General features: G+C 46.0%; 50 protein-coding genes and 3 pseudogenes (2 of these 53 only partly in view). 14 read left to right on the plus strand and 39 right to left on the minus strand.

The window, feature by feature from the left end; translation table 11 throughout:
- The 7 genes from PLE7327_RS19010 to PLE7327_RS19040 all read right to left on the minus strand — a co-directional run.
- Window positions 1-1,567, minus strand: partial view of a peptidase domain-containing ABC transporter gene (locus tag PLE7327_RS19010; RefSeq protein WP_015145398.1) — the 5' portion only. 1,442 nt of this gene lie to the left of the window's left edge; only the first 1,567 of its 3,009 coding nucleotides appear in the window; the start codon lies at window positions 1,565-1,567; the stop codon falls past the left edge of the window.
- A gap of 358 nt (window positions 1,568-1,925) precedes the next feature.
- The gene (hypB, locus tag PLE7327_RS19015; protein ID WP_015145399.1) at window positions 1,926-2,798 is read right to left on the minus strand and encodes a hydrogenase nickel incorporation protein HypB; all 873 of its coding nucleotides are present in this window, start codon (window positions 2,796-2,798) and stop codon (window positions 1,926-1,928) included.
- Window positions 2,789-3,133, minus strand: coding sequence for a hydrogenase maturation nickel metallochaperone HypA (gene hypA / locus PLE7327_RS19020; RefSeq protein WP_041392372.1), 345 nt, complete (start codon window positions 3,131-3,133; stop codon window positions 2,789-2,791). Before hypA ends, hypB begins: the two co-directional genes overlap by 10 nt.
- A 71-nt stretch (window positions 3,134-3,204) precedes the next feature.
- Complete coding sequence (locus PLE7327_RS19025) at window positions 3,205-3,705, minus strand: OsmC family protein (protein WP_041393589.1); 501 nt, start codon at window positions 3,703-3,705, stop codon at window positions 3,205-3,207.
- A 29-nt stretch (window positions 3,706-3,734) separates the two neighbouring features.
- Window positions 3,735-4,364, minus strand: coding sequence for a dihydroxyacetone kinase subunit DhaL (dhaL, locus tag PLE7327_RS19030; protein WP_015145402.1), 630 nt, complete (start codon window positions 4,362-4,364; stop codon window positions 3,735-3,737).
- Window positions 4,365-4,417: 53 nt separating this feature from the next.
- Complete coding sequence (dhaK, locus tag PLE7327_RS19035) at window positions 4,418-5,491, minus strand: dihydroxyacetone kinase subunit DhaK (RefSeq protein WP_015145403.1); 1,074 nt, start codon at window positions 5,489-5,491, stop codon at window positions 4,418-4,420.
- A 51-nt stretch (window positions 5,492-5,542) separates the two neighbouring features.
- On the minus strand, window positions 5,543-6,826 hold the full coding sequence (locus PLE7327_RS19040) for a glycoside hydrolase family 10 protein (protein ID WP_015145404.1): 1,284 nt from the start codon (window positions 6,824-6,826) through the stop codon (window positions 5,543-5,545).
- Window positions 6,827-6,981: 155 nt separating this feature from the next.
- Between PLE7327_RS19040 and PLE7327_RS19045 the strand changes: the two genes are divergently transcribed.
- Window positions 6,982-7,515, plus strand: a complete 534-nt coding sequence (locus PLE7327_RS19045; RefSeq protein ID WP_015145405.1) for an NUDIX hydrolase — start codon at window positions 6,982-6,984, stop codon at window positions 7,513-7,515.
- 733 nt (window positions 7,516-8,248) lie between these two features.
- Window positions 8,249-9,334 (plus strand): glycosyltransferase family 4 protein, encoded by a 1,086-nt coding sequence (locus PLE7327_RS19050; protein WP_015145406.1) that lies wholly within the window; start codon window positions 8,249-8,251, stop codon window positions 9,332-9,334.
- An 87-nt stretch (window positions 9,335-9,421) separates the two neighbouring features.
- Here PLE7327_RS19050 and PLE7327_RS19055 read toward each other — a convergent pair whose 3' ends face one another.
- The 3 genes from PLE7327_RS19055 to PLE7327_RS19065 all read right to left on the minus strand — a co-directional run bounded on the left by PLE7327_RS19055 (window position 9,422) and on the right by PLE7327_RS19065 (window position 14,224).
- Entirely contained in the window at window positions 9,422-11,524 is a 2,103-nt protein-coding gene (locus PLE7327_RS19055) for a 3-hydroxybutyrate oligomer hydrolase family protein (protein ID WP_015145407.1), read from the minus strand.
- A 43-nt stretch (window positions 11,525-11,567) separates the two neighbouring features.
- Window positions 11,568-12,935, minus strand: a complete 1,368-nt coding sequence (gene murD, locus PLE7327_RS19060) for a UDP-N-acetylmuramoyl-L-alanine--D-glutamate ligase (RefSeq protein ID WP_015145408.1) — start codon at window positions 12,933-12,935, stop codon at window positions 11,568-11,570.
- A gap of 95 nt (window positions 12,936-13,030) precedes the next feature.
- Window positions 13,031-14,224, minus strand: coding sequence for an amino acid ABC transporter permease (locus tag PLE7327_RS19065; protein WP_015145409.1), 1,194 nt, complete (start codon window positions 14,222-14,224; stop codon window positions 13,031-13,033).
- 214 nt (window positions 14,225-14,438) lie between these two features.
- On the opposite strand from PLE7327_RS19065, the gene PLE7327_RS19070 reads away from it, so the two are divergent.
- Window positions 14,439-14,630 carry an NAD(P)H dehydrogenase subunit NdhS gene (locus PLE7327_RS19070; RefSeq protein WP_015145410.1) on the plus strand — a complete coding sequence of 64 codons (192 nt, stop codon included), beginning with the start codon at window positions 14,439-14,441 and terminating at the stop codon, window positions 14,628-14,630.
- Window positions 14,631-14,799: 169 nt separating this feature from the next.
- Entirely contained in the window at window positions 14,800-15,468 is a 669-nt protein-coding gene (locus PLE7327_RS19075; RefSeq protein WP_015145411.1) for an HAS-barrel domain-containing protein, read from the plus strand.
- Here PLE7327_RS19075 and PLE7327_RS19080 read toward each other — a convergent pair whose 3' ends face one another.
- The 4 genes from PLE7327_RS19080 to PLE7327_RS19095 form a co-directional block, all read right to left on the minus strand.
- A complete protein-coding gene (locus tag PLE7327_RS19080) occupies window positions 15,469-15,957 on the minus strand; it encodes a hypothetical protein (RefSeq protein WP_015145412.1) in 489 nt (162 codons plus the stop codon).
- Between the two features lie 91 nt (window positions 15,958-16,048).
- On the minus strand, window positions 16,049-18,949 hold the full coding sequence (locus PLE7327_RS19085) for a valine--tRNA ligase (RefSeq protein ID WP_015145413.1): 2,901 nt from the start codon (window positions 18,947-18,949) through the stop codon (window positions 16,049-16,051).
- A gap of 347 nt (window positions 18,950-19,296) precedes the next feature.
- A complete protein-coding gene (locus PLE7327_RS19090; protein ID WP_015145414.1) occupies window positions 19,297-19,896 on the minus strand; it encodes an HMA2 domain-containing protein in 600 nt (199 codons plus the stop codon).
- 44 nt (window positions 19,897-19,940) lie between these two features.
- Entirely contained in the window at window positions 19,941-20,252 is a 312-nt protein-coding gene (locus tag PLE7327_RS19095; protein ID WP_015145415.1) for a DUF5132 domain-containing protein, read from the minus strand.
- Between the two features lie 226 nt (window positions 20,253-20,478).
- Here PLE7327_RS19095 and mgtE point away from each other — a divergent pair, with 226 nt between their 5' ends.
- Window positions 20,479-21,882 (plus strand): magnesium transporter, encoded by a 1,404-nt coding sequence (gene mgtE / locus PLE7327_RS19100; protein ID WP_015145416.1) that lies wholly within the window; start codon window positions 20,479-20,481, stop codon window positions 21,880-21,882.
- Window positions 21,883-22,113: 231 nt separating this feature from the next.
- Here mgtE and PLE7327_RS19105 read toward each other — a convergent pair whose 3' ends face one another.
- The 4 genes from PLE7327_RS19105 to PLE7327_RS19120 all read right to left on the minus strand — a co-directional run bounded on the left by PLE7327_RS19105 (window position 22,114) and on the right by PLE7327_RS19120 (window position 24,447).
- Window positions 22,114-22,512 (minus strand): MAPEG family protein, encoded by a 399-nt coding sequence (locus PLE7327_RS19105; protein ID WP_015145417.1) that lies wholly within the window; start codon window positions 22,510-22,512, stop codon window positions 22,114-22,116.
- 110 nt (window positions 22,513-22,622) lie between these two features.
- Window positions 22,623-22,961 (minus strand): cytochrome c6 PetJ, encoded by a 339-nt coding sequence (gene petJ / locus PLE7327_RS19110; RefSeq protein WP_041392377.1) that lies wholly within the window; start codon window positions 22,959-22,961, stop codon window positions 22,623-22,625.
- 62 nt (window positions 22,962-23,023) lie between these two features.
- Complete coding sequence (rsmG, locus tag PLE7327_RS19115; RefSeq protein WP_015145419.1) at window positions 23,024-23,773, minus strand: 16S rRNA (guanine(527)-N(7))-methyltransferase RsmG; 750 nt, start codon at window positions 23,771-23,773, stop codon at window positions 23,024-23,026.
- Between the two features lie 14 nt (window positions 23,774-23,787).
- Window positions 23,788-24,447 carry an ABC transporter ATP-binding protein gene (locus PLE7327_RS19120; RefSeq protein WP_015145420.1) on the minus strand — a complete coding sequence of 220 codons (660 nt, stop codon included), beginning with the start codon at window positions 24,445-24,447 and terminating at the stop codon, window positions 23,788-23,790.
- A 122-nt stretch (window positions 24,448-24,569) separates the two neighbouring features.
- On the opposite strand from PLE7327_RS19120, the gene PLE7327_RS19125 reads away from it, so the two are divergent.
- From PLE7327_RS19125 to PLE7327_RS26760, 3 genes and pseudogenes are all read left to right on the plus strand, one after another.
- Entirely contained in the window at window positions 24,570-25,490 is a 921-nt protein-coding gene (locus PLE7327_RS19125; protein WP_015145421.1) for a Sll0314/Alr1548 family TPR repeat-containing protein, read from the plus strand.
- A 53-nt stretch (window positions 25,491-25,543) separates the two neighbouring features.
- Entirely contained in the window at window positions 25,544-26,851 is a 1,308-nt protein-coding gene (locus tag PLE7327_RS19130; protein WP_041393592.1) for a glutamate-5-semialdehyde dehydrogenase, read from the plus strand.
- A 127-nt stretch (window positions 26,852-26,978) separates the two neighbouring features.
- Window positions 26,979-27,488 (plus strand): annotated as a pseudogene (locus tag PLE7327_RS26760) (zinc ribbon domain-containing protein); the annotation flags it as partial.
- A gap of 68 nt (window positions 27,489-27,556) precedes the next feature.
- Here the strand turns inward: PLE7327_RS26760 and nifB are convergent.
- From nifB to PLE7327_RS26765, 3 genes and pseudogenes are all read right to left on the minus strand, one after another.
- Entirely contained in the window at window positions 27,557-28,846 is a 1,290-nt protein-coding gene (gene nifB, locus PLE7327_RS19135) for a nitrogenase cofactor biosynthesis protein NifB (RefSeq protein ID WP_015145423.1), read from the minus strand.
- A gap of 130 nt (window positions 28,847-28,976) precedes the next feature.
- Entirely contained in the window at window positions 28,977-29,783 is an 807-nt protein-coding gene (locus PLE7327_RS19140; protein WP_083888315.1) for a nitrogenase component 1, read from the minus strand.
- A pseudogene (locus PLE7327_RS26765) lies at window positions 29,716-30,536 on the minus strand (nitrogenase component 1); the annotation flags it as partial. The pseudogene PLE7327_RS26765 and the gene PLE7327_RS19140, both read right to left, overlap by 68 nt.
- Before the next feature lie 15 nt (window positions 30,537-30,551).
- Here PLE7327_RS26765 and PLE7327_RS23725 point away from each other — a divergent pair.
- A protein-coding gene (locus tag PLE7327_RS23725) for an IS5 family transposase (RefSeq protein WP_217523113.1) occupies window positions 30,552-31,396 on the plus strand; the annotation gives its coding sequence in 2 pieces (ribosomal slippage) (window positions 30,552-30,936 and window positions 30,936-31,396; 846 coding nt in all).
- 240 nt (window positions 31,397-31,636) lie between these two features.
- Here the strand turns inward: PLE7327_RS23725 and nifE are convergent.
- From nifE to PLE7327_RS19205, 10 genes and pseudogenes are all read right to left on the minus strand, one after another.
- Window positions 31,637-33,031 carry a nitrogenase iron-molybdenum cofactor biosynthesis protein NifE gene (gene nifE, locus PLE7327_RS19160; RefSeq protein ID WP_015145424.1) on the minus strand — a complete coding sequence of 465 codons (1,395 nt, stop codon included), beginning with the start codon at window positions 33,029-33,031 and terminating at the stop codon, window positions 31,637-31,639.
- An 89-nt stretch (window positions 33,032-33,120) separates the two neighbouring features.
- A complete protein-coding gene (locus tag PLE7327_RS19165; protein WP_015145425.1) occupies window positions 33,121-33,438 on the minus strand; it encodes a ferredoxin in 318 nt (105 codons plus the stop codon).
- A gap of 79 nt (window positions 33,439-33,517) precedes the next feature.
- Window positions 33,518-34,888: a nitrogenase molybdenum-iron protein subunit beta gene (nifK, locus tag PLE7327_RS19170; RefSeq protein WP_015145426.1), complete on the minus strand. Its 1,371-nt coding sequence runs from the start codon at window positions 34,886-34,888 to the stop codon at window positions 33,518-33,520.
- A 108-nt stretch (window positions 34,889-34,996) separates the two neighbouring features.
- Window positions 34,997-36,670 (minus strand): nitrogenase molybdenum-iron protein alpha chain, encoded by a 1,674-nt coding sequence (nifD, locus tag PLE7327_RS19175; RefSeq protein ID WP_015145427.1) that lies wholly within the window; start codon window positions 36,668-36,670, stop codon window positions 34,997-34,999.
- 109 nt (window positions 36,671-36,779) lie between these two features.
- Entirely contained in the window at window positions 36,780-37,163 is a 384-nt protein-coding gene (locus PLE7327_RS19180) for a P-II family nitrogen regulator (protein ID WP_217523207.1), read from the minus strand.
- A 116-nt stretch (window positions 37,164-37,279) separates the two neighbouring features.
- A complete protein-coding gene (locus PLE7327_RS19185; RefSeq protein WP_015145429.1) occupies window positions 37,280-37,645 on the minus strand; it encodes a P-II family nitrogen regulator in 366 nt (121 codons plus the stop codon).
- Window positions 37,646-37,718: 73 nt separating this feature from the next.
- On the minus strand, window positions 37,719-38,543 hold the full coding sequence (gene nifH, locus PLE7327_RS19190) for a nitrogenase iron protein (RefSeq protein ID WP_015145430.1): 825 nt from the start codon (window positions 38,541-38,543) through the stop codon (window positions 37,719-37,721).
- A gap of 607 nt (window positions 38,544-39,150) precedes the next feature.
- The gene (nifU, locus tag PLE7327_RS19195; protein WP_015145431.1) at window positions 39,151-40,047 is read right to left on the minus strand and encodes a Fe-S cluster assembly protein NifU; all 897 of its coding nucleotides are present in this window, start codon (window positions 40,045-40,047) and stop codon (window positions 39,151-39,153) included.
- Window positions 40,048-40,157: 110 nt separating this feature from the next.
- Window positions 40,158-41,392 (minus strand): annotated as a pseudogene (gene nifS / locus PLE7327_RS19200) (cysteine desulfurase NifS); the annotation flags it as partial.
- The gene (locus PLE7327_RS19205; RefSeq protein WP_015145433.1) at window positions 41,389-41,772 is read right to left on the minus strand and encodes a NifB/NifX family molybdenum-iron cluster-binding protein; all 384 of its coding nucleotides are present in this window, start codon (window positions 41,770-41,772) and stop codon (window positions 41,389-41,391) included. The pseudogene nifS and the gene PLE7327_RS19205, both read right to left, overlap by 4 nt.
- Before the next feature lie 949 nt (window positions 41,773-42,721).
- Here PLE7327_RS19205 and PLE7327_RS19210 point away from each other — a divergent pair.
- On the plus strand, window positions 42,722-43,024 hold the full coding sequence (locus tag PLE7327_RS19210) for a hypothetical protein (protein ID WP_015145434.1): 303 nt from the start codon (window positions 42,722-42,724) through the stop codon (window positions 43,022-43,024).
- A 258-nt stretch (window positions 43,025-43,282) separates the two neighbouring features.
- The gene (locus tag PLE7327_RS24985) at window positions 43,283-43,429 is read left to right on the plus strand and encodes a hypothetical protein (RefSeq protein ID WP_015145435.1); all 147 of its coding nucleotides are present in this window, start codon (window positions 43,283-43,285) and stop codon (window positions 43,427-43,429) included.
- Here the strand turns inward: PLE7327_RS24985 and PLE7327_RS19215 are convergent.
- The 8 genes from PLE7327_RS19215 to hisD all read right to left on the minus strand — a co-directional run bounded on the left by PLE7327_RS19215 (window position 43,419) and on the right by hisD (window position 52,884).
- Complete coding sequence (locus PLE7327_RS19215) at window positions 43,419-43,955, minus strand: DOMON-like domain-containing protein (protein ID WP_015145436.1); 537 nt, start codon at window positions 43,953-43,955, stop codon at window positions 43,419-43,421. The two genes, PLE7327_RS24985 and PLE7327_RS19215, sit on opposite strands and share 11 nt — an antisense overlap.
- On the minus strand, window positions 43,952-45,067 hold the full coding sequence (locus PLE7327_RS19220) for a phosphotransferase enzyme family protein (protein ID WP_015145437.1): 1,116 nt from the start codon (window positions 45,065-45,067) through the stop codon (window positions 43,952-43,954). Before PLE7327_RS19220 ends, PLE7327_RS19215 begins: the two co-directional genes overlap by 4 nt.
- A 325-nt stretch (window positions 45,068-45,392) precedes the next feature.
- Window positions 45,393-45,563, minus strand: coding sequence for a DUF4278 domain-containing protein (locus tag PLE7327_RS23730; RefSeq protein ID WP_015145438.1), 171 nt, complete (start codon window positions 45,561-45,563; stop codon window positions 45,393-45,395).
- 293 nt (window positions 45,564-45,856) lie between these two features.
- Entirely contained in the window at window positions 45,857-46,513 is a 657-nt protein-coding gene (locus tag PLE7327_RS19225) for a response regulator transcription factor (RefSeq protein ID WP_015145439.1), read from the minus strand.
- Window positions 46,510-47,622 (minus strand): response regulator, encoded by a 1,113-nt coding sequence (locus PLE7327_RS19230; protein ID WP_015145440.1) that lies wholly within the window; start codon window positions 47,620-47,622, stop codon window positions 46,510-46,512. Before PLE7327_RS19230 ends, PLE7327_RS19225 begins: the two co-directional genes overlap by 4 nt.
- A 23-nt stretch (window positions 47,623-47,645) precedes the next feature.
- Complete coding sequence (locus PLE7327_RS19235) at window positions 47,646-50,336, minus strand: DAHL domain-containing protein (RefSeq protein WP_015145441.1); 2,691 nt, start codon at window positions 50,334-50,336, stop codon at window positions 47,646-47,648.
- Window positions 50,333-51,373 (minus strand): cytochrome-c peroxidase, encoded by a 1,041-nt coding sequence (locus PLE7327_RS19240; protein WP_015145442.1) that lies wholly within the window; start codon window positions 51,371-51,373, stop codon window positions 50,333-50,335. The genes PLE7327_RS19235 and PLE7327_RS19240 overlap by 4 nt, the downstream gene beginning before the upstream one ends.
- 206 nt (window positions 51,374-51,579) lie before the next feature.
- Window positions 51,580-52,884 carry a histidinol dehydrogenase gene (hisD, locus tag PLE7327_RS19245; RefSeq protein ID WP_015145443.1) on the minus strand — a complete coding sequence of 435 codons (1,305 nt, stop codon included), beginning with the start codon at window positions 52,882-52,884 and terminating at the stop codon, window positions 51,580-51,582.
- A gap of 221 nt (window positions 52,885-53,105) precedes the next feature.
- On the opposite strand from hisD, the gene rpsT reads away from it, so the two are divergent.
- The 3 genes from rpsT to rpoB form a co-directional block, all read left to right on the plus strand.
- Window positions 53,106-53,399, plus strand: a complete 294-nt coding sequence (rpsT, locus tag PLE7327_RS19250; protein ID WP_015145444.1) for a 30S ribosomal protein S20 — start codon at window positions 53,106-53,108, stop codon at window positions 53,397-53,399.
- A 134-nt stretch (window positions 53,400-53,533) separates the two neighbouring features.
- Window positions 53,534-54,352, plus strand: a complete 819-nt coding sequence (locus PLE7327_RS19255) for a TatD family hydrolase (RefSeq protein WP_015145445.1) — start codon at window positions 53,534-53,536, stop codon at window positions 54,350-54,352.
- A 161-nt stretch (window positions 54,353-54,513) separates the two neighbouring features.
- Window positions 54,514-57,671: the 5' portion of a DNA-directed RNA polymerase subunit beta gene (gene rpoB / locus PLE7327_RS19260; protein WP_015145446.1), read on the plus strand. Its footprint extends 127 nt past the window's final position; only the first 3,158 of its 3,285 coding nucleotides appear in the window; the start codon lies at window positions 54,514-54,516; its stop codon lies beyond the right edge, outside the window.

The raw sequence follows: 57,671 nt of genomic DNA on the forward strand, positions 1-57,671 counted from the left end.
TTTCTGAACCCAAACTCATGTCGATGCGGTTAGTCGTATCGACGAAGAGGTATGTTCGCAGGGTGGTGAGAATGGCTTCAAAGATCGCGATCGCCAAGAGGAACACACCTAAAACCTGTAAAGTATCGACGCTATTTTGGACGATTACCTTGTCGATAATGACCTGAACCATCAGGGGATTGGCTAGTCCGAATAGCTGGACGAAGAAAGAGGCGACAAAGACTTCGATCAGCACTCGGCGGTAGCGCTGCAAGGCGGGGAGAAACCAGCGCAGACCGAAGCGTTCTTGGGGAGTTTCCTTGGTTTTTTGCAGCAGCAGCACTTCCCCTTCTGTGCCCCAACTGTCGAGAAAATCGGCGCTCGGACGGCGCAGGATCCCAATTTCCGGCACGCCAATAATCGCGTGGCGATCGTTAATTTCGTAGATAATCGCTAGGCTATCTTGCCAGCGCACCAGAACGGGAGTTTTGAGATTGGTAACGGCTCTGGCGGGAACCTTCACCAGTTGAGCGTTGAGTCCCATCAACTCCGCGATCGCGCCGCACACGGGCAGCGAGAGGGTATTGCTACGCTGTAGTTGCTCTGTGATAATGCGACGGATGACTTCCTTGCGAAAGGGCATCCCGAAATATTGACTGAGCATTTGGAAGCAGGCAACCCCCACTTCTTGCGGCGTTTTTCCATGGACGTATGGATAGTCTTTCTCTTTAGTGACATCGATGGCTTGCTCGGCGCTGTTATCTGCCTCTAGCAGTTCTGCTTCCGCATAAGGAATATCTCGTACCGACTCTGGAAGCGATTCGACGGATGAAGTAGACGATAGGGAGGAATCTGCTTGAGTTGCCAGTTGCCAGTTTTCCGTTGGTAGTTCGGCAGGCAATCCGATTAGACGCGCTGGCATCGACCCATTTACCTCGATTTTTTGATTGTCAGAGAAATCGAGACGGCTGCCGATAGGACAACTGGCAATATTGCCGCTGCTAACCACCCAGATCCGTTGAGAATCCTGTAGGGGTGGGTGCTCTTTAATCGACGACGTACCCGGAGGAAGGGAGTACACTGCCACATCATTGATTATCTCAGTCGTTAATTGTTTGAGGTCGATCTCTCCGAGCGCTTGCTGCTCTAATTGATAGCCTAGAAGCTCGAAGACTTCAACAAGCGCCGCTCGCTGGTAAAATGCCTCGCCAAATGGGGGATATTGTTCTAGAAGTTGGAGAAACTCGCTGTTTTTAATCGTCAAGCAAACGGCTTCCGTAGAAGAAATGACGGTTTCGCCGGGAATTCCCCTAATTAAGTTAACCCAACCGATTATCGCGCCGGGCTTGAGTAACTTCAAAGTAATGGGGATTTGAGTGCGAGGGTCGTAACCGAGCAAACGCGCTTTGCCTTCATATAAAATTGCGACGTATGGCAGCATTTTTTTTTGCGTCAGCACAATCTGACCCATCCGGTAGCGCCACGGTTCGAATTTTTGCACTAGTTCGGCGATGACTTCGAGGGGCAGTCGGTCAAACGGGGCTACCGAAGAGATAAATTCTTGAAATTCGACAGTTGTATAGCTCATAACTCGATTAGCTTCTCGCGCCCTAACCTTTGGTAACCGATCGCAGATCGTTATTTATATATACCCAGATTGGTTTCAATAATTCACACATGGTAACCAAAAGAGATTTTGTTGAGGGCGAATAGAAACTTTTGCTATTTTAGGTTACTTCGCTCTAACTTTACCGCGAATTGATAAAGAAATGATAAACAAGTTTTCCCTCTTCGGCTAGCGCCTGTTTTCAGTAGCTAGTTTTGCTTTTCAGCTGAGTTTAATGCATCTATGAAAATGCATCCATGAAATAGAGAATTGGCGATCTGTGAAAAGGGAAAATTGACCGATCGCCAATTTCTAAGAAAATTGTGGTAATAAGCAACAATCAAGCAATTTTAGGAAAAATAAAGGAACAATGCTCCTGAAATTGAGCTTTTAGCCATTCGTACCAATCCTCCAACCCTTCACCGGTTAAAGCAGAAACCTGAAAGATACGAATGCGAGGATTCACCTGCCTGGCATATTGTAGGCAACGCTCTACATCAAACTGGACGTATGGGAGCAAGTCAATTTTCGTTAAAATCATGACATCGCTGACACGAAACATATAAGGATATTTAATCGGCTTATCGTCTCCCTCTGTCACCGAGAGAATAGCCACTTTAGCCCGTTCGCCCAAATCAAATAAAGCCGGACAAACGAGATTGCCAACATTTTCGATCGCCACGATCGAGTGGGGGGGAGGGTTGAGTTCGCTATAGCCTTGCTCGACCATTGCTGCATCTAAATGGCAGCCCGTTCCCGTATTGATTTGGACGACTTGACAGCCCGTTTCCTTAATTTTTTGAGCGTCGTTGACCGTTTCTTGATCGCCTTCGATAACGCTGATGGGAATCTGCGCTTTGAGGTCGTTAATCGTGCGGATTAAGAGGGTAGTTTTTCCGGCACCGGGAGAACTTACCAAATTGAGGGCGAGAATATCGCGACCTTTAAACCAGCCTCGATTTTGAGCCGCAATCAGGTCATTTTTTCTGAGGATATCTTGCTCTAGCGAAATCGTCGTCCCGTGCATCCGAGCGTGAATCTGGGGAGAGTCAACAGAGGAGTGGGAATGAGAATGAGTGATTACCGTGCCATCTGGAAGCGTATGAGTATGATAGTGTTCGCCTTCTTTCATCTGTTGCCTAACAGTTTCACCCGTTTGAGAATTGGTAATCTTGATGGAATCGTCGCCAGAACAACCGCAAGTTACGCACATACCTCTTTTACCTCCATTTCTTTGATTTTTAATTCCGTGCCCCGAACAATTTCTAGATCGGCGCTGCCGCAGTGATCGCAAATGCCAAAGGGTTCGTTAAGGGCAACCTCTGTCCCGCACTGACGGCATTTTCCCAAACCTGGAATTTCCAGGATTTCTAAGGTCGATCCTTCTAAAACCGTGCCTCGGCAGCAGACATCAAAGCAGAAGCGAATGGCATCGGGCATCACTGCGGAGAGTTGGCCGATTTCTAAGGTTACTCGTTTGACGGGAAAGCCTTGGGCGTGTTCGGTAGCGATCTCAACGATATTTTGAGTGATTCCGAGTTCGTGCATTTCGGGGGCGATGTATGGGGTTGTACTCACTATCTATTGCAGCTCTAGAATTTTTTTATCTGAGGTTTTGTCTAGAAATTCTTAAGGTTACTTGCTTGCGGATCGTTGAATTCTAAAACGACTGGTTCGTTGAGTACGGGAAAAGCGACGGAATTGGCGATGAAGCATTCTTGATGGGCTTGATGGTGCGCTGCGATCGCACTTTGTAAATCGTCGCCAGCTTTGATAATGACTTTCGGGTGCAATACGACTTCGATAAATTTCATCTTGCCGTCTTTGTATGCCATCTTTCCTACTGCTTCGTCGGAGTAATCAATTACTCGAATGCGATTACGGACGCAGATCGCCAGGTAGCTCAACATATGACAGGCAGATAGGGCAATAACCACTAAATCTTCTGGATTGTGTAGATGGCGATCGCCCCTAAAGGTTGGATCTGCCGACCCGACAAAAAGAGGTTTCCCTTCTATGCTAGCGGTATACTCGCGAGAATAGGACTGGTAAGAAGATGTAGTTCCTTGACTCGCTCCCGTCCAAACCGTTGAGACGCGATAAATATGTTCTTTGGGCACGATATCCTTTCGTAAACCAATATCATTATTCAAGAGCATTCAAGAGCAGCTAACAAACTCTTCAACATCAAATAAGAAGAAGTCGCCCCCGGATCTTGATGACCGATGCTGCGTTCCCCCAAATAGCTAGCCCGACCTTTCTTTGCCAGCATCGGTATCGTGTCTTTCATGCCTTGCTCGGCGGCGACTACTGCCTGTTGCATCGCTTGGCGCATATCTTTATTCTCTGCCGCTGCTGTCTGGAAAGCCGTCACCGCAGGAGAGAGGGCATCGACCATCGTCTTGTCGCCCAGTTGTGCCTTGCCGCGATCGAGTACGCCATTTAATCCTGCTTGCAGAAGTTTGAGCATATCCTCTACAGTCAGTTCTTGTTTGCCAGCGACTGCCGCACTCGATCGCAAAAATAGCGTCCCATACAGGGGACCGCTAGCACCGCCGACAGTTGAAATTAGCGTCATGCTTACCAGCTTCAAAATACTGCCAATATCCTTGTCAGCAAAGCTTGGCAGTTGACTCGCTACCTTTTTAAAGCCGCGATCCATATTAATGCCATGGTCGGCATCGCCGACCGCAGCATCCAGTTCTGTCAAATAGTCTTTATTTTCTTCTATAACGGCAGTAAATATCCGCAACCACTGTATTACTTGGTCTTTAGTCATTTTTTAGTTGATAGTTGTTAGTAGTTATATTAACCATTAACCACTAACCCCAACTAGATTCCCCATCGCATACTGGGCGTTTTTACGGGTGCATCCCATAACCGAATCATCTCGTCATCTAACTTTAGCAGGGTAATCGAGCAACCTTGCATTTCTAGAGAAGTCATGTAAGAACCGATGAGGTTACGTGCGATTTGCAGTCCGTGTTTTTGGCAGATTTGGGCAAGTTTGCGGTAGACCAGATACAGTTCGGAAAGGGGAGTACCGCCCATGCCGTTGACAAAAGCTAACACGCGATCGCCTTTTTCCAAGGATGTATCTGTCAACGCTATCTCCACCCATTCGCCTTTGTCTTCATCCCATTCGCGTACCGTGCGGCTGTAGGCTGAATCCTCAATAATCGACAGTGCTAACATCTCAGTAATCTCATCGGCTGACTTGAGTGCCATGCGTTCTCGTCCCGGTTCGCCATGAATGCCGATTCCGATTTCCATTTCATTTTCGCCCAGTTCAAAGGTTGGGGTTCCTTTGGCGGGAACGGTACAAGAAGTCAGTGCCATACCCATGCTGCGTCCATTCAGGTTAACTCGTCGGCACAAATCCGCTATTTGCCGCAGATCGTAGCCCTCTTCAGCAGCCGCACCGCAAATTTTTTCTGCCAGTACCGTCGTCCCTACGCCCCTGCGTCCTTGGGTATAGAGGCTATCTTTGACGGCTACATCGTCATCGATTAAAATATTCAACGTGCGGATACCCTCTGCACGGGCTAATTCCGTTGCCATCTCGAAATTCATCACGTCGCCGCTGTAATTCTTGACGATGTAGAGGATGCCAGCCCCACCATTTACCCATTTGGCTGCCTCTAGCATTTGGTCGGGTGTTGGCGAGGTGAAAATTTCTCCGGGACAAGCGGCATCGAGCATACCCTTGCCAACGAAGCCAGCGTGCATCGGTTCGTGTCCGCTGCCGCCACCGGAAACGATCGCGACTTTTCCCTGCACGGGGGCATCGACTCGATAGACGAAGGTGGGATCGAAGTTTACTCGAACTAATTCGGGATGAGCAGCTGCCAGTCCCTCCAAACTTTCGCTGACGAAGTCTTCCGGCTTATCGATCAGTTTTTTCATGGTTTCAGCGCTCCTTGCGGATTAGCTCTTAAAACCAAGGATAACTTGAATTTACAAAACCCTCGCTCGTTTCATCGGCGTGGCAAAGAGGTCTTGAAAAGCCGATTGACGCTGTTCTAGAGGTTCTTGGGCTAAATTCCACAAACTTTCGTAGAAAAAGAACGAAACGCCAGCAAATCCCTGCTTGCGGACGGTTGCTACCTGCGTCTTAATTTGTTCGATCGGCACGAGACGACCTTTTAATCCAGACAAAACTCCAATTCCGAAGGGAATATGTTCTTTGGCGGTTCTTACTTCCGCTTGAGATAATTCCCTCAAGAAAGCTTTCATATCGTCGCGATAAACTTGCAGGACTATTTCTTCAACTAACCCCATTCTTTCCCATTTCTGCCAGTCTGCCAGATAGCAGTTTAAGGAAAACGCTTGTGGATTGGGAGAAACAGAAACAATCGCATCGGGATTGCTGTCTTTAATCGCGGCAAACAACTGTTTCATGTAGTCTGTAACTTTATTTGCCCGCCAGCGCGTCCATTCTGTCCATTCTCGATTGTTAGCGACGCAATTATTCACGGTTTTGATGTTAGCTGGCGGTTTGGGCGGTAATTTGCCGTTATGCTCTTGTTGATAGAGTTTGATAGTGTAATCATCATACCCGAAGTCGTAAGGAAAACCGAAATGGTCGTCTACTTGGATGCCATCGACATCATATTTACTCACGATTTCAACGACGAGATCGGTAATGAATTGCTGGACATCGGGACGAAAAGGATTGAGCCACACTCGTTTGTGAATGTTTCCTTCTAGCCAAACCGTGCTGCCGTCGAGACGTTTGGTCAGCCATTCGGGATGGCGTTTGGCTAATTGCGAGTCGGCAGGTGCCATAAAACCGAACTCAAACCAGGGAATGACTGCCATCCCTTTGTCTCGTCCTCGTTCGATAGTTTCTGCCAGGATATCTCTTCCTTGGAGTCCTTGGGCGGGATCGAGGGAAAGTCCGATAACTGCTTCGGCGACTGCGCTGGGATAGAGCGTATGACCCCAGTTCCAAATCGTGGGATAGAGAGTATTAAAGTTTAATTGAGAAAGGGTATCGATCGCATCGGCAAGCCTTTGTCGCTCGAAGAGAACGTCGCTGTCGATGTTGGTCAGCCAAACGCCTCGGATTTCAGCGGGTTCGTTGTAAGGATTTTGCGATCGCGCTGGCAAAGCAAGCCAAGCAAGGGTAAAACCGAAGATAAGTAGAAAAATCAACCAAGCTTGGCGACCAAACCGACGGTTCAACTCAACCAGTCCGTCCGCACAGACAGTCAGGATTTTGTAGAGGTACTGTTTCATCTCTAGTGAAGATCGAGTCAGACACTAGCTTATCCGACAGGGCGATCGCTATCTTCAAAAACTAGATATAGAAAAAACTTATCTCCGTAGACGGTTTAAAAATCGAGAGAGTTCCATACTAATCTATAAAATTGAGAGATATTAGAATCCACAAGATGAACCAAGAAAAAGTGATTTGTACAACTGACTGGGTTACCGTTAAAAAAACAGCGAGAGGTTTTTATTACTTAGAAAGAAAAGGAAGGGACTCGGTTGCCGTCTTCCTAGTCAGAAAAAATCGCTTAAAAGAGTACGAGGTTCTGATTAGACAGCAACCACTTTGTATCGATAATTCAGAGGTCGATGGAAAACTTAAACTCTATCCTTGCCCTATTACTGGAGGCATTGATGGAGAGGAAACGCCCCTAGAAGCAGCGATAAGAGAAGTCAAAGAAGAATCGGGGTTTTCAGTTTGCGTTTTGCCTTTGGGTCAATATATCGTCGGAACGCAAACCAATGAAATTTGTTATTTATATTATGCCGATGTCACTGGACTAGAACCGGAAGTCGCAACTCAGGATGGCAGCTATTTTGAATCGATTAGCAAAAATGAGTGGCATCCATTTGAGTATTTAAGTCAATGCGATTATTCAGCTTGTCAGATTGGGTATTTTAAATTAAAAGCAATTCTTTTTAAGATTAAAACGTAGGAGGGTGGGTTGCCAAGTCCCCCTCCATCATAACCAGATTTGAAATTAATATTGGCTGCCTGCTAAGCTAGTATCGATTTTATTGGGGGCAATCATCCCAAAGTAAAGGGCAGCGATCGCGTTTAGTGCGTTGAACTTCAGATCTGGCACCATTCTCAACAACCGCTCTTTTAATTCATTTCCTAGCTGATACAAAAAGTTTTCTCAACAAGTACCTCTTTTAACCGATTGGTATTATCCGCCAATAAATTCCTGTACGGTCTTTTTAAGGCAAAAAAATAAAACCCCATTCCTACCTCGGTAAGGCTTATTCTTTACCTTAGCTAGAAATCTTTCTTTAGGTGGAACTTGAATTGCCGCTCAAAGGCTAAAATCATCTCAAATTCGATTAAAGAATCAGCATAGATCGTGCGAACGTCCCGATCGCGAGTAAAATGCTCTCCCTAGATATTGTAGTTTTTCAAGCGGATTTGATATCATAAGGTACGCAATCAAAATCTCAAAAGGAGTTGCCATGACCCCATTTTAATGCCAATCTTGGCAACATTTGTTCATCTCTTGTTTGTGCAATGACAACCTGAAGATGAGTAGATAAAAATCGTTTTTTATCTTCTCATTGTTGAATAAAATTGCCCAATTAGATTGGTATAATTTTTATCTTTCAGTCGAACCGAAGTCTAGTTGGCTTCCAAGTCGTTAAAAGAACCAAGTAAAAACGATTAAAGGAGTTTATATGCGAATTGCTCAAGTAGCTCCCCTGTGGGAGAGAGTACCTCCGCAAGGCTATGGTGGGATAGAACTCGTAGTCGGTCATCTGACTGACGAATTGGTCAATCGCGGTTATGAGGTAACCCTTTTTGCGTCTGGAGATTCCGAAACTTTAGCCGAACTGAAAGCCACTGTCCCTCGCGCACTCCGTCTCGATCCGTCAATCAAAGAACCCGCCGCCTACGAGTTACTTCAGCTAACTCAAGTGACCGACATGGCAAATGAGTTTGACCTAATTCATTTCCATACGGGGATAACCCCATTGCCCTTTGTCCCCATGCTAAAAACATCGGTGGTTCATACACTGCATGGATGCTTCACATCGGATAATCACAAAATCTTCGATCGCTACCGCGACCAACCTTATATTAGTATTAGCAATGCTCAGCGTCGAGGAGCGCCTCAGCTTAATTACCTCAGTACAGTATATAACGGGATTAGAATAGAAGATTATCCGTTTCAAGAGCAACCAGAAAATCCTCCCTACTTAGCCTTTTTAGGGAGAATGTCTCCAGAAAAAGGACCGCAACACGCGATCGCGATCGCCCGTGCGGCGGGCATACCATTGAAAATGGGGGGAAAAGTAGATAAAGTCGATCGCGACTTCTTTGAGGCAGAAATCGTTCCTCATATCGATAGCAAAAATATAGAGTATTTGGGCGAACTCGATCTGTCAGAGAAATGGCAACTCTTTGCTAATGCAAGTGTTACCCTATTTCCGATTACTTGGTCCGAACCCTTCGGTTTAGTCACGATTGAATCGATGTGTACCGGAACCCCAGTAGTTGCCATGAATTTGGGTTCGGTTCCTGAAGTCATTGCCCATCAGGAAACGGGTTGGGTTTGTTCTAGTCTAGAGGAGATGATTGCAGCCGTTCCCAAAGCAATGGAACTCGATCGCCGAAAATGTCGCGAATATGTAGAGCAACGCTTCAGTATTATCAAAATGGTGGATGATTACGAAGCAGCTTACAAACGAGCTATCCAAGAAAAACTATCGCTTAACGGCAAAATTTCTAACTCGGTACTGACAAACGGAGTCATTTCCTAGAATAGCGTTCGCTGTCGTTCGGAAGCAATAGACACCAAATGATTCCGAACGATGCGTTCCAAGTCGTAGAGATATGCGATTACTGGACTAGGAGCAACCGCCACACTCAGGAATATCCAAGACATCATCGCTAAACGCGATCGCACAGGTAACGTCACTGTCAATATCGGGCAAATTTTCCTCTATTGTCAACTGACTGCCACCCGTGCTGGCTAAAGGTTTTGTAGGAATCACTTGACTTTTTGGCAATATTGCCCCATTTTTTAGATGGTCGTACATCCTGTCGAGAGCTTTTCCTAGATAATAATGCAAAGGAATTTGCGTATCGATGTCAAATGCCTGATTGAGCGCATCTAAGTGATGGGCGTGAAGGACTTCAATGTAGGCTAGCTGACTGTTTTCGCCCTCGATTTTTTGGTTTAAGCCATAGTAGGAGCGAGAAGTAAAATTGACGTGAAGCAGCGCATCATCGCGACCGTGTATGATAATTGTCGGTTTCCCTTGTAAATTCCCGCTGGCTAAAATTTCCTCAATGCCTGCTTGAATGCGATCGCAATAGTTAGCTGCCTCGCCGCGGAGAGAAATGCCCGTATCTGCCGTTACTCCAGTCGTGCCAGTCGCTAATTGTCGCAAGCATAAAGCTCCCTGGAGATAGTCATCCAGATTATTATTGGCATCGACGCTATAGCGAAAATTCACTCCTGCACCCTTATTGCCAAAATTGTTAATTAAATTTGTTCTGGCGCTAGGGGGAATGCCGTTGCTGGAGGAAAAATCGTTGGCTAAATCTGTGTTGGGTTTAGCGCTGGGAGGATTGCTACCATCGCTATAAGCATAGCTGTAGCCGCAGAGATTATCTACCACGCTAAAGCGTCCGTAAGCGTTCGCATAGAAGGGCGCGATCGCAGCGTAGACAAAAGCCGCATTGTATAGGTGGGCGATAATATTAGTGTTTTCTAGAGTGCCAAAGTCATTCAACAGTTTTTGGGATTCGGTAATTTGTTCCTCTAGGGTATTGCCCTGCAACCAACCGGCTTCGCGCAAGGCGGTACAGCGTCCCGGCGCTCCTGCCAAAAATCCGCCGTTTTCTGCGGGATCCCAACCAAAAGCAATCTCCGTGCCAGCACTCGCACAAGGTTGGTAGATATTGTAATAAGTAATGCTCTCAAATAGCGGCTTGCCGTGTACGCTATTGGGATAGATTTTATTTCCTTGCTTGATGCTAAACCCTTGTTCGTCTGGCAGTTGGCGCGGATTGATATTGGGTTCGGATACGACTACTCCATTAATTAACCCCCGTTTATCTTGTTCGGCAGCCCGCAAGGAAGCGGCTCCGCCATTGGAGATACCAGACGCGATGACGATAGTATTTTCTGGGGTAATCGTTCTTAAAACTTCCGAGCCGGAGACTAACCCAAAATTTTCTGCTATATTGAGGATATAATAGGCGAATTCTATGGCATTTAGGACATCTCTGCCCCAATTGGCTTCGGGATTGTGTTGGGAGTGAGCGTGCTTGTAGGCAAGGCGAAAGGGATAGCTAGCATTGTAAGTTGCCAAATCCATTTCTGCCGTGCCTTGGGCGATAAAATTAGCATTGGTGCCAACTTCAGCGACAGTGCCGCGCGTACCATCAATGCGATTGACTGTATCGGTATTTAAATCGTGTACGCCAATGCCCGTACCTTTATCGGTATAGACGACGGCACAGCGATTTTTTAAGCCCCATTCTCCGACGGCGATCGCGCCATATACGCCGCGAGAACCAGGGGATGGAGCGACGAGAATGCAAGGATTGGCGCGATCGAAATTATCGGGAATCTGAACCATCATCGTGACATTTTTTTGCCCGCTGCCATCATCGGCGTAAGCGATATATTCTTTTCCTGCTACTTTGCCATCGCTGCTTGGAGTGGAAAAGCGAGCGGGGACTGCGGGACCGTATAATGTGCCATAACCGGCTTTAGGGCGCAAATCCACCAGCGCTTTGTATTGATTAATAATCGTTGCTCGGCGAATTTCTGTTGGCGTAGGATGTTCGGGATCGGCTGCCGTTGGCGGCGCATCGATTAAACCGTCTTGTCCTACGCCTGCGGTTAGCAAGTCGTCGCTCAAGCCGTCGTAGTAGTGCATTGTAATGTTACTACTAATGAAAGAAGGCAATATGTTTATTCGATCTGCTGTTGCCATAACCGCTCCTAAGAAAACTTTCAGCGATCGCGCGGATTCGATCTCAAAGCTGCAAGCACAATTGCCGGAAATGATCGCCTCGATGCTCGAAACTCTGATATTGGTCAAAACTAGCACAAGCCGGAGACAATAACACCACCTTCGCGCCTTTTTGTTTGGCGAGTTCTAACCCTCGTTTTACCGCATTCTCCATGGTTTCAACAAGCTCGTAGGATGCGTAACCCGACGCTTGCAGCTGCCTAGCAAAAGCTGGTGCGGCATCGCCAATTAATAACACTGCCGCAGCGCGATCGCGAATTGCATTTATCCATCCCGCATCGTCGCCTTCTTTAGCTTCTCCCCCAGCAATTAAGATAGCGGGAGACTTGACTGAAGATAAACCCACTTCTGCTGCATCGTAGTTAGTGGCTTTGCTATCGTTGATAAAGTCTATTCCCGCTATATTACATATATACTCCAAGCGATGGGGAACGCCAGGAAAGGTAGCAATCGCTTCCGCGATCGCGCCTTTCTCGATTCCGGCTAACCGCGCCGCTGCCACTGCCATCAGCAAGTTTTGCAGATTGTGCGATCCCGCCATTTTAAATAAGTGTACGGGCATAATTAATTCCCCAAAAGCCGTTACCCAACTGTCTTCGAGATAGACTCCCTTCGCCGGTTCGCACAATAGTTTACTTTTGCCGCGAACGCTCGTCCAATAAACATTCTGCCACTGGGTCAACCCTGCGCTTCTTAAGTAAGGATCGTCTCCATTAAAGACTTGATAGTCGCAGCGTTTCAGCAGAGAAGCTTTGATATCGTAATAATTTTCTAGAGTTTTGTGGCGGCTGAGATGATCGGGAGTAAAAGTCGTCCAAACGCCAATTTTGGGGGCAAGTTCACAAGAAGACTCGATCTGATAGCTACTGATTTCAGCAACGATCCAATCGTAGGAATTTTGGATTGTCGTTTGAGCATCTTGTAATGCTAACTCGCAGGCAGCATAGCCAATGTTGCCGCAGGCAGGCGCATTCAATCCCGCCGTTTTAAAGATGGCAGCAATCAAAGACGTTGTGGTCGTTTTACCATTGGTGCCCGTAATTCCCAGCCAAGGAGAAGACTTAAGATAGCGCCAAGCGAGTTCGATTTCTCCAATCGTGTCAATGCTTTTTTCTCTAGCCTCGACTAAGATGGGAATGTCCCAAGGAACGCCAGGACTGACAACAATTAGATTGGGCAAGTCGGTTGGGTTGAGAGTAAATGTATGGCCGAGTTTTACGGTAATCCCTTCTATTGCTAGATCTTGCTGAGTTTGTCGTAGAGATTCGCTATCAGCGCGATCGCCTAGAATTACTTGCCAACCTTCTTGTTTGAGTAACTTTGCAGCAGCAACTCCCGATCTTCCAAGTCCAATTACGTAAGCTTTGGGCATATATTCAATCTATTACGAGCACCCTTTATAGTACCTTCAATCTGGTTTTTGCTTATAGACGTTCGATCGCAAAATTGTTTCCTTTTGTATGGGACTTAGCGATTATCGGTACCTAATTTCTTCTCTAACTTTCTGCTAGCAAGAGACATCGAATAACAACAAACCCAATAAATTGCGGCAATGAAAAGATACATTTCCCCGTAGCGTCCTAGATATTTGGGATTGGCAAGAATCGATTGCGAGACTCCCAACAGATCGACTAGACCGACAATTGCCAATAGAGAAGTATCTTTAAACAAGCTAATAAACTGTCCCACAATGGTAGGAATAACGGCTTTGAGTGCCTGGGGAAGTACGATTAAACCCAAAACCAATGGAGTATTCAATCCTAGTGCTTTGGCAGCTTCGACTTGACCGCGAGGAATGGATTGCAACCCACCGCGCACGTTTTCTGCGAGATAGGCAGCAGCGAATATGGTAAATCCTGCGATCGCTCTCATAACGCGCTCCAGTCGAACGTTGGCAGGTAATACTAAAGGTAGCATCACCTGCGCGACGAACAAAATGCCAATGAGGGGCAAGCCTCGAATTAGTTCTATGTAAGCGATCGACAGCCAACGAATCGCGGGTAAGGAACTTTGTCTCCCCAATGCCAGCAACACGCCAAAGGGAAAAGACAGGAAAATACTAGCGATCGCGACGAATAGCGTCAGAATCAGCCCGCTTTCATCGATTTTGACTTTTCTGAGAAGAAGCCCTCCTTCGAGCAACCAAAGCAGCACGAAGAAAGCAAGCAGCCAAATGAGCGGCAACCAATTAGCTAAACTAGGAATTCGTTTTCCAACTTGCCGTCCTATCAATGCTCCAAAGATTAGGATCGACAACATTCCCAACAGCAGAAGGCTAGGTTGAATTCCCGCAGGTAAGGCAATAGCAACGCAGATTGCTCCCAAAATTCCGAAAATCATTAGCGTCGTCCGGTTAAATAAAACTCCCGTCCTCGTCAAAATTCCCCAGGACAAACCGCCCAAGGTCATAATGATTGCTAAAGTTGTCCAAGCACGCCATAGTAGTTCGGCTGGATATAGTCCGACAAAAAAGAGCCGCAAGTTAGCACCAATGACTCCCCATTGAGCTTGAGTAAATGCCCAGCCAATCAGTCCCGATCCCAGCCAGTAGAGAAATAGTAGGCTGAAAATCGTTAGAAGACCGTTATGCCAAGTGCTAAAGAGATTTTGCTTAACCCAAGTTAGTGGTGTAGATTGACCGTTTGACCCTGAATTTATCATTGCTTATCGCTTATCTCGAAGATTTTACTGAAATGGAGGCTGTTTGTCTGAAAAACATCTATTTTGTCGCGATCGATTTTTGAGCGATCCCGATTGGCGTTCAATCTCTCTAGGGGGTTAGCGGTTTTTTTAAATCCTACTGCAATAGCGATCGCACGCGAATAGAGATAAGCTAATGTAAAGTAAACCTGTAGCGATTAATGAAAAGTAGGTTATGATTCTGCCAGGCGCAACCGTTCGCGTTATCAATCCCGACGATACTTACTACCTGTTTGAAGGACTGGTACAAAGAGTTGGCGACGGTCAAGTCGCAGTACTGTTTGAAGGCGGCAACTGGGATAAATTAGTGACCTTCAACCTGTCAGAATTAGAAGAGGTCGAGCTAACGGCGGGTAAGAAGAAATAGTCATTGGTCAGCGATTGGTTAACGGGATGTGCAAACGACCCCGACCGCCAATCGCCACTAATACCATTGCTAAAAAAGAGCGCTACTGATTGCGAATTGTCAACCGCCGCGCAGGTCGTTATACCGAGCAGCGGCGAATTGCAAATTGCAAATTGCAAATTGGTATAATATGCGGCTCCTCCCTCAATTTTCTGCTGACAATCGCCATCCCAACCATATTGCCGAGGTGATAGAAACGGCAACGACGGGATTTTTGGCTCAATGTTTAGAACCAGAAGATTTAAACTTTCCTGCGATGCCGCCCTTTGGAAGTTGGGTTAAGGCGCACGACGAAGAATCGGGCAACAAAATTGTTGGGGTTGTCACCTACGTTACCACTTCTCCCATTGATTCGGTGCATCGAGCAGTGGCTTTGGGATTATCTTTGGCGGAGTTGCGAGAACAACAACCGCAGATTTTTGCCATGCTCAAAACGGAGTTTCGCGTGGCGATTCTGGGATTTGAAGCCCCTCCTTTGGCTGTCAACGGTCATAGTTACAGTCGCGGACAAATTTATCAATACTTACCCCCTCGTCCTCCCCAAATCCATCAAGCCGTCTATCGTTGCGATCCCCCAGAAATCGTTTACTTTAGCGAAGAATTAGATTTTTTAAGAATTTTACTGCAAGTTAGCGACGTACCCGCAGAAGCTTTAGTGGCGGCAGCGATTCGGGAAATTTATCAGTTGCGCAATTGCGATCGCGAGTGGCTAGTCAAAGTTGGGAGAAGCCTAAATGTCTTGTTAAAAGATGACTACGATCGCCTGCGATACATTTTCAGTCAAATCAGATTAGCTTAACTAGGATTCCAGCTCGTTCCTATCCGACTTAAGGCTGGCTTCCAATTGCTGGAGCTGTTTCTCACGAAGTTCGAGTTGTTCTTTTTCTTGTTTGAGACTGGCTTCTAGCTCTTGAATTTGTTCTCGTTGAGTTTCTACTTCTAGATAGCGGCGGGTTAACTCCAAACTTTGTGCTGTTATTTCCTGCCGCCACTGCTCGATTCGGGCTTGTTCTTGTCGAACGAATTCGGGAGTAATCGAACTACAGCTCATATACTGTTGAATCAGACCCACTATCCAATCTTTGGCATTTTTTAGCTCGATAATTTGCCCGCGTTCGTCGAGTTCGACTAAAACTAACAAACCTTCGCTGAGGGAATTTTCTCCACCAATAGGTATAATTTCTGCGCTACTTATCCCCCAAATACTATCGGATTTTTGGTAAGCAAGTAACTGAAGTTCTATTGTGCCAGAAGCTAGATTTTTGGTGACTTGGGCTAGGTATAACATAACCTATCGGTCAGGGGCAGGAGTCATGATGAGACATAACACGTTACGTCTACGTAATTGGAGAATAGCGGACAACTGACAAGATAAGACATTAAAGTTCTTTTAGATGTTGCAAGCGATCGCGCAGAATTTCAGCTTGTTTTTGAGCCTCTGCTAGAGACCCTCTTGCTCCTTGGACGACATCCGCAGGAGCGTTATTGACAAAGCCCGGATTATTCAAACGCGCCGTTAGCGATTTTATCTCTCCCTCCACTTTACTTAAATTTTTCTCCAGTTTGGAGATGAGAGCGTCAATGTCTACGATTCCAGACAGAGGAATTAATGCCTGGATAGTTCCGACAACGCCCGCAATGACTTGTCCCGTATCTTCTTCCAGGACAGGTACGATGGTTAATCGATCGACTTTGGCTAGATCTTGAATATAGGTTCGACCAGCTTCTAGGGTAGAACGTTCCTCATTGCTTTCGCTCTGAAGAATGACTGGAACTTTCACCCCCGGCTTAATTTCTGCTTCAGCCCGCAGATAGCGAATGGTGCGAATCGTACCGATAAGTAGTTCAAAGGATTGTTCTAATTCCCTGTCGATCGCGCTTGCATCGACTTCTGGGTAAGCTTGTAGGGCAAGCACTTCATCGGTTGACTGCGTCAGGGTGTGCCAGATTTCCTCGGTAATATGAGGCATGAAGGGATGCAGAAGTTTGAGGATTCCTTCGAGGACGTAGGCTAGAGTCTGTTGGGCGACGAGGCGAGATTCGGCTTGCGCGTCTTTTCTTAAACGAGATTTGACCAGTTCGATATACCAGTCGCAGAAGTCTCCCCAGATAAACTCATAGAGTCCCTTCGCCGCTTCTCCGAGTCCGTAGGTTTCGATGTAATCTCTGGTTTGCCGGACGACTTGATTAAAGCGCGAGAGAATCCAGCGATCGCACCATTCCAGTGCCTCCGTTGTGGGTTGTCCTAGCTGTTGGGGCGTTTGCCCGTCCAGATTCATCATCACAAAGCGGGAGGCGTTCCAGAGTTTGTTGGCAAAGTTGCGCGAGGCTTCTACCGACTCCGACATCGGTGACGCTTTTGTCAACTCTGATAACTTTGCCAACTCCGATAACATCGATCCGAGTTCTGATTCTGACTTGTTCGGGAAAACTTTTTTTTGCAAATCCGAGATTGCTTCAGAGCGCGATTTATTTGGCGACGTTTCTATAAACCGCTCGATAACTTTTAGCTCGTACAGTTTGCGATTCAACTGCAAGCTAATATCTTGACCTGCGCCTGCTACTTCCTTAATTAAGGTATAGCGCAGTGCATCAGTACCGTATTCATCGATCAAAATTAAGGGATCGATGCCGTTATTGGCTGATTTAGACATTTTCTTGCCATTTTCGTCCCTTACCAAGCCGTGGATATAAACGTCTTTAAACGGCATCTGACCGGTGAAATGTCCTGCCATCATCGTCATGCGAGCAACCCAGAAGAAGATAATGTCAAACCCGGTGACTAAAACGCTTGTTGGATAATAGGTTTTGAGATCGGTTGTTTCTTGGGGCCATCCCATCGTCGAGAAGGGCCACAAACCCGACGAAAACCAAGTATCGAGAACGTCGGGGTCTTGTTCTAGCCGAATCTCGTCCCCGTATTGCCGTTTGGCTTTTTCCCATGCTTCTTCTTCGCTGTAGGCAACCACGAAGGGGGTATCCTCTGCAATTTCTCCGTTGGTTTCACTGACGACGTACCAAGCTGGAATTTGATGACCCCACCACAACTGACGAGAGATGCACCAGTCTTTGATTTTAACTAGCCAATCCCTGTAAACTTTCGTCCAGCGATCGGGCACGAATCGCGGCGAGTTTTCTTCGTCGAGACAGGTCAAAGCTTTTTTGGCCAAGGGTTCTATCTTGACAAACCACTGGGTTGATAGTAGAGGTTCGACGGGCACTTTTCCGCGATCGCTATAGGGAACTGCGTGGCGATAGGGTTCCACTTTCACCAGGAAACCATCTTCCTCTAGTTGCTTAACCACATTTTGGCGGGCGACAAAGCGATCCTCTCCGGCAAACGGACCCGCATTTTCATTGAGGGTGCCGTCTTTGTTCATGATGTTGATAAACGGCAGTTGATGGCGCTTGCCCATCTCGAAGTCATTGGGATCGTGGGCGGGCGTTACCTTCACGCAACCCGTTCCGAATTCAGGATCGACCAATTCGTCGGCAATAATAGGAATTTCCCGCCCCATAATTGGCAGCGTCAAGGTTTTGCCGATAATGGACTTGTAGCGATCGTCGTTGGGGTTCACTGCTACTGCCGTATCGCCCAACATGGTTTCGGGGCGAGTAGTTGCCACTTCAACATAACCCGTCCCATCGGTTAGGGGATAGCGAAAATGCCACAGATTCCCGTCTACTTCTTTGCTTTCGACCTCTAGGTCGGATACTGCCGACTGAGATTCCGGGCACCAATTCACTAAATAATTGCCTCGATAAATGAGTCCTTCTTCGTAGAGTTGGATAAAAGCTCGCTTTACTGCGCGGGATAGACTTTCATCTAGGGTAAATCTTTCTCGCGACCAATCTGCTGAGAGTCCCAAGCGTTTGAGTTGGTTGACAATCGTGCCGCCAGATTCTTTTTTCCACTGCCAAGCTCGCTCTAAGAACTTTTCCCGTCCTATATCGTAGCGAGTTTTCCCCTCTTGCTTTAGCTCCTTTTCTAGGAGCGTCTGCACGGCAATGCTAGCGTGATCGGTTCCTGGTAGGCAAAGCGTGTTGTAACCGCACATGCGATGATAGCGCACCAAGACATCCATTAACGCTGTATTGAAAGCATGCCCCATATGCAAGCTTCCCGTTACGTTTGGTGGCGGGATAACGATACAATAGGGATTACCACCGCGATCGGGGTTGGCTTGAAAAACTTGTTTGTTTTCCCAGTACTGCTGCCACTTGGCTTCTGTTGCTTTCGGGTCATACTGGGTTGGCAGGATTGGTAAAGTTGCGGTCATCGAAAAAATGCGAACCAGGCTTTATAGTTTTTGACAGATATTAAAAATTGTTTCACCTATCCAGTTTACTACTTTTCTTTCAATCCCCGATCGCGATTGAAGATGATTTTCTCTATAGTAGAGTTAAATAATCATCGAACGCTAATTTAAGAGCTAGCGATCGAAGCATAACAAAACATAACTCGATGGTTTTAGTCTCCTAATAGATTTTCTGTGAATCCATCCTTAGGATTAAATATGTTTTTATCAATCTGAAGTCAAAATAGTTGATAATTTTCGGCAACCTTTAAATCCCCAGTAGCCTCTTTAAAGCCGCTTTATCCACTTAATCTGTAGTGCTTCAATTTTTAAATTCTCTCGCCTTCTTCCTTAAGATTCTGTTCCGGTTCGTTAGTGTAATGAAACTTGACAAAACTATCAAAAGCATACCAAGCCAAAACATACCAAGGGATAATTTCGAGTTGCCATCCCTTGGCGAGCAACTGCCGCAGCGCTAGGGCACTAAAACCGAGGGGGACGAGAAACCGCAGATCGACAGCTCCATTAGTAAGCTCTTTAACGCGCTGGTCGAGATCGCTAACAACGCTCGTTACTTGTGCCGCTGCTGCTGATTTTCCGCTAGGAATAGCCGCTTCTTCGCCAGTGATATCGAGGATAATAATACCCAAATCTCGCAAAATAGCACGGATATCTTCAAAAGTGCTGTATTCTTTGGCGTGGTATACAGTGATGCTGCCGCTGTCAACGTTACTTCTGACTCGATAAATCTCAAGACGCTGTTTCAATGCGTCGGTAATTGGTTCTATGTGGCGTTTTTGACGGTGCGGATGAGAGACTCGAAAGCGAACTCGCCCCGGACTCTGACTGATTATCTGGGCGCGAACGGGGGATAGTTTGGTTGTAGGCACTGCTTGAGTTAGCTGTGACGCTTTGTTGTTATCATCCATCACCGTACCTCGACAATTAGCGTGTAATGTAGCTAAATTCCGTTTTAGTTGGCTTCAGGATTGGATGATGCCGAGTCGGGGTCGAGAACTTGTTGAGATTGCTCCTCAGCAATTTCAGCCTGAACTTCTGCTATAAGATCTTCAAACACTTCACCCGTCTCTGCAACAGTACTTTTCACTTTTTCGTAGGCAAGGATACCACCTTTGATAGCAGCCTTAGCCACGGGTTTGCCAACTTTAGCAGCAGCAGGAATAACGACCGGAGCAAGAACGACAGCGCCGAGACCCGCTACAACGCCAGGAATTCCTAGGGTTTCGCCTAACTCTTCAAAGAAATTACCAATTTTTAACGCCATCTTTACTCTCCTCGATCGAGAATTTCTTGCTTGTTTTGTAGCTACATCTGATATATCGTAATACATCTATTCAAATTATCTCATCTTCATTTGGTCTAGTCCCCATCGCAAAGGTTGGGAAAAAATAAAGATTTGCTGAGTCGCTCATCTTATTCGCAAATAATCATCAAAAGTCTTTTAAAATTTTGTTGGTAATTACAGCTTTCAACTACCTACCGAGGCGGTCTTGAGTGGAAATTCCAGTCCTAATCCATCTGTCTCCAACCCCTTAGTCTCTCGCAAGGAACTGCGGCAGTTAGTTCGCTCCGAACTAAAAATCCTACTTGAAGAAGGATACTTAGAAGCTGCTAAAACAGTACTAATGCCTGTACAGCCCGCAGATATTGCTGAGGCGATTGAGGGATTGCCAGAAAAAATTCAGGCGATCGCGTTTCGTTTACTTCCCAAAGACAAGGCGATCGAGGTTTACGAGTATCTCGATTCTAGCGTCCAGCAAGCATTGATCGAAGACTTCAAGCGACAGGATGTCATCGATATCGTGGACAAAATGTCGCCCGACGATCGCGCTAGATTATTTGACGAACTACCTGCAAAAGTCGTCCGCCGTCTGCTAGAACACATGACTCCCCAGCAGAGGCAATCAACGGCTTTGCTGTTGGGTTACAAACCCGATACGGCGGGTCGCATCATGACCCCAGAATACGTCTCCCTAAAAGAAGAGTGGACGGTAGAGCAAGCTTTTGAGTCGATTCGCCGCCTAGCGCCGACTAGCGAAACGATTTATTCTCTCTACGTCACCGATGCGCTGCATCGCTTAACCGGACATCTCTCCCTGCGAACTTTGGTGATGGCTCAACCAGAACAAACCATCGGCGAAATAATGGAACGCCATCTTATCTTTGTTCACACCGATACGCCTCAAGAAGAAGTTGCCCGCTTGCTGCAACGCTATGATTTTCTGGCCGTACCCGTAGTCGATACAGAGAATCGCTTAGTAGGAATTGTAACCGTTGACGACGCGATCGATATTCTGCACGAAAAAACGACACAAGACATTCATGCTCTTGGCGGCGTTCAATCGCGGGGCGATCGCTATTTTCGCAGTTCTCTAATGGGGATGGTTCGCCAACGCGCTCTCTGGCTAATTATCGTCCTTTTGACCACTGCCCTCGCTAGCATTATTATCAAAGGGCAGGAAGCACTGATAGAGAGAGTGGTTGTCCTGGCTGCCTTTATCCCCCTCTTGAATGATACGGCAGGCGACATCGGCTGTCAGTCTTCTACCGTCGTGATTCGGGGGTTAAATACCGAAGCTATTCGCGATCGCGGCGTTCTCTGGGTAGTCTACCGGGAAGCCGTAGCAGGAACTTTGCTGGGCTTGGTATTGGGGCTAGGAGCGGTTATCTGGGCTTACTTTTTCCAGGGAAATTTTCTTATCGCACTGATTGTCGGAATTAGCCTTTTGTTTCTCTCCATTTTCTCAACAGTTGCTGGAGCTGCCCTGCCATTCCTCTTCGCTTTTTTAGGTTTCGATCCGGCGATGATGTCTGCTCCATTTATTACCACAATTGCTGATGTTTTAGGCGTTCTTGTTTATTTTTACATAGCCGACCTAGTTTTGCAATTGTAACTAAAAGAATTCGGAATTTGGAGTTTAAAAATAGTAGCCAGAGTAGACAGAGAATTTATTCTCTGTCTGCGATCTACGATGCCCAAGTCCGTTTAAACGGACTTGATGTTTGGGGGACAAGAAATAAATTTCTTGGTGCGGTCGAGTCACAATGAAATAACCTTGTGCTAATGGCGATCGCACGCTACGCTTTCCGCACTATCTATTATGACTAATTAAACGGATTTAATCTTAAAATTGTGAATTAATCAATGAAAGACTAATTCCTATTAACGATCCGAGTAGTAATGCCATACTAGTGAGAGAACTAATCGCAAATCCTATTCTTCTTTTTTCAGCAGCTTGATAATATCCCCAAGCGTAAATAATGCGACCGATTAGCCAAATCGCACCTATCCCGGAACCCCATACCGGATCGACGTAAATAGAAAATAACCAGAGAAGGGGAAGAAAAAAAACTAACTGTTCGAGGGTATTTTGTTGTACTCTCAAAACTCTTTCAAAATTGGGATCTCCTGTCGTTGCAGGGGGCATTACTTTATATTTTGCTCTTGCTCTACCTACATTAATTGTTAATATTAAATAAACCAGTAAAGTTAAGGCAGTAATTAAACTGGGAAAAGGTGACATGATTTACTCCTAAATCAACTGTTTATTTTTAGTTTTGCGCAGATACGCAAAGAGAATTTTTGAAAAAATTTAAAGGTCTTTTCAACAAGAGAAACCCAAATAATTATGACTTAACTTTTCCAATCATTTTTAGCTCTTCCCATAACATAAGCAGCTACATCTTCTATTTCTTGTTTTGTCAAGCGATCGCGGTAGGCAGACATATTATTTTTCCCATTGGTTACTATATCTTGTATTGCTTCTAAAGAGTCCATTTTATTACGCTGCAATGCCTTGATTTTGAGGGTTTTATTACGCCTTACAATATTGCCGCCATTTAGATGGCAGCCAGCACAATTAACATTAAAGATTTTAGCTCCGTTTAGGGTATCTAATGCGATAGCTGGATCGTTCAATCCACTCGTCATTACTATGAGAAAAATCCCAAGAAATATTAGTAGTTGCTTCAAGACAATCGATCTCCTTTACATGCGCAATTTAATTATCTAAAAAGAATTCAGAAGGAAAGTTGTTAAAGTGGTTTTTGTACGGGAATACCGATTGCGCGAGGAAATTGAGGAGGTGTTGACAACATTTTACGCAAGTAAATACAATGACGAATACTTTGACTCAAGGGCGTTACGAATTCAGTAACTCGTTCAATTTTACCACCGAGTTTTTCTGCGGCTAACTGTAGGGACAAATTATCTTTCTCATCCCAATGGCCGCGATAGAGGATTGCCAAACCTCCAATTTTTAAAAGCGGCAAAGCATATTCGGCGCAGACAGTGGCTTCTCCCACTGCCCGAATGAGAGCGAGATCGTAGGCTTGTCTGTGTAAAGGATTTTGTCCGATTTCTTCAGCCCTACCGATTAAAGTTTGAATATTTTTAAGATCTAATTTGGTGATTAAGCCACTCAAAAAAACCATTTTTTTGCGAGTGGAATCGAGTAGCGTAACTATCCAAAATGGTAGCGCGATCGCGATGGGAATTCCTGGAAATCCCGCGCCAGTACCAATATCGATAACATAAAGGGGTTGACCTGCCTCTAGTTCGTTAGCGATTCCCAATCCGTTCAATCCTGCAAGAGAATCCCAGAGATGTTTCTCCCAAAATTCCCTAGGTTCGGTAATGCGAGTCAGATTAAATTGACGGTTTCCGATGATAATTTCTTCATACAATTTTTGAAATTGCTCTTGCTGTTTTTTGTTGGGTTGCCAGTCCAAAGTGGTTTGCCAAACTTCTCCTAGTATTGGCAACTGTTGTATTCGATCTATCATAAATCTTATAAAATTTAGCTTGAAGAATTAACTAATAGCTCTGCTGGTTTGACAGACACGAGTTTGCCGCGAGCGATCTTCCAGCAGCGATCGGCGATCGGCAATAACTCGCCGGGATCGTGGCTGACGATTAATAGCGTCCAATGAGTTTTGAGTTTCGCCAGTAGTTTTGCTAGCTGACGGCGCATGGACCAATCCAATCCAGCCGTAGGTTCGTCCAACAGCAATAAATTAGGCTGACGAATGAGCTGTACGGCTAGGGCAAGCCGTCTCTGCTGACCGCCGCTAAGGGAGTGGGGAGGAGTATTCCACGGTATATGCTCTAATCCTACCTCTTGAAGCGCCTCCTCGATGCGATCGCGTCCCAATTCGGGATGACCCAAGCGCAATTCCTCTAAAATCGTCCCCCCGCAAAAATGCCTCTCAGGAAACTGAAATACTAAACCTGCCAATTGTTGTAAATGTAAAGGAGTCAGTTCTTGGTCGCGCCAAAGAATCTCGCCTTTGGTTTTCTCAGCCAAACCTGCCAAAATCTCCAGAAGCGTCGTTTTACCGGAACCGCTTGGTCCGATAACCAATCCTAATTCTTGGGGAGCCAATTCTAGGTTAATACCATTGAGTATTGGTGTAGATGTGGCAGGAGGATGATAAACCAGATTTTTTAGATATAGCATTAACGCGCTAACTTATATAAAAGAGTCATTCTAGCTTTTCTCAATTGTGACAGATCCTTTGATAGCATCGAGTCATTAAATTTAATCCCCATCAAACTTGCTATGATTTCTTGGAGAAAACCATGAAAGCGCGGCTGACGACACGAAAACAAATTTCCGTGACTTTTTCTGTAGCAACTGCGATCGCTCTGAGTCTGTGGGGAAATCCAACCCTAGCAGGCGATCCCTTTCGCAAAACCAATCCTGAGAATATAGGAGAAAAAACCGAAGCAGCCTTTGAAGCAATTTTTCGTCAGGGAAACTATAAAGAGGCGAAAAATTACCTGATTGAAGTGGATAACACCGAAGAAGCTAACGAACCCCTCGCCCATGCCATGCGGGCATCTATCGCCTACACCGAGAAAGATTGGGAAACGCTGAAAACCTATGCAAGCAAGACCATAGAAACGGCAGAACAGTTAAAAGAGCAAAATCCCGTACGAGGAAATCTTTACGTCGCCGTCGGCCACTTTTTAGAAGGAGCTTATATCTATACGCAACAACAAGATCCGGTCAGTGCGCTGACGAAGCTTCAACAGGTTTTTCAATACCTCGATGCCGCAGAAGCAAGCGCTCCCGACGATCCAGAACTGAATTTAATCAAAGGCTATTTAGATTTAATTTTATCGGTCAATCTGCCGTTTTCCAGTCCCGAACAAGCGATCGCTCGCTTCGAGAAATATGCTTCTCCCGATTATCTCGTCGATCGCGGCATTGCCGTCGCCTATCGAGATTTAAAAGAGTACGATCGAGCCTTACAGTTTGCTGAAAAAGCGCTAGAAACTGCCCCCGAAAACCCAGAATTGCAGTATCTTAAAGGACAAATTCTCCGTAAGCAGGGCAAGCAAAATAAAGATCTCGGTCTCATGAAACAAGCCTTCTCCTATTTCGACCAAGTCCTCACCAAAGAAAGGCAACTTCCTGAAACCGTTTTAATAGCCGTTCGGCACGAACGTAAAGTACTTGAGCAAGAAATGAACGAGTTTCAAGCCGATCGCTCTTAAATAGGGATAACCAACTATATTAGGATAGAGATCTAATCGCGAAATGATTGATGATGGTTGCGACTCCCATTGAATCCCCTTCTCTAATAGAACTTGCTAAAAAAACCCGCGACAGCGCGCGTCAATTAGCAATGCTTTCTAGCCAAGAGCGCGATCGCGCCATTGAAGCGATCGCTCGATCGTTAGAATCCGCATCCCCGGAAATTATTGCTGCCAACGAAGCCGACTGCAAACAGGCAGAAGTGGATGGTATTTCCAAAGCCTTGTTGGCGCGATTAAAATTAGGCGAAACAAAACTAAAAGCAACCATTGACGGGGTAAGAGACGTAAAAAAACTTCCCGATCCCGTCGGGCAAGTGCAAATTCATCGAGAATTAGATAAGGGATTAATTCTCAAGCGAATTACTTGTCCTTTAGGCGTATTAGGCATTATTTTCGAAGCGCGTCCCGAAGCGTTAATTCAAATTATCAGTTTGGCAATTAAATCTGGGAATGGCGTAATTCTCAAAGGCGGAAAAGAAGCTACTCGATCTTGTCAAACCTTGGTTAAAGTTATCAAGCAAGGATTGGCAAATACTAAAGTTAATCCCGATGCCGTTCAATTGCTTGCGACTAGAGAAGAAATTCAGGCGCTATTAAAATTAGATGAATATGTCGATCTAATTATTCCCAGAGGGTCTAACGATTTTGTGCGATACGTGCAGGAAAATACCCGCATTCCCGTTTTAGGACATGCCGACGGGATTTGTCATTTGTATGTCGATAAAGCAGCTAACATCGAGAAAGCAGTGGAGATCGCAGTAGATTCTAAAACTCAATATCCTGCTGCCTGTAATGCCATTGAAACTTTATTAGTGCATAAAGATATTGCTTCTCAATTTTTGCCCAAAGTAGCAGAAGCTTTAGGTCGCTACAAAGTAGAATTAAAAGGCGATGAAATCACTCGCGAATTTCTCAGTATTGCCCCCGCGACCGAAGAGGATTGGAAGACCGAATATTGCGATCTGATTTTATCTATTAAAGTGGTAGATTCCTTAGAAGCTGCGATCGAGCATATCAATACCTACGGTTCAAAACATACCGACGCGATCGCTACTGAAGATAATTTTGCTGCCGAAACTTTTCTCAGTCAAGTTGATTCTGCGGGCGTTTTTCACAACTGTTCGACTCGCTTTGCAGATGGTTTCCGCTACGGTTTCGGTGCAGAAGTCGGGATTAGTACCCAAAAAATACCTCCCAGAGGACCAGTCGGTTTAGAAGGACTTGTCACTTACAAATATCAAATTACGGGTAACGGTCACATTGTTGCTGATTATACAGGAGCAAAGGCTAAATTTTTTACCCATCGAGATTTAACATAATGTTAGCAGAATTCCCCAGCCTCCGGCGAGTGGGGATGCATGCTGACCGATAAACAAACCGCGAAGCGACCACGTCTCTTTTTCTTATGCTATACTCTTATCATTATTAAATAAAAGCGATAATGTACAATCAACTGGCTATCCGGCTAACGTCAGACTCGTTGGAGATTATATAAAACTACCAGGAAAAGTTGGGTCGGTTTATTGCAAACAGGATAGAAAGATTGACGGTTTAATCAAAACTGTTACTATCTCACAAAACCCTGATGGTAGATATTATGCTTCTATTTTGGTAGATGACGGAAAAGAGACTCCGGAACCAAATAGTCAAGGAAAAGCAAAGGAAAAACTTATCTTGAAGTAGATAGTTTTTTTTGCTTCCTCTAAGATTTGTAACGTTTGTCTCAATCGAGTTGATAGCTTAGATTTAGATATCAGAAGTTGGACTTGCAGTAAATATCAAACCCATCACGACAGAGATGTCAATGCAGCTATCAATATTAGAAATGAAGCCTTGCGGATATTGGCGTTAGGAACTAGCGCTACTGCCAGTGGAAGGAGCGTAAGACAACCTGGTAAGACTTCGGTTTTATTAGATGCAGTTCCCGTTGAAGTTGGAAACCCCATCCTTCTTTAAGGTGGGGTAGTTCATTTTAGAAAAAAGGGCATACAAAATCGCTGCTTTTCTCAACTCAAATAGAGCATTTACCTGCACCCCAAACCATCTCCCCCACAACCTTCTTGCTTGACACCACATTCGGCTTTTTGGCGCTTGCCTTTAAGCTTTCCTAAATGGCCGCCTTCATAAACTGCTTTCAATCCCTCTTCGATAAAACCATTCATCTCTACAGGCAACACGCCGCACTCGATCAGAACTTCTTTGGGATTATCGCCCATGCTAGTTGCTAAAACGGCCCGACAATCTTTAAGCGCGTCGGCTAGTTTTTGCCACCGTTCAAATCCCATTCCCTTGTCAGGGGCAACCCGTTCTTCTACCATATGGAAACCTTGGTCGGTTTTTTCCCAAATCTCGAACTGATCGGCTTGACCTAAATGTTGATTGACCAAAACCCCTTCGTAGGAAGCAACTGCTACATAAGGTCTATTTTGGGATTCTAAAGGAACGAGCGTCTTAGAACAAGAAATCAGACAGCCATGAAACTCTTCTGATTGGTCAGCCCCTAACAATCCTACCGCATCAGCGCGACAGCGCGTACAGTGACGCATCTGGGGTAAATATTGCTCGCATTCGTGGCGAATTTTCGCCATTGTCAAGGCATCGGGTTCGATTAAATCTTCAAAGGGGGTTTCCGCCGTGGGATACAACGCCATTGCATTGAAGAGATCTGCGCCCAATTCTGACATTTTCTTGGCGACTTCAACGGCGTGATGGTCGTTGATTCCTGGAATGATGATGCAATTGATTTTTACGGTAATCCCTGCTGCTTTCAGTCCCTTTACGGCTTCGAGTTGGCGTTGCAGTAATAATTCTGCTCCCTTGCGTCCTTGATAGACGGTTTTGCCATCACGAACCCAACGGTAAACCTTGCGAGTAATTTCTGGATCGATCGCGTTAATGGTTACTGTAACGTGAGAAACCCCCATTTCCGCTATCTCTTCAATATATTCTGGTTTTAATCCCAATCCGTTCGTTGCCAGACACAAGATTAACTCTGGATAGCGATTTCTAAGCAAACGCATCGTCTCCAAAGTTTCTTGTGCATTTGCAAAAGGATCCCCTGGGCCAGCAATACCAGCTACAGTAATTCTGGGTTCCTTCTCCAATACTTTATCCATGTAGAGAACCGCTTGGGCAGGAGAAAGAACGGTGCTAGTTACCCCCGGACGGCTTTCATTGACACAATCATACTTGCGATTGCAATAGTTACATTGAATATTGCACTTTGGCGCGACGGGTAAATGAACTCGTCCAAATTGTCCTTTTACCTTAACGTTAAAACAGGGATGTTTTTCATAATTTACCGTGACAGTCATAGTTCTTCCTCCTATTCTGTAGTGCGGGCATCTTGCCCGTGCGAGCGGGACGTATGCCCTCCGGGCACGCTGGGAGCCTCCGGCTCCGCTACGCGAACGCGAATACACTACTTGGTCGCTGCGTGCTGATTTAAAGATATCCGTAACTAACAGGCGAATCTGCTTGTTTTTTATCGATGAAGGCGTTAATAATGCTATCTAACAGGGTTTGAGTGCCCCGATAGCCTAGATGTAAAATTCGCTGGCTGCCAAAGCGATCGTGGATGGGAAAACCCGCGCGAATGAGCGGAATGTTATGCTTGCGAGCGATAGGATAACCTTTGCTCGTGCCAATCAGGATATCGGGTTTTAAATTCTCGATTTCTTCAGCAATTTCGTAAAAATCGAAACCTTCTTTAACGATGGGCGGTTCGGTTAAAATGTCAGAAGTGACGGCTGCGATCGCGTCTTGAAAATGCCCGCTATTGCCTCCAGAAGCGCATAGGACGGGTTTTAGTCCGATTTCTGCCAAAAATGCCGTCAGCCCGACGACTAAGTCCTCCTCGCCATACACCACCGCCCGCTTGCCGAATACGTATTTGTGTCCGTCTACATAAGCATCTACTAGCCGTCCCCGTTCGAGTTCGTGTTTTCTAGGAGTTAGGCAACCGGAAACTTCTTCGAGAATATCAAAAAAGCGATCGCACTCCCGCAAGCCTATGGGCATTCCAATAGAATATAAAGGGACATGAAAGCGTTCTTGTAGGAGTTGACCCCCAGTAGAGTGCGATCGCGACAAGACTTGTCCGAACTCAATCGTAACTTGAGAACTGCCCATGCCCTGAATTGCTGCAAGCGGGGTTCCGCCTTCAGGAATCTTCTCATAGTCTAGTAACTTGAGAACTGCCCATGCCCTGAATTGCTGCAAGCGGGGTTCCGCCTTCAGGAATCTTCTCATAGTCTAATTGAGCCGGAGCATCCAAAGTTTCAGAAATATCTGGTAAAATTATCCCAGAAATACCAAAATCTCCAAGGATTTCTTTTAAATAACGAATATCGGCTGGAGAACATAAGCCAGGGAGGAGATTAAGGATTTTGGATTTTGGATTGCGGTCGCCGTTGTGCTGGAAGTGCAAGGTACTCCGCTGTGAGACGGCGGAGCCTGCTTGCACTTCGTCAATTCCAGCGGCGTGCGGCGACTGCGTTCCGCAGATTTTGGATTGGAAATTAGGAATATTCCTTATCTTTGAATTTCCGTACCTCTGCGTCTCTCCATCTCCAGTCGCTAACTGGTCGATTACTTCTCTCACTGTAGCGTGAAAGCCTTCCATATGGGCGCCACTATAGCTAGGAGTCGAAACGTTTACTAGCGTTGGTAATTCTCTGTCACCAAATTAGCTTCAAACTCTTTCAAGAGTCTGGAAACGTCATCGCCGATGGTTTCAGTTAGACAAGTAGTAGCGACACCGATAATTTTAGCGCCGTATTTATCCATGATGTTGAGGATACCTTTCATGAGATTGGGTCCCCCACCATAAACGGCGTGTTTTTCGCTTAAAGACGATGAGGCGATGTCAATTGGTTCTCGAAAATGGCTGATAATATAGCGGCGCATATAGGTTGCGCATCCCTGAGAACCGTGCAAGTAAGGCACGCACCCTTCAATAGACCTCCAGCAAAAGTCAGAGTAAGTTAGGTAAAATAAAACCAAATTACAATTCGAGTTATGACTTACTCTCAAGTAAAAAATTTAAAACCGACAGAGTTTAAACGGCTTTGTGGAGTATATCCAGAGACGTTTAAAGAGATGGTAAAAGTTCTAGAAGCCGAAAAAGTCTTACAAAAAAAAACAGGACGACCAAATAAATTAAGCGCAGAAGACCAAATCTTAATGACTCTTGAATATTGGCGAGAGTATCGCACCTATTTTCATATCGGAACTAGCTGGGGAATAAACGAGACAACGGCTTTACGAATCACCAGAAAAGTAGAAGATATTTTAATGAAATCGGGACTTTTCAATCTGCCTGGGAAAAAAGCTGTTCAACCCCAAAATACAGAAATTGAAATTGTCGTAGTAGATGTAGCAGAACATGAAATAGAAAGACCGAAAAAAAACAAAAAGCTTACTACAGTGGTCGGCAAAAGTGTCACACGATAAAATCGCAAGTTTTAGCTGACGCAAAAACGAGACAAATTCTTTGTATTGCTCATGAGAAGGGAAAAAGTCATGATTTTAAGATTTGGAAAAATAGTAAAATAGGAATCGAACAACAGATAGAATGTTTGGCTGATAAAGGATATCAAGGAATTCAGAAACTTCATCCCAACAGTAGAATTCCCAACAAAAAAAAGCGCAATCAACAGTTAAGTCTAGAGCAAAAGAAGTTTAATCGTAAGTTAGCAAGTGAAAGGATTGTAATTGAAAATATTCATCGCAGTCTAAAAATATTCAGAATTCTTTCAAGTCGATATCGCAACCGAAGAAGACGGTTTGGGTTGAGATTTAATTTGATTGCTGGCATTTATAATTATGAACTTCTTTCCCACTCCAATTATGCGATCGCGTAACACTTTTGCAGGAGGTCTAATGCCTCGAAAAGCTAGGCAAGCACCTAATGGCTTACATAGTTTGCAAGCGTTGGTGGTGGAGACGTAAGACTCAGTTTTTTGTCTAATTTTTAAAGTTTTAGACATTGCTTTAAGCCTCGATTATATAAGTGTTTTTATCTCACGCAGAGGCGCTCCAGGCGCAGAGAATATACACAGGAGGCGCAGAGAATATACACAGGGGGGCTATGCTTTTGCGATTTATTTCTTCCCCTCTGCCTTCTGCCCTCTGCCTTCTGCCTTCGTCAAGCGGGTTCTGCGAGGGACGAATCGCCAGACGGGGGACATGACGGTGGAATGCACTTCTTTGGCAAAGTTGAGCATTCCGACAAAGCCTTCTAAGGCTTCTTTGCGTTCGTGGTTGTGGTCGCAGAAGCCAAGTCCTAGTTTGTAGGCAATGGGACGTTCTTTTACGCCACCGACGAAGATATCTACATCTTTTTCTTTAAGGAAGGCAGATAGTTCTAAGGGGTTGGAATCGTCTACAATAATCGTGCCTTCATCGGTGACTTCGTGCAGTTCTTTGTAGTCTTCGCTGGTTCCTGTTTGCGAACCGACCATCACGACATCCATTCCCAATAGACGAAAGGCTTTGACAAGTGAGAAAGCTTTGAAGGCACCGCCGACGTAGATAGCGGCTTTTTTCCCCTGCAAGTCTTTGCGGTATTCTTGAAGTTTGGGATAGAGGACAGCGATTTCATCGCGTACTACTTGTTGAGCGCGTTTGAGGATTTCGGGGTCGTCTTTGAAGAAGTTGGCGACTTTGTAAAGGGCATCTGCCATGTCTTCGATGCCGAAGTAGGAAACCTTGATGAAAGGAGTTCCGTATCCTTCTTTCATCAGTTTAGCGAAGTCCATCGTCGCCCCAGAACATTGCACGACGTTGAGAGCAGCACCGTGCGATCGCGCGATATCTTTGACTCGTCCGTCGCCCGTAATTTTAGCAACTACCTGGACACCCATACGTTCAAAATATTCTCGGATAATCCAGATTTCCCCTGCCAGGTTAAAATCGCCTAGAATGTTAATACTATGGGGAGAAATGTCTGTAATATCCTCCGTTCCTACCAAGCGGAACATGGCTCTGCAAGCGGCATTGTATCCTGCTCGCTTATTGCCTTTAAATCCTTCAGACTGCACGGGGATGACTGGGATACCTTTTTCTTGGCTAACTTGCTTGCAGATGCTCTCCATATCGTCGCCGATAATGCCGACAATGCAAGTAGAGTAGACAAAGGCAGCATTGGGATGATGGCGATCGATTAGTTCGATTAACGCTTGCTGAAGTTTTTTCTCGCCGCCGAAGATGACATCTCTTTCTTGTAAGTCAGTGGAAAAACTCAGGCGGTGTAATTCAGGACCAGAAGACAATGCACCCCGAATATCCCAAGTATAGGCGGCACAACCGATGGGGCCGTGGACTAAGTGTATTGCATCGGCGATGGGATAGAGGACGACCCGCGAACCACAAAAGACGCACGCTCTTTGACTGACAGCTCCCGCTAAACTATCCTTATTGCAGGCTAACTGAAAGGGAGCATCGCCTTTGCGGTGAATTTGATCGGCACGTTCTTGAAAGATAACTGTGTCAGTCATGGGTCGTTATACCTTTAGTTATTGGTTGGTGGTTAGTTGTGAGTAGCTAGTTGTTTTTTGACTTCTACCTACTACCCACTAACGACTAACTATTTAGCAAATAAATAATCTTCTGCCGCTTTTCCTTCTTCTAGCGCATCGAGAATTTCGTCGATCGCATCTTCATCGACTTCTCCATACCAATAGTTATCGGGGTAAATCATCATGACGGGGCCATGGTCGCACAGTTTCAGGCATCCCGTTGAAGAAACGAGGACATCGTCTAAACCGCGATCGCTCAGTTCGCCTTCTAGATATTGAATGAGCGGAACAGCCCCTTTGCGTCCGCAAACGCCCTGAGCATCGCCTTTCATTCTAAAGGACGCACAAACAAAAATGTGATGTTTTGGTTTTGTTAGTTTACCCATTTTCGTGACCTCCTTTTTTAGTTAATAGTTAGCAGTTAATCGTTCCACTAACTACTAACCATTAACCACTAACTATTAACTACAGCACTAATTCGAACACTTCATCGGGATCGTCGCGATCTTTGCGTTCGAGTATCGTGTTGATAATGTTGCATAATAAGTGCATACTGCCACGATAGCCGAAGCTGGGGAATAAGCTATGACCGACGCGATCGAGAATGGGCCAGCCGTAGCGTACTAAGGGAATGTCTTCTGCGCGGGCGATATACTTGCCATAGACGTTGCTAATTAACAAGTCTACGGGTTCGTTCTTAATCAGTTGATGCAGATAGAATAGGTCGGCGTTGTCGCGGATAACGGCATCGGGTACCCAATCTTGAAGAATTTCCTTACACCGAGTGACAAAATATGGAGAAACCGTACCCGTAATGACGTAGATGGGTTTAGCGCCGCAGCTTACCAAGAATTCGGTTACTGCAACCATTTGATCGGGGTCGCCGGAGAGGGCAACCCGCTTACCATAGAGATATTGTTGCCAGTCAGTCATTAAGTCTACCAGCTTGCCTCGTTCGTCCATGAGGGATTCTGGCGGTTCGATTCCGGTGGTTTCGATGACTGCTTGGACAAAGCGATCGCATGCAGCAATACCGACGGGTAAATCAAGTACTTTATAAGGAACTTGGCATTTATTCTCTAATGCCACTGCTGCTGCCTTACTAGCATCTCCCAACGCTAGCGTATAGAGGCTGTCGCCTGTAGAACGAAGGGCTTCTACGGTCGTTCCGCCTTTTGGATACATCCGAAAATCGCCCGTTTGAGGGGTATCGACGACATCGGAAGTGTCGGGGAATACTACTGACTCAACTCCAAGCGTTTGCAAAAACTGCTTCAGATGGCGAACGTCGGATGGCTCTACATAGCCAGGGATGACGTTAAGCTGGTTTTTGGTCGTACCAGTCTTCTCAGACAGATACTTCACCATCGCTTCGGTCATGTTCGACCAACCCGTGATATGGGTGCCGACGTAGCTGGGCGTGTTAGCGTGAATAACGGTTTTGCCTTCTGGAATAATTCCGCTTTCGCGAGCTTCTCGGATAATGGTAGGAATGTCATCCCCAATGGTTTCCGATAAGCAAGTGGTATTGACGGCAATTACGTCTGGATTGTACAGCTTGTACATCGTCGTGAATGCCTGCCGCAAGTTGGCACTGCCGCCAAATACTGCCGCCCCTTCCGTAAAAGAGCTAGTAGCTGCCATAATTGGCTCTTTGTAGTGACGAGTCAAGTGCGATCTGTGATAAGCGCAGCAGCCTTGCGAGCCGTGGGAATGGGGCAAACAGCCATGAATCCCTAGAGCAGCGTACATTGCACCGATTGGCTGACAAGTTTTGGCGGGATTGATGCGTAATGCCTTGCGTTCGACAATTTCTTTGGGGGTCAATTCTAACATAATAGGTTCTCCTCGATTTTAAGTCTCTTGTCATTTGTCCCTTGTCTTTTGTATTACTCATGACCAGTGTCTACCAAGGACAAATGACCAATGACAAAGGACAAATAACTACTTCTGCCACGGTGCTTTGATGTATTTCCAAGCTTGACCGTTGACGCGCAGATCGACATCTTTTGCAAAGTTAACTGCGCCTCGGAAACCAGCAAAGGGTCCGCCGTAGTCGTAGCTGTGCAACTGTTTGCAAGGGATACCAAACTTCTCGATGATGTATTTGTCTTTAATCCCAGAACCGATGAGATCGGGTTTAAAGCGTTTAATCAATACATCGAGTTCGTGGTGAGAGATATTGTCTACCAGTAAGGCATCTTCACCCATGTCTGGCATCATCCCTTCGTAATCCCCAATCACTTTTTCTTCCCGCAACTGTTCTAGGACTTCTGGGGGACGAGTGGGATTGTACCGTTCGGGGTCGGGTTCGACTTCTAATTCTTCGATGTTGCGGCTGTCGGCATCAACCCTAATTTTGGGCAATGCCTGCCGTCCTTCGTAGTCGTCGCGGTGAGCGAACTCATATCCTGCTACAATCGTCTTCATACCAAGATCGGCAAACAATTCTTGGTAGTGGTGGGCGCGAGAACCACCAACAAATAGGAACACAGTTTTACCTTCCAAGCGCTTGCGATACTCGGCAAGTTGTGCCTCGGCAAGCGTTATTTCTTCAGCGAGTACTTCTTCTACCCGTGCGGTGAGTTCTGGGTTATCAAAGAAGCGAGCAACTTTACGGATGCTCTTAGCGAATGCATGGATGCCAATGAAGTTGACTTTAATCCAAGGAACTCCATATTTAGTCTCCATCATTGTCGCCATATAGTTGATGGAACGGTGGCACATGACTAAGTTAACTTTCGCCAGGTGCGCCTTAGTTGCTGCATCATAAGTACCGTCGCCACTAAAAGTCGCTACGGTTTTAATGCCGCATTTTTCGAGAACTCTCTCGATTTCCCAAGCATCGCCGCCGATGTTGTATTCTCCCATCAGGTTGACGGTGAAGCCCTCGATTTCTTCGGTTTCTGTATCCGTACCAATCCAGTGTTTGAAGAAACCGTTGTTGGCGATGTGGTGTCCTGCCGATTGGCTGACTCCTTTGTAGCCTTCGCAGTTAAAAGCAACTACGGGAAGTCCCAGTTCCTCGGTTAACTCTTTCGCTGCACCTTGAATGTCGTCGCCAATTAAACCTACTGGACAGGTAGCGTGAATGGTAATAGATTTTGGCTTGGGATCGAAAGTATTGTATGCTTCGCGAACAGCTGTTTTGAGTTTATTGATGCCGCCAAAGACGATATCCTCTTCCTGCAAGTCGGTGGAGAAGCTATAGTTAATCCAATTTCGACCGTCTTCGCGGGTTTTATATTGGTTGCGTCGCGTCATCCAGGCATAGTAAGAACAGCCAATGGGTCCGTGAACGATGTGGATGCAATCGCCAAAGGGTCCGACGACCACCCCTTTACAACCTGCATAAGCGCAACCCCTCTGGGTGATGATGCCAGGAGTCGTTCTTTCGTTGGCGGCGATTTCTTGGTCTATTTCTTCGGGATTGCGAATGATGATGTGTTTGCTGCGTTTTTTAGCCACTTTGGCGGGGTAAGCTTCGAGAATTTCTTCAACTGTTTCCCGTGTCTCCTCTTTACTAATCGGAGATCTGGAGAGCATTACTTCTTCTTTTGCTTGCGCCGCCTGAACTTCTACATCGGTTTTAGGCGCTAAAAATGTGTTGTCTGTCATAATATTTTCTCCTCTGTTTCAGTTACCAGTTATTTGTCATTTGTCCTTTGTCACTTGTTCTTTGTACTAATGACTAATGACAAAGGACAATCTTCACTGGTTACTGTAATTAGCCAGTCATTTCATCAACAGCGATCGCGCCAGCGATACCATTGCTTACCCGAACGGCTTCTTCTACTGGCATAACGAAGATCTTACCGTCTCCAGGATTGCCTGTTTGGTTGGCGGCGATTAAGGTTTCAAGAACTTTTGCTACTTTGTCGTCGGGAACGACTACGCTAATCAAACGCTTAGCAAGCAACTGAGGTCCACGAGCAAGTATCGACAATACATCGCTGCTATCTTCTGGGTGTTCGTTGAGATTAGCGCACAGTTGAAAGTCAACAGCTTGCTTTCCTCGACCGACGACTTTAATGGCATTGAAGGCGGGAAAACCTGCTGCTACTAATGCTTCTTTTGTCGGGGTAATTTTGTTGGGCCTGATAACTGCCATCACTTCTTTCATGACACATCTCCTCGCTAAATTCAGTTCTTAGTGATGTATTGGTCATTTGTCAGTTGTCTTCTGTCGATCGTTTGGCAAATGACCAACGATGCGCGAAAAAAGGATTAGACTTTGGCTAATGGTTTAGTCGGGGGAGCGGCGGCATATTCTTGTTTCCCAGAGCTAACTGTATAGACTTCTTCGACTGGGGTAACAAAAATCTTGCCGTCTCCAGGTGCCCCTGTGTCCCCAGTGCGGGCACTTGCCAAGATGGTTTGGATGACGAAGCGTTTTTCTGAGTTGGGGACGACTACCATTAAGCAAACCTTGGGCAGTTCGTCGTAAACGACATTGCCGATTTTGAGACCCCCTTGTTTACCTCGACCGTAAACGTCAATTTTGGTAACTGCTGGATATCCTGCATCCAAAAGCGCCTGCATGACTTCGGCACATTTTTCAGGTCGAATAATCGCTCTGACCATAAGAGTCATGGTAGTTTATCTCCATTTCATTAAGGGGGATGAGAGATGACAAACTCTCTTAGTTCTTAGTTTTCCGTCGCCATTAGTCGTACAAACCAAACTTGATGAGGAGTTTTTCGAGTTCTTCGTTAGTCATTGGCGAGGGAATGACTTGCTTGGTATTCTCGTCGATCGCTTTGGCTAAGTTGCGATAGTGTTGCGCTTGTTCGGAATCGGGTGCGTATTCAATAACTGTCTTGCGATTGAGTTCTGCCCGTTGCACCATGTTGTCGCGCGGTAGGAAGTAAATCATGTGGGTTCCGAGTTGTTCGGCGAGGGCTTCGATTAATTCTTGCTCGCGATCAACTTTACGGGAGTTACAGATTAAGCCGCCCAAGCGAACGCCACCGGATTGAGCGTATTTTTTGATGCCTCGACAGATGTTGTTAGCAGCATACATTGCCATCATTTCGCCAGAGGTGACGATGTAAATTTCTTGTGCCTTACCTTCGCGAATTGGCATCGCAAATCCACCACAAACAACGTCGCCCAATACATCGTAGAAGGCGTAGTCTAGTCCTTCTTCTTCTTCGTAAGCACCGAGTTGTTCGAGCATGCTAATAGAGGTGATGATGCCTCGACCCGCACAGCCAACGCCGGGTTCGGGACCGCCAGATTCTACGCAGAGGGTATTTCCATAGCCAACTTTGCGAATATCTTCTAACTCGACATCTTGTCCTTCTTCCCGCAGAGAGTCTAGCACGCTTTTTTGGTGCAGACCGCCTAGGAGGAGTCGGGTAGAGTCAGCTTTGGGGTCGCAACCGACGATCATGACTTTACGACCTAGTTCTACTAATCCAGCTACAGTGTTTTGCGTGGTAGTAGATTTACCGATACCGCCTTTTCCGTAAACAGCAATCTTTCTCATTGCTAGATCTCCTAATACAGAGTTTTTTGTGAGAGGTTAATCGATTTGACCAATTAGTAAACTCTAAAATTTTGTCAAATCCGTGGAAATATTATTGAATTAATACTCCTTGATTTCCTCTCTCTGAGAAGTTTGATAAAGTCTCAATTTTGTGATTTTTATCGGCTGAATTGAGACCTCTTTTTCTTCCTAACATAATCCTATCTTCGGTTTCTGATATAAATAGTTAATTGGGTTACAAAATAACACTTCATTATTTTGATTTAATATTTTTATAAAACATTTTTTTGTTGTTTAAATTCTTGAAAAATAATTCTAAATTCCTTCTAGCAGACAGTCGGTAATTTCAAGGACTGCCTCATAGCTAAAGTGATCCAAAGACGACTACATAGGGATTTGAGTCTATTTTAATGGACTTGAGATATAAGCCAGAAAATTTATTTTCTGGCAAGCTTTCTAAAAATAGCACAGATCGTATTGCTAATAATATTCCATGCATTTAGTTGACATTAATAGAAATGCATAGTTTAAAATTTGATGTTTGAGACTCTAAAATTGCGATCGCAGTTATGTCGTATTTATTCTGATGTAACGATCGCTTTTAACTTTACAAAATAGCTTCAACTACGAGATCGGGAGAAACTCTTTCTTGCAACTTTGCTTCAATTCCCATTTTGAGAGTAGCAGTCACGCTCGGACAACCATCGCAAGCACCTTTTAGCATTACTAGCACTCGGTTTCCTTCAACGTCGTACAATTCTACATCTCCACCATCTGTAGCAAGAAACGGACGCACTTCTTTATCGAGAATTTCTTGGATGAGAGATATCTTTTGCAAATTAGTTAGAGGGACAGATGCAGAGGCTTTGGAGAGAGAAGGAGAGCGAGTGAAACTAGCTTCTATTTGTTGTGTCTGTTCGTTAACTTCTGCTAGTAGATCGTCTATATCTGCTAAACAGGAACCGCATCCGCCACCTGCTTTGATGTAGTTGGTGACTTCTTCGGCAGTGGTCAGGTGATTTTCTCGAATGACTCGTTTGATTTGACCTTGACTAACGGCAAAGCATTTACATACTAAGGAACTGTCATCATCTTCGTCTTGTCTGATGGAAACACCTTTGTAGTTGGCAATGGCAGCTTCTAGTGCTTCTTGTCCCATGACGGAACAATGCATCTTTTCCTGGGGCAAACCGTCTAGATAGTTAGCAATGTCGCGGTTGCTAATTTTAAGGGCATCATCTACCTTCATTCCCTTAACTAAATCGGTGAGTGCAGAGGACGATGCGATCGCGCTGGCACAGCCAAAGGTCTGAAAGCGAGCATCTAGAATAGTGTCAGTTTCTCGATCTATTTTCAGATATAGTCTTAAAGCATCTCCACAAGCAACACTCCCCACCTCGCCTATCGCGATCGTTTCTCCCGCTTTGCATTCATCAGGCGCGATCGCTCCGATGTTATGGGGATGATAAAATAGATTCATTACTTTTTCGCTATAATCCCACATTTTTTCAGTTACCAGTCCCCTTAAGTAGTGCGAGCGTCTCGCTCGCGTGTGCAGAATACCTGTTGTGCGGGAGGATATCCCATTGGCGGGCAGGATGCCCGCACTACATTTTTGTGACCAACTGTTCGTTGCTCACTGATTTCAGCCAGCCTTTTTCTTCATCTTTCTCGCCCTTAAAAGGTGAAATAGAGCGCAGGCGTTCTACAATTGTTGGCATGACTTCCAACACTCTCTCGATCTGTTCTCCACTGTTGTAACGGGAGAGGCTAAAGCGGAGCGAACCGTGGAGAAGGGTGTAAGGCAGTCCCATTGCACGCAAGACGTGGGAGGGTTCCAAGGAACCGGAAGTACAGGCGGAACCGGAAGAGGCGCAAATGCCTTCGCGATCGAGCATTAACAGTAGCGCTTCGCCTTCGACGTATTTGAAACCAATATTAGTAGTATTAGGCAAGCGTTTACTGTGATGACCGTTGAGTTGACAGTCGGGGATGGTAGTCAGTAGTCCTTGTTCGAGGCGATCGCGCAATGCTCTAACTCTGGTACTTTCTTCTTTTAGATGCGCGATCGCCAGTTCTGCGGCTTTCCCCATCCCAACGATACCAGGGACATTTTCCGTTCCACCTCTTCGTCTTCGTTCCTGGTGTCCGCCTATCAGGAAAGGACGGAAGCGAACGCCTTTACGGATATAAAGAGCGCCAATTCCCTTGGGAGCATTAAATTTATGACCGGACATCACCAAGAAATCGACGGTACTATCTTTCATGTTTAAAGGAATTTTTCCAACTCCTTGCACCGCATCGACGTGGAATAAAATGCCTCGCTCTTTTACGATATGTCCGATGCGCTCGATGGGGAAAATGTTGCCCGTTTCATTGTTAGCGCACATAATTGAAACGAGGGCAGTATTATCGTTGAGCGAGGCTCTTAGCTCGTTTAAGTTGAGTTGACCTTTGCGATCTACTGAAAGATATGTAACGCTGTAACCTTCTTGTTCCAGCTTTTTGCAAAGATTAAGAACTGCCGGATGTTCTACTTGAGTCGTAACGATGTGGCGCTTATCCGGCAGTGCTGCCAATGCAGCGCGAATGGCAGCGTTATCCCCTTCACTTCCACAGCTTGTAAAAACGATTTCAGTCGCTTCTGCGCCAATTAATGCTGCTACCTTTTCCCTTGCTTCTTTAACCTGCCTACTAACCTGTCCGCCAAAGGCATGCATGCTCGAGGGGTTGCCATAGTAATTTTTTAGGTAGGGAAGCATTGCTTCTATAACTTCCTCAGCTACTTGAGTTGTGGCATTGTTATCGAGATAGATGACAGGTGGGGTATGGTCTTCGATCGCACTCATACTTGCACCTCCTGTATTGGTGTGGATGAATTAATTTCATGCCATTGCTCGTAGAAGTCGAGAACAGCGGTTTCTATTGCGTCATAGACTTGAACGGCTTCAATTCCTGCTGTCCGCAAGCGCTCTTCGGCTCCAGCACCGATTTTTAAGACCAGAACTGCCGTACAATCAGAGAGCTTTTGCAAGATGTCGTCCATAGCGCTTTGTTCGCCATAGCCGCCTTTACAGTAGGGAATGACCTGGCGAGTTTCGAGGAAGGTAGCTTGTGCGTCATTTACCTCATAAATTTGAAATTCCTTGGCGTGACCGAAGTGTTCGTTGACGATTCCTCCGCCTTTGGTAGCAACAGCTACTCGAATTGAATTCCGGACAGTAATCATTTTTCTAGCTATTTAGCATGAATGTAATTCTCTTGTTGGCTCTTGTCGCACTTGTGTTTAATTTTGCGTTCCAGGTACGGAGATTGGGATGCGAGATTAAGAGTCTTGAGCTTTAACTAAATTAAAAAGAACCGAAAGTAGAAAAGTAGAGAAGGTGTACTTTTGCCAGTAGACTTTCTTTTGAAGTTCTAGAGAGTTTATGTGGCTCGTGTCTTTTGATAAGTATTCGGCTGCTTTAGTTGCAATCGTACAATAACCTCTGTTCGACCAGTCTCTTGATTTTGTATAAGTTTTATCTAAATAATATTTTTTTAATATTTGTTGAGCTTATGTTTTAACGATCGATCTATTAATTTACGAACTTTCTATCAACTCGATGTTTCTTTTGAGATTTATTGCAGATTTTTTTTTGCCTGGGGGGTACGGGGATAGTTTAGATAGGCATAAAACCTTCCAGATCTCTTTCAAAGCCTTTAAGATCGGGTTTTGCCATTAATTATTGCCTGCTCGGTCTTGAGTACAAATAATTTGTTACAGCGATCGCTTTAAAAATTAAATATTACGAAAATATTTCTCTGAATTCTAAATTAAATGAAGCTTTAGAAAAAAATTTAAAATTTATATTGCAAAAAATTAACGCGATCGCGAAAATATAGATTTTGCTGAATTAGAAATATATATGAATCTCAATTTAGCTCTTAGACAAAGTTGAATTCTGTATTAAAGCTAACATTATTTCTATGATGCATTTTTAAATGTAATTTGTGCATCGAGAAGTATAATTTTGTTTGATAGAGTATTTTTACTCAGTAGATTTAGAATCTTCTGGGTAGATTTACACTGTTAGAAAAAATACTTTTTAGATTAAAATAAAATTAAAAATAATAGCTCTACATCTTAATGAATCGAAAGAAGTAGTAGTAATTAGCTAAAAGTAGAGAAAAACCTCATGAAGATTCAAATAGAAAGTAATGACTTCGAGGAAAAATCTTATTGCCACTTATGCGGTAGTATCTTTTATCCCACCGAGGTCATAGCAAGAGCTTATAGGGATTCCGGCGAATACATAAGCGATGTTTGTCCCCAGTGTATCGCTGCCGAACCAGAGGGAATGCGTCTGAGAATGCGCCGACGTGCTGAAACTATGAAAGCGATCGCATCCGAACTCGAACGAATGACGAGAGACGAGATTGAATCTCCCAGCCTCGACCATTTCAGGGTTGCCAATCAAATTGCTAAGGCAATGCAGTAGGTTTGAGCTATTAATTAATAAATATATCTTATTGTTTAATATCGGAGCGAACAGCCCGAAAATCTATGAAGAACCAGTTCCGCTTCCGAAGATAAAGCGATTGCATCCGAACTCGAAGGTAAACGTTAATGCAATAAATTTATAACTTTTGGATAATAGGCGGCATCTCAAACTTTTGAGCGATGCTAGATATTTTGACTCGTGCGACGTTAATAAAATAGTCATCGCTTAATAATAGTAAAGCATAGGGAAAAAACGATGCCGGATGAAATATTAAGAAAAAACCTTCCAGAAAATGCTCTCATTAGTATTGTCTGCGATCGCAAAGTGGATGCGAATCCAAAGAACTATCTAAACGCGATCGCATCCCAACTCGAACGACAACAACACCTTCTCACAATTTGATAATAAAACTGTCTCGCCGATGAAAGTCTGCTTGCGAACCGCGATGACTCAACGCCCAGTAAGTAACATCCTCGTCTTTAGATTTGACGACGGCAGTAACGGCAACGTCTAGGGTTCGATCGGCTAGGATACACTCATTCAAATCGAGTTCTAAAGTCAGCAGCAAAGCACTCGCTTGACGCTGGACGCTAAACGGCAGAGACGCAATGGCAAGTTCCTCTTGCATCCCTTGCCGATAATCGTCAAAGCAATAAACATTCCAATGTCCTGCTGGCGAAAGGTTAAACTCCCAATAACGGGTTGAATTCTCAATGCCAAGGAAGAACTCGAAACAAGTTTCTTGCCAAAGTTCGTGCTTGCGGGCTGGCAAATCCGCGATCGCGGGAATGATAATTTTGGCTAAATCGCCGAGAAGTGCATAGCGAACGGTCAATCTATTCGCATTTCGGGCAATGCTGCCGTTAATCTTTAAATCGGGCAGCGGGTTTAAGCCAAATGGCTGCAAGGAAAAACTTTGCTCGTTCATCGCGTTGCCTGAATAATGTTGCCAATGGTGGCTTCCTGAGATTCGATACTCTCGGTGAGCTTAAATTGTACGAGTGCCCTAGCAAGATTGTGTTCTGGATACTTAACCTTAAAGTAGACATTCCCTTCTAAATAATCGGTGAAAAATCTCAGCCCTAACTCGAAAGCAATCAGGCGAATTGCGTCGTACAGATATTCATAGTCATTTTCGGTGAGGAAATCTTTTGCCACGGAGAGATAGCCTTGCAGGATGGACTGGCAAATGTCGGTGTCGAAACGCACCATCTCCCACTGTTCGGTTTCTTCTCCTAAAGGGTTGCAGCCCGATCGCAAGCAATCTCCGATATCATAATGAACTAAGCCAGGTTTAACGGTGTCGAGGTCGATCAGACTAATGGCATGCCCGGTGGTAGTGTCGATCATGACATTGTTAACCTTCGGGTCGCCATGGATGGGACGCAGGCGCAGATGTCCTTTCGCTTGGGCATTTTCGAGGACGTGCGCCCAAGCTTTGCGATCGCGAACAAACTGCAAACAATACTCCACTTCTCTAGGTTGATTCGCGCTGGTTTGTGGAGACCTTACATGTAAAGTCTCGACCTTTTCATAATGCTGAAGGTAGCGCGATGTAATGTGAAACCCTTCTAATGTGTCAACCAATTTTTCGATGGGCAAATCGCCGATCAGGTTATGAAATGTAGCGAGTGCATAGCCGACTTCGCGGGCGTGTTTGCTATCTTTAATGGTGTCAAAAGACTGCGCAGCTTCAATAAAACTAATTGCCCGCCAGAACGATCCCTTAGAATCAATCCAGTAATCTTGAGCATCCTGCGTCAGGAGGACTCGCGGCACCTCCCAGCGTCGTCCGCCGCCGAGAGGGGCGCGTTGCAAGCGATCGCGAACATGCTGGGTAAAGGTACTCATGTTCTGCATAACGAGTTCTGGTTGACGAAACACTTGCGTGTTGATGCGTTGCAGGATAAAGTGTTTTTCTTGTGGGGAATCTAGGATTACCAAAAAAGTGCTATTGATATTGCCATGCCCAAATTCCTGGATATCGATAACTTTCCCCTGCGGCTTGAATCGATTTGCAATGTCAATAAGATTATTCAAGGTTTTGCCCGTTGGATTGAGATACTGGAAGAATTATAGAAAAATTTTTTGTATAACACCTCTAGATGGATGATTAAGCAGAAAGTTCCGGTTCATTTCCCGGCTTGCGATCGCATACTTGGAAGGTTAACTCGTTATTTGGTATTATCTCAGTGCCGAACTTGACTGGCTTAAAAACTAGGTGTTGCTGAAAAGTAATGATATGTGCGCAGATATGTAATCTAGAAATCCTATTGTTTTGTATGATGTTGATTTAAAATCATTACCCATTCAGCAATACTGATTTTTGAAAAAGACTTATTCAGCGTTAGAAAATAGAGTTAAGTTAATAAGCTATGCCGCGATATTTGAGTTTTTTTACAGTTAAAGGACTAGCAACAATAGGACAGCGAATTTTGTAAGTACCTCCGCGAAACTTTCCAGTAATTCCAGAATTAATGGTGTCAATGGAAAGCGGAAAACAGTGATAGGACAAGCCGAGAAAATAAAGTTTCATTGTTTTATCTCCAGTTGTTTTATCGGGTTGCTGGTATTGATATTTGAGGATGTTAGGAAAACCCCGCGCTCCTCAAATATCTTTCTTAACTGTCTTTATCGTAGAGATTTCACCCTTAAAAAACATCTAAAAAACGTCTTGAATGAGATCGACGAAGTAGATTAAATTGCTACTTACTTTCGTTGAGGCGCTAAGTGAAATGGCTTAAATCGGTTGTCGATCGCGATCGCACAAAACTACTGCAACTTAACAAAGTTAAGCCGATTGCACGTTCTAATTAGAAACTTGTTAACTTAACTATTTAAAGACGAAGCGATCGCATTAGCATAAATGGCTAGTTGAGAACGGTTTTTGAACGTCAAACGGTTTAATAAGTGAGTAACGTAGGTTTTGATCGTCCCTTCTGCAAGATGCAGTTGAGTAGCAATTTCGCGGTTTGTGCAACCTTGTCCAATTAAACGCAAGACATCTCTTTCTCTCGGCGGTAACTGAACTAATTCCTCTGGTATGCTTTGAGCCTCTGCCTCATTTGAGTCAGGAACTCTCATCACTAACTTTTCCATCAATCCTGGAGCCATTTGGCTGTAGCCGCGATGCACAAAACGAATCGCGTCTGCCAGTTCGGGGGCTGGCATATCTTTGAGTAAATAGCCTTTGGCACCTGCCCGCATCGATTGAGCAATGTCGCGATCGTCGTCAAAGGTACTCAGCACTAAAACTTTGATGTCTGGAAACTGCTCTTTGATGAGCCGAGTAGCTTCTATGCCCGTCATGATAGGCATTCGGATATCCATCAGCACCACGTCAGGCTGTAAAGACGCGATCGCATCAAGAGCAACTTGCCCATTTTCGGCGCATCCTACCACTTCTAAATCGGGTTCCTCGCCGAGTAACGCTTGTAACCCCTGACAAATTAAACTTTGATCGTCCACTAGTAATAAACGAATCAAGATAGCACCTCCGATAAAGGGATTTCAATTTCGATCTGACAACCCGCTCCTGGCTGTGATGTTAGGCGAAAATTGCCATTGAGGGCAGCGACTCGTTCTTGCATTCCTTGCAGCCCAAATCCGCTGGTTTGCTGGTTACAATTAAACCCTTTACCATTGTCGTGAAAGGTAAGACAGACGCGATCGCCTGTCGTCGCTAACTGAATTTGCACTTGAGTAGCGTCTGCATATTTGAAAACATTTGTCAAGGCTTCTTGTACGGCTCGGTAAAGGGTTTTAGCGGCAAAAGTCGGAACGGGTTCTATTAGTCGAACGTGGGTGGTGGTAACAATACCAGTGGCTTGTCGAAACTCTTCTGCTAAAGATGCGATCGCATCTTGTAGCGGCTGTTCGGTTTCTTCATCTTCGCGAAGCGCGCTCACCGATTTCCGCACCTCATGCATGGCAGTCGTGCCGAGGCGTTGCGCCTGAGCCAGAAAAGACGCGGCTTGCTCTACATCGCTATATAACAGGGTTGCAACTGCTTGTAACTGAATGTTTAGCGCAGTCAAGGCATGTCCGAGGGAGTCGTGAATGTCGCGAGCAATGCGGTTGCGTTCTTCAATTGCCGCCATCTCTTCAATGCGTTGTTTGAGCGATCGCTCTTGTTCTAAGGCTTGCAGGAGTTCGCTTTGCGTTTGCTGTAACTGATGATTTTGTGTCTGTAGTTGTATTTGCAACCGTCGGATCGCGAGTTGATTTTCCAGTCGAGCTAAAACTTCTTCGATCTGGAAAGGCTTTTGAATGTAGTCTACGCCGCCGCTCGTAAATGCTTTGACTTTATCGAGTACTTCATCGAGAGCGCTGATAAAAATAATAGGGATCTCGCGGGTGCGATCGTCCGCTTTCAATTGCTGGCATACCTCATAGCCGTCTATCTGCGGCATTTTGATATCAAGCATAATCAGGTCGGGAGGAGCCGCTTGCGCTCCCATCAATGCCATCGCTCCATCAATGGCACAGCGAACTTTGTAACCGCTATCGGTTAGCACAGACGATAGCAAACGCAGATTATCGGGCGTGTCGTCCACAATAAGAATATTGCCTTTGGGTGCGGTATCGGGATTCATCTCGTGTACTGTCCTTCCTCAATTTAGGCTGAAGGTTGAGTTAATGCAACGATGCGATCGAACCGATAGCCATCGACCAGATCGGCGAGAGCAAGAATAAGGCTATCATATTCGGGCGGAATTTGCTGAATTAACCGAACAATTTCCTCGGCATCGACTTGAGTAGCGGCTTGGTGCAGTTGTTCTCGCCACTCTACAGGCATCGCATCGAGCAGTTCGCGATCGATTTGAGATTGCGTCGCTTCCGCTTTAGAAACTGGGACAAGCGGTTCGTAAATATAACGCACGCCCAAATAATGCGCCATTTTCTCAAAAATCTCCTCTTCTCGGAATGGTTTGCGAACAAAATCATCGCAACCCGCAGATAGAGCAACAACGCGCTCCTCCTCAAAAACGCTGGCAGTAAGGGCGATAATCACCGTCGCTTGCCCTTTGAGATGGGATTTAATCTGTTTGGTCGCTTCATGGCCATCCATGACTGGCATACGCAGATCCATCCAAATTAAATGGGGTTCAAAAGCTTCCCATTGGGCGATCGCTTCTTGACCGTTGCTAGCTTCTTTAACTTCAAACCCTAGCGGTTCTAACATTTTGAGCAACAACTGGCGATTTTCCCAGCGATCTTCCACCAGCAACAAGCGATAGCGCGGTTGGTCGGGCGCTAATCCTATAACTCGCCGATGGCGCTGTTTGGGAGATCTTTCGATCGCATCTGCGCTCGCGATGGGAATATTAAACTGGAACTTGGTTCCTTTTCCTACTTGCGTTTCTAAGGTGATATCTCCGCCCATCAACTGCACGAATTCTCGGCTTATCGCCAAACCGAGTCCGGTTCCTTGCTGGGAACGGCGACCCGTTTCGGTTTGCACGAAGGCATTAAACAGGGTTGTCAATTCCTCTGGAGCGATGCCCGATCCTGTGTCTTCGACCTCGAATTGAATGGTCACTTGTCCTTTGTCACTTGTCGCTTGTTCGACTAATGACACGCGCAGCGTTACGCTTCCCTTTTGGGTGAATTTGATCGCGTTGGAGAGCAGGTTCATTAAGACTTGGCGTAATTTACTTTCGTCGGTTTGGACGTATTGAGGGATGTCTGGTTGTCGCTCTACGATTAATTGGATGCCCCCAGAAATGGCTTTGGGTCGCCACATTTCTTCTAAGGTGTCGATTAGGTAATAAAGGTCGAAGTTGGTTTCGTTTAAGCGTGTTTGTCCCGCTTCGATTTTGGACATTTCCAACACGTCGTTAATCAATTCCAGCAAATGTTCGCCGCTACGAGTAATCGTGCCTAAATAGTCTTGCTGTTGGGTGGAGAGCAGGCGATCGCGTGCCATGAGTTGGGTAAAGCCAAGAACGACGTTAAGGGGGGTACGCAGTTCGTGGCTCATATTTGCCAGAAATTGACTCTTGGTGCGGTTGGCAGATTCTGCTATCAGTTTTGCTTCTTTGAGCGCTGCTTCTGCTTGTTTGCGATCGCTGATATCGGTGACGGTGCCTTCGTAATAGAGTAACTCGCCACTGCAATCGCGCACGCTACGGGTATTTTCGGAAATCCAGATCGTCGTGCCATCCTGCCGATAAACTTGCGATTCAAAATTTTCTACCGCGCCTTTCTCTTGCATTAAGCCAACTAACTCTTGTCGTCGCTCTGGCAAAATATAGATCTGTCGTTCGATATCCGTCACGTTTTCGAGTAAGGATGAAACGGATTCACAGCCATAAATCTCTGCTAGTCTGGGATTGGTGCTCAAAAAACGACCTTCAGGCGTACTCTGAAAGATCCCCGTCACAGAGTTTTCAAAAATACTGCGATATTTCTCTTCTGCTTGCTCGGTAGCTGCGGCATAGGCTCTAATTTTCAGCACGATCCAAGCAGAAATGCCAGCCAACAGGACAATCGATAGCAAGTAAAACCAGAGTCGATAGTTATTAGTTGCGTCGATCGCTTGTTGATAATAGCGATTATATGCGATCGCTAATTCTTCGATGCTCTGTGAGGCGGGCAATTCCATAACGAGCGCGACTAAATCGTTGACCCGAGCGCGTCGGTTGAGAATTATTTTTGCATGGGTCATTGCCATATCGACATCGGCATTATTTGGCTTTGATGTGGCGAGAATCTGTTGAATTTCGCTATTTATTCGATCTACTAAGGCTGTATCGGTTGAGAGATTAAATAGCAAGATGTCTCTGAGTAGCGCATTTAAACGGGTTGCTTGAGTTGGTTCTTTCTCGGTTAAATCGGCGATCGCAACGGGAAAATAGCTTAGGGAGTTGAGTAAAACCGCATTTTGCGTTTGAAATTTTAAAATCGATTCTTCCCGCTTCTGCGAAATATTCGTGTAAGTTTGCAGGAGGCGATCGAGTTCTTTGCGTCCTTCTGCGCTAACAAAGCTAGGCATTTGCTTGAGATCGGTTTGTAATTGCTTGAGTTTTGCTAAATCGTTGACAATTGGATCGTAATGTGTTAGAAGACCATCTCGTGTTTGCAAAACATTGCGATCGATGCGGGCATCTAATTGTTGCATTTGGCGTAAGTTCGCGAGATACTCACTGTGGCGATCGACATCGATCTCGGCAGACTTGACCCACAAAAATCCCAACACCAGCACTATCCCCGGTAAAAGATAACCGCTCAAGGATAAAAACGTTTGCGCGTAATCTCGTTTTTTAAAGAGTTTTGACGGGAATGTGGCTAGAATGCTGCGACTCATAGCGCTTTACCTTGATATACTCCGTTAAGGGTGCGTAAGAACTGAGCGATGAGATCGATCTGTTCTTGGGAAAGCGGGCGACCGAGTTGATATTTGGTCATAATTGCGATCGCCCCTTCTAAGGTTTCGGCAGACCCATCGTGAAAGTAAGGCGGAGTTAAAGCAACGTTCCGCAAGCTAGGAACTCGAAACACGTAGCGATCGGCTTCATTTTTGGTAATGTTATAACGTCCGTAGTCGGCTTTAGTTATGTTACCGCGATCGGCAAAATAGTTTCCGATCGCGCCAAAGGGTTGAAACATATTCCCCCCAACATTTACCCCTTGATGACAGCTTACGCAGCCATAGGCTTTAAAAAGTCGATAACCTTCTTGTTCTGCTGCGGTTAGCGCCTGTTTATTGCCACTCAAAAAGCGATCGAAACGAGAGTTGGGCGTGTTAAGGGATAATTCGTAAGCGACGATCGCATCTTTAATATTAGTTTGCGTCACGCCATCGGGATAAATTTGGTTAAACGACCGCGCGTATTCTGGCGTATTTTGGAACGATTCAATGGCTTTTTGCCATTGGGTATCCATCACCTTTGGGTTGGTCATCAGCGCATCGAGATGATCGAAAAGACGCTCGAATTCTCCATCCCAATTAAATCGAAAGTTGAAACGGACATTAAAAACGGTCGGGGTATTCACTTTCGTTTTAGCACCATCAATTCCAGGCGAATGAGAGCGGCGAGCGGCTCCACCTTGGCTAAGATTATGACAGCTAACACAAGATACCCGATTATTTTGAGAAAGACGCACGTCCTGAAATAATTTCTCTCCTAATGCGACTTTAGCGCTGTCAATCGCGATCGCGATTGGAATTGGTTGGATTGGTTCGTTAGTTTGAGCGATCTCTACTGGTTTGGTTGCCCTCAGATTGACTGACTCTGAAGATAGGAAATGTCGCCAGATAAGCGCAACCAGAATTGCGAGTAGAATTAAAGCAACTAAGTTAAACCTTCGCCGAATTCGCCGATCGATCCTCAAGAATTTCATTATCGTTCTCGTTTTTCTAATTTTCTCTCGACAACCGATCGTTTTTGCGATCGCAGTTATTATTTACTCGAATCGTTCGCCAATCTTTTATGCAAAGTTTCGATATTCCCATCTGAGGCGTTGCCGAAATCGTCCAGGAGCAAGTCAGCCAACAACTACACCCCAATCGATAACTTAGCGAGCTAGCTTGTTAAGCGGTTCGATCTCTAAAACCCAAAATCCAGAATCCGCAGTCGAATCGAGTCGGCAGCAGCGGGCAATCCTTCGGTTTGGGCGAGAATTTGCAAGGCGCTAGAGATTTTTTTGAGCGCAGCGGGAGAGTATTCGATCATATTCGCCTGCTTCATAAACGTTTCAACTCCTACCGTAGACGCATAGCGAGCCGTTCCAGAGGTGGGAAGAATGGCAGAAGAACCGCCCAGATAATCGCCCACTACTTTTGGAGTGGAGTTGCCTAAGAAAATGGCTCCAGCATGGCGAATTTGCTTCGATAATTCCCAGGGATCGCTGACTTGTAGGGCGAGATACTGAGGTGCAAAATGGTTGGCGAGTTCGACGGCTTCCTCTAAGCTATCGACGATCGCGATAAATCCATAGTGAGCGATCGCTTTTTCGGCAAAAATCCGTTGGGGATGGTGTTGCAGTTGTTGGCTGACTTGCTCCTGGACGATTTCAGCTAATTGAGCATCGGGCGTTAGCAGAATGGCGGCAGCCGAGGTATCCTGTTCGGCTTGTGCTAAGAGATCGGCGGCGACTTGGATGGGGTTAGCTTCGCTGTCGGCAATAATCATTAAATCCGATACGCCTGCGGGAAAGTCGATCCCCACCGTTCCATAGACCATTTTCTTCGCCAGCGTGACGTAAATATCTCCCGGTCCGGTAATGACTTCTACCTTAGGGATGGTTTCCGTGCCAAACGCCAAAGCCGCGATCGCAGCAGCGCCGCCAATGCAATAAATCTCCGTCACTCCCGCTTCTTGAGCGGCTACTAAAATTCTCGGATCGATTCTCTGTTGAGCGTCTGGCGGCGTAACCATGACAATCTGTTCCACGTTAATTGCCTTGGCGGGGATCGCTTGCATTAGAACGGTACTCAGAGATGGAGTCGTGCCTCCTGGTACGTAGAGTCCCGCTCGTTGGACAGGTAGATAGCGCTTGCCCCAGGCAACGTCGTCCTCGCGAAATTGCACCCAGGATTTGGGGACTCGCTGGCGATAAAATTCTTCGAGTTGGCGACAAGCCAACTTAATGGCATCGAGCAATTCTTTGGGAATTTGTTGATAGGCAGCATCGAGTACCGAGCCGCTTAAGCGCAATCGCTGCAATTCCAGCGGACGCTGCTCCAACTTGTCAGCATAGTCTAAAATCGCTCGATCGCCTTGCAATCTCACGGTTTCGAGGATTTCTCTAACCAACGCCTCTTTGGAGCGAATCTCGTCGTCGCGAGCGCGATCGCTGATTCTCCGCAGTTCTGTTCGTGCTTCGGCTTGCCCGGTAATGATTCGCAGCATGGAGTCTAAATGCCCGCAGTAGCTACTATCCGCGTAAGTTTGGCGAGACCCTTGCTCGCAAAACTCACACCTAATAGCTTAACTTGGATTTTTACTCGCTCGCTTTATGAAGAAAGAAACTTCTTTCTTCCAGATTAATTGAAAATCAATGGCTCTTGTTGTTATAATGATATGTCCTATTCTATTGTTTCCGTCTACCCAAACGATTTTATAAGACAACTGTGGCTAATACGAAGTCTGCTATCAAGCGCATCCAAATCGCCGAACGCAACCGCCTGCGCAATAAAGCTTATAAGTCGGCGGTCAAAACCCTAATGAAAAAATATTTTAAGGCTGTAGAGGACTATGCTGCCAACCCCAGTCCCGAAACTCAACAAGTGGTTCAAAAGGCAATGTCAGAAGCTTACAGTAAGATAGATAAGGCAGTAAAGCGTCGAGTCCTGCATCGCAACAATGGCGCTCGCAAAAAAGCTCGTTTGGCGAAAGTTCTGGCGCAAGTTGCAACGGCTTCCTAGGCGGGACACAAGCGAGTTGACCAGCTAACACAAAACTGCCAAACTTTCTCAAGGGAGGTTAGATTGCGGGGAATTGCGGCTCAGTTAGCTCTCAGGAGGACGATACGAGCAAAACGTCTCGCCGGGAGGATTAGATGCAGCTAATCGATACCCACGTCCACCTCAACTTTGATGTTTTTGCAGGGGAACTCGATGCCCTGCGATCGCGATGGCGAGAGGCACAAGTTGTTCGGCTCGTTCATTCCTGCGTAGAACCGGGAGAATTTGCTAGTATAAAAGTCCTAGCCGATCGCTTCCTCGAACTCTCGTTCGCCGTTGGCTTGCATCCCCTAGATGTTCACAAGTGGACGCGATCGATGGCAGAGGAAATTTTAACGCTTGCCAGTTCGGATAAGCGAGTCGTCGCTATCGGAGAAACGGGACTGGATTTCTACAAAGCCAACAACGAAGTCCTGCAAAAAGAAGCCTTAGAAGCGCAACTGACAATTGCCAAACAACTAGGTAAGCCAGTTATCATCCACTGTCGGGACGCAGCGGCAGTCCTGCGAGAATTCTTGCAGGATTTCTGGCAGCGATGCGGTTCGGTAGAGGGAGTGATGCACTGTTGGGGCGGCACGAAAGAAGAAACGCAATGGTTTTTAGACTTGGGACTCTATATAAGTTTTAGCGGCATCGTGACCTTTAAAAACGCACGGGACATCCAGGAGTCAGCTAAGATGGTGCCGAGCGATCGCTTGCTCGTCGAAACTGACTGTCCCTTTCTCGCCCCCACTCCCAAGCGAGGAAAAAGAAACGAACCTGCCTACGTTCGTTACGTGGCAGAATCCGTTGCCAATTTGCGCAACGTCTCCTTAGAAACCCTCGCCGAACAGACGACGGAAAATGCCTGCCGACTTTTTGGTCTATCATTAGTGGAACCTATCGATGCCAGAACGACCGCGATCGCCAAATAGACATAACTACCCCACTACCCCCAACTAGGGAATGACCGAATCAGCAATCAGCAATCAGTAATTAAGAATCAGTAATCAGTTAGCGCGCTAACTGATTACTAAATGTTGTTAATAGGATTTTTCCAATTCTTCTACATTTCTTAGCGCAAGTACGGACAGCGATGACGAATCTAACCTACAACCTGCTACCCGACCTCATCGAAATTCAACACGCCAGCTTTCGTTGGTTTCTTGAAGAAGGATTGATCGAGGAACTCGATAGCTTCTCTCCCATTACCGACTATACAGGCAAGTTGGAGCTGCATTTCATCGGTTCCGACTACAAACTCAAAGAACCCAAATACAGCGTCGATGAAGCTAAGCGTCGAGATAGTACTTACTCGGTGCAAATGTACGTTCCCACTCGCTTGATTAACAAAGAGACGGGAGACATGATCGACCAAGAGGTCTTCATCGGCGACCTGCCCTTGATGACCGAACGGGGGACTTTTATTATTAACGGGGCAGAGCGAGTTATTGTCAACCAAATCGTGCGTTCCCCAGGGGTATATTACAAGGCAGAAACCGATAAGAACGGTCGTCGCACCTACTCTGCCTCGCTCATTCCCAACCGGGGCGCTTGGCTGAAATTTGAAACCGACAAAAACGGTTTAGTCTGGGTACGGATCGACAAAACTCGGAAACTGTCGGCTCAAGTGTTGCTCAAAGCGATCGGATTGAGCGATAACGAAATTATCGATACCTTGCGCCACCCAGAATACTATCAAAAGACGCTCGATAAAGAAGGCAACCCCAGCGAAGAAGAAGCACTTCTAGAACTGTACCGCAAACTGCGTCCCGGCGAGCCGCCAACCGTCAGTGGCGGTCAGCAGTTACTCGATTCTCGCTTCTTCGATCCCAAACGCTACGATCTCGGACGGGTAGGACGCTACAAGCTCAATCGGAAATTGCGCCTCAACGTGCCAGATACGTTACGAGTACTAACGCCTACCGATATTTTGGCAGCGATCGACTACCTGATCAACCTGGAGTTCGATACGGGCAACACCGACGATATCGACCACTTGGGCAACCGCCGCGTGCGATCGGTCGGCGAACTCTTGCAAAACCAAGTTCGAGTGGGACTCAATCGCTTGGAGCGTATCATTCGCGAGCGGATGACGGTCAGCGAAGCCGATAAACTCACCCCAGCTTCCCTCGTTAACCCTAAGCCGCTCGTCGCTGCGATTAAAGAGTTCTTTGGCTCCTCCCAGTTGTCTCAGTTCATGGATCAGACCAATCCCTTAGCCGAGTTAACCCACAAGCGGCGCTTGTCGGCTCTCGGTCCCGGAGGACTGACCCGCGAACGCGCTGGATTTGCGGTGCGCGATATTCATCCCTCTCACTACGGTCGCATCTGTCCGGTAGAAACGCCAGAAGGTCCCAATGCTGGCTTGATCGGCTCCTTGGCAACCTATGCCCGCATCAACCAATATGGCTTCATCGAAACACCCTATTACCAAGTCGAAAACAAACGCGTCAGACGGGATTTACCGCCCGTTTATCTGACAGCAGATGAAGAAGACGACTTACAAGTCGCGCCGGGAGACGTACCGACCGATGCCGAGGGCAACATCCTCGGCGAAACCGTTCCCGTTCGCTACCGTCAAGAATTCTCGACCACAACGCCAGACCAAGTGGACTACGTTGCCGTTTCCCCCGTCCAGATCGTCTCGGTGGCTACCTCATTAATTCCCTTCTTGGAACATGACGATGCCAACCGCGCTCTTATGGGATCGAACATGCAGCGTCAAGCCGTACCCTTGCTCAAACCAGAACGTCCTTTAGTTGGGACGGGACTGGAAGCGCAAGCCGCTCGCGATTCGGGGATGGTAGTCGTCTCTCGCCATGAGGGTAAAGTAACCCACGTGGACGCAACCCAGATTAAAGTTCGAGTCAACGAGACAGGACATGAGATCGTCTATCGCTTGCAGAAGTACGAGCGCTCCAACCAGGATACTTGTTTGAACCAGCGTCCCCTCGTTTATATCGGCGAAGATGTCGTGCCGGGACAAGTGCTGGCTGACGGTTCCGCTACAGAAGGCGGCGAACTTGCTCTGGGACAAAATATTCTGGTAGCGTATATGCCGTGGGAAGGCTATAACTACGAAGATGCCATTCTAATCAGCGAACGACTAGTATACGACGACGTTTACACCAGCATCCACGTCGAAAAATACGAAATCGAAGCCCGACAAACGAAATTGGGACCCGAAGAGATCACGCGGGAAATTCCCAACGTCGGCGAAGATGCTCTGAGAAACTTAGACGAACGGGGAATCATTCGTACCGGTGCTTGGGTTGAAGCGGGCGACATCTTGGTAGGGAAAGTCACTCCTAAAGGGGAATCCGACCAACCGCCAGAAGAAAAGTTACTGCGGGCAATCTTCGGCGAAAAAGCTCGCGACGTGCGCGATAACTCGTTGCGCGTGCCCAACGGCGAGAAAGGTCGGGTATTAGATGTCCGCGTCTTCACTCGCGAACAAGGCGACGAATTGCCGCCAGGAGCCAATATGGTCGTGCGGGTATACGTGGCTCAGAAACGGAAAATTCAGGTGGGAGACAAAATGGCGGGTCGCCACGGGAATAAAGGGATTATTTCCCGCATTCTCCCCATTGAAGATATGCCTTATTTGCCAGACGGTCGTCCGGTCGATATCGTACTCAATCCCTTGGGGGTTCCCTCGCGCATGAACGTTGGACAAGTGTTTGAATGTTTGCTGGGATGGGCAGGAGAAAACCTGGGCATGCGGTTTAAGGTGACTCCCTTCGACGAAATGTATGGAGAAGAAGCATCCCGCCATACCGTACATGGTTTGCTACAGGATGCCGCAGCCAAACCCGGAAAAAATTGGATTTACAACGCCGAACATCCCGGCAAAATTCAAGTGTATGACGGTCGCACGGGAGAACCTTTCGATCGCCCGGTCACGGTCGGTCAGGCATATATGTTGAAGCTAGTTCACTTGGTAGACGACAAGATTCATGCCCGTTCGACCGGACCTTACTCGCTGGTCACGCAACAACCGCTGGGCGGAAAAGCGCAACAAGGCGGGCAGCGATTCGGAGAAATGGAAGTCTGGGCGCTGGAAGCTTATGGCGCTGCCTATACCCTGCAAGAATTGCTGACCGTGAAGTCAGATGACATGCAAGGACGCAACGAAGCGCTCAACGCGATCGTCAAAGGCAAGCCCATTCCTCGTCCGGGAACGCCAGAATCCTTCAAAGTATTGATGAGAGAATTGCAGTCCTTAGGATTAGATATTGCCGTTCACAAGGT

Origin of the sequence: Pleurocapsa sp. PCC 7327 (genome assembly GCF_000317025.1) — a bacterium.
Taxonomy (GTDB): domain Bacteria; phylum Cyanobacteriota; class Cyanobacteriia; order Cyanobacteriales; family Microcystaceae; genus Hydrococcus.

Coding starts and splice junctions, on each gene's coding strand:
- PLE7327_RS19080 (WP_015145412.1), bottom strand. CDS start 15,957: ATGTTATACCTAGCCCAAGTCACCAAAAATCTAGCTTCTGGCACAATA.
- PLE7327_RS19075 (WP_015145411.1), top strand. CDS start 14,800: ATGCGGCTCCTCCCTCAATTTTCTGCTGACAATCGCCATCCCAACCAT.
- nifD (WP_015145427.1), bottom strand. CDS start 36,670: ATGACAGACAACACATTTTTAGCGCCTAAAACCGATGTAGAAGTTCAG.
- nifU (WP_015145431.1), bottom strand. CDS start 40,047: ATGTGGGATTATAGCGAAAAAGTAATGAATCTATTTTATCATCCCCAT.
- PLE7327_RS19235 (WP_015145441.1), bottom strand. CDS start 50,336: ATGAGTCGCAGCATTCTAGCCACATTCCCGTCAAAACTCTTTAAAAAA.
- hypA (WP_041392372.1), bottom strand. CDS start 3,133: ATGCACGAACTCGGAATCACTCAAAATATCGTTGAGATCGCTACCGAA.
- PLE7327_RS19040 (WP_015145404.1), bottom strand. CDS start 6,826: ATGAAACAGTACCTCTACAAAATCCTGACTGTCTGTGCGGACGGACTG.
- PLE7327_RS19210 (WP_015145434.1), top strand. CDS start 42,722: ATGAAGATTCAAATAGAAAGTAATGACTTCGAGGAAAAATCTTATTGC.
- PLE7327_RS19185 (WP_015145429.1), bottom strand. CDS start 37,645: ATGACTCTTATGGTCAGAGCGATTATTCGACCTGAAAAATGTGCCGAA.
- PLE7327_RS19045 (WP_015145405.1), top strand. CDS start 6,982: ATGAACCAAGAAAAAGTGATTTGTACAACTGACTGGGTTACCGTTAAA.
- dhaK (WP_015145403.1), bottom strand. CDS start 5,491: ATGAAAAAACTGATCGATAAGCCGGAAGACTTCGTCAGCGAAAGTTTG.
- nifK (WP_015145426.1), bottom strand. CDS start 34,888: ATGTTAGAATTGACCCCCAAAGAAATTGTCGAACGCAAGGCATTACGC.
- nifE (WP_015145424.1), bottom strand. CDS start 33,031: ATGACTGACACAGTTATCTTTCAAGAACGTGCCGATCAAATTCACCGC.
- PLE7327_RS19065 (WP_015145409.1), bottom strand. CDS start 14,224: ATGATAAATTCAGGGTCAAACGGTCAATCTACACCACTAACTTGGGTT.
- nifH (WP_015145430.1), bottom strand. CDS start 38,543: ATGAGAAAGATTGCTGTTTACGGAAAAGGCGGTATCGGTAAATCTACT.
- PLE7327_RS19070 (WP_015145410.1), top strand. CDS start 14,439: ATGATTCTGCCAGGCGCAACCGTTCGCGTTATCAATCCCGACGATACT.
- PLE7327_RS19125 (WP_015145421.1), top strand. CDS start 24,570: ATGAAAGCGCGGCTGACGACACGAAAACAAATTTCCGTGACTTTTTCT.
- PLE7327_RS19240 (WP_015145442.1), bottom strand. CDS start 51,373: ATGAAATTCTTGAGGATCGATCGGCGAATTCGGCGAAGGTTTAACTTA.
- PLE7327_RS19090 (WP_015145414.1), bottom strand. CDS start 19,896: ATGGATGATAACAACAAAGCGTCACAGCTAACTCAAGCAGTGCCTACA.
- nifB (WP_015145423.1), bottom strand. CDS start 28,846: ATGACTGTCACGGTAAATTATGAAAAACATCCCTGTTTTAACGTTAAG.
- hisD (WP_015145443.1), bottom strand. CDS start 52,884: ATGCTGCGAATCATTACCGGGCAAGCCGAAGCACGAACAGAACTGCGG.
- PLE7327_RS19205 (WP_015145433.1), bottom strand. CDS start 41,772: ATGATTACTGTCCGGAATTCAATTCGAGTAGCTGTTGCTACCAAAGGC.
- rsmG (WP_015145419.1), bottom strand. CDS start 23,773: ATGATAGATCGAATACAACAGTTGCCAATACTAGGAGAAGTTTGGCAA.
- PLE7327_RS19105 (WP_015145417.1), bottom strand. CDS start 22,512: ATGTCACCTTTTCCCAGTTTAATTACTGCCTTAACTTTACTGGTTTAT.
- murD (WP_015145408.1), bottom strand. CDS start 12,935: ATGCCCAAAGCTTACGTAATTGGACTTGGAAGATCGGGAGTTGCTGCT.
- PLE7327_RS19255 (WP_015145445.1), top strand. CDS start 53,534: ATGCAGCTAATCGATACCCACGTCCACCTCAACTTTGATGTTTTTGCA.
- PLE7327_RS19050 (WP_015145406.1), top strand. CDS start 8,249: ATGCGAATTGCTCAAGTAGCTCCCCTGTGGGAGAGAGTACCTCCGCAA.
- PLE7327_RS19130 (WP_041393592.1), top strand. CDS start 25,544: ATGGTTGCGACTCCCATTGAATCCCCTTCTCTAATAGAACTTGCTAAA.
- PLE7327_RS19120 (WP_015145420.1), bottom strand. CDS start 24,447: ATGCTATATCTAAAAAATCTGGTTTATCATCCTCCTGCCACATCTACA.
- hypB (WP_015145399.1), bottom strand. CDS start 2,798: ATGTGCGTAACTTGCGGTTGTTCTGGCGACGATTCCATCAAGATTACC.
- PLE7327_RS19140 (WP_083888315.1), bottom strand. CDS start 29,783: ATGAGAAGATTCCTGAAGGCGGAACCCCGCTTGCAGCAATTCAGGGCA.
- PLE7327_RS19180 (WP_217523207.1), bottom strand. CDS start 37,163: ATGGCAGTTATCAGGCCCAACAAAATTACCCCGACAAAAGAAGCATTA.
- PLE7327_RS24985 (WP_015145435.1), top strand. CDS start 43,283: ATGCCGGATGAAATATTAAGAAAAAACCTTCCAGAAAATGCTCTCATT.
- PLE7327_RS19095 (WP_015145415.1), bottom strand. CDS start 20,252: ATGGCGTTAAAAATTGGTAATTTCTTTGAAGAGTTAGGCGAAACCCTA.
- PLE7327_RS19085 (WP_015145413.1), bottom strand. CDS start 18,949: ATGACCGCAACTTTACCAATCCTGCCAACCCAGTATGACCCGAAAGCA.
- PLE7327_RS19230 (WP_015145440.1), bottom strand. CDS start 47,622: ATGAATCCCGATACCGCACCCAAAGGCAATATTCTTATTGTGGACGAC.
- PLE7327_RS23730 (WP_015145438.1), bottom strand. CDS start 45,563: ATGAAACTTTATTTTCTCGGCTTGTCCTATCACTGTTTTCCGCTTTCC.
- PLE7327_RS19055 (WP_015145407.1), bottom strand. CDS start 11,524: ATGGCAACAGCAGATCGAATAAACATATTGCCTTCTTTCATTAGTAGT.
- PLE7327_RS19165 (WP_015145425.1), bottom strand. CDS start 33,438: ATGGGTAAACTAACAAAACCAAAACATCACATTTTTGTTTGTGCGTCC.
- dhaL (WP_015145402.1), bottom strand. CDS start 4,364: ATGACTAAAGACCAAGTAATACAGTGGTTGCGGATATTTACTGCCGTT.
- PLE7327_RS19215 (WP_015145436.1), bottom strand. CDS start 43,955: ATGAACGAGCAAAGTTTTTCCTTGCAGCCATTTGGCTTAAACCCGCTG.